The sequence below is a fragment of the Frigoribacterium sp. AC759 genome (assembly GCF_979256015.1).
Genome location: NZ_CEEDMT010000003.1, coordinates 226561 through 268054 on the forward strand (window position 1 = coordinate 226561; position 41494 = coordinate 268054).

General features: G+C 72.1%; 43 protein-coding genes, 1 pseudogene and 1 riboswitch (1 of these 45 cut by a window edge). Of the genes and pseudogenes, 17 read left to right on the top strand and 27 right to left on the bottom strand.

The genetic code is table 11. The features are described 5' to 3' along the window. The 3 genes from ACZ6JE_RS05545 to ACZ6JE_RS05555 all read right to left on the bottom strand — a co-directional run. A protein-coding gene (locus tag ACZ6JE_RS05545) for a PPK2 family polyphosphate kinase (protein WP_464318394.1) crosses the window boundary here: on the bottom strand, positions 1-726 show its 5' portion. 126 nt of this gene lie to the left of the window's left edge; the window shows 726 of its 852 coding nt (coding positions 1-726); it begins with the start codon at positions 724-726; its stop codon lies beyond the left edge, outside the window. A 98-nt stretch (positions 727-824) separates the two neighbouring features. Continuing rightward, entirely contained in the window at positions 825-2693 is a 1869-nt protein-coding gene (gene menD / locus ACZ6JE_RS05550) for a 2-succinyl-5-enolpyruvyl-6-hydroxy-3-cyclohexene-1-carboxylic-acid synthase (RefSeq protein WP_464318395.1), read from the bottom strand. Positions 2694-2700: 7 nt separating this feature from the next. Further along, a complete protein-coding gene (locus ACZ6JE_RS05555) occupies positions 2701-3060 on the bottom strand; it encodes a PLD nuclease N-terminal domain-containing protein (protein WP_192058810.1) in 360 nt (119 codons plus the stop codon). Between the two features lie 109 nt (positions 3061-3169). Between ACZ6JE_RS05555 and ACZ6JE_RS05560 the strand changes: the two genes are divergently transcribed. Then, positions 3170-3436, top strand: a complete 267-nt coding sequence (locus ACZ6JE_RS05560; RefSeq protein WP_192058812.1) for a DUF4229 domain-containing protein — start codon at positions 3170-3172, stop codon at positions 3434-3436. Positions 3437-3488: 52 nt separating this feature from the next. Here the strand turns inward: ACZ6JE_RS05560 and ACZ6JE_RS05565 are convergent, their stop codons facing one another. The 4 genes from ACZ6JE_RS05565 to ACZ6JE_RS05580 all read right to left on the bottom strand — a co-directional run bounded on the left by ACZ6JE_RS05565 (position 3489) and on the right by ACZ6JE_RS05580 (position 7072). Next, entirely contained in the window at positions 3489-4433 is a 945-nt protein-coding gene (locus ACZ6JE_RS05565; protein ID WP_192058814.1) for a 1,4-dihydroxy-2-naphthoate polyprenyltransferase, read from the bottom strand. 9 nt (positions 4434-4442) lie between these two features. Then, positions 4443-5627, bottom strand: coding sequence for an AMP-binding protein (locus ACZ6JE_RS05570; protein WP_464318396.1), 1185 nt, complete (start codon positions 5625-5627; stop codon positions 4443-4445). A 73-nt stretch (positions 5628-5700) separates the two neighbouring features. Then, entirely contained in the window at positions 5701-6609 is a 909-nt protein-coding gene (locus ACZ6JE_RS05575) for a 1,4-dihydroxy-2-naphthoyl-CoA synthase (RefSeq protein WP_464318397.1), read from the bottom strand. Positions 6610-6679: 70 nt separating this feature from the next. Further along, positions 6680-7072, bottom strand: a complete 393-nt coding sequence (locus tag ACZ6JE_RS05580; protein ID WP_464318398.1) for a hypothetical protein — start codon at positions 7070-7072, stop codon at positions 6680-6682. A 75-nt stretch (positions 7073-7147) separates the two neighbouring features. Here ACZ6JE_RS05580 and ACZ6JE_RS05585 point away from each other — a divergent pair, with 75 nt between their 5' ends. After that, complete coding sequence (locus tag ACZ6JE_RS05585) at positions 7148-8164, top strand: o-succinylbenzoate synthase (protein WP_464318399.1); 1017 nt, start codon at positions 7148-7150, stop codon at positions 8162-8164. A 216-nt stretch (positions 8165-8380) separates the two neighbouring features. On the opposite strand, the gene ccsB is transcribed toward ACZ6JE_RS05585, so the two are convergent. From ccsB to ACZ6JE_RS05610, 5 genes are read right to left on the bottom strand one after another with little or no spacing between them, the layout of a single operon-like run. Then, complete coding sequence (gene ccsB, locus ACZ6JE_RS05590; RefSeq protein ID WP_374231442.1) at positions 8381-9391, bottom strand: c-type cytochrome biogenesis protein CcsB; 1011 nt, start codon at positions 9389-9391, stop codon at positions 8381-8383. Beyond that, entirely contained in the window at positions 9388-11178 is a 1791-nt protein-coding gene (resB, locus tag ACZ6JE_RS05595) for a cytochrome c biogenesis protein ResB (protein WP_464318400.1), read from the bottom strand. Before resB ends, ccsB begins: the two co-directional genes overlap by 4 nt. Then, positions 11162-11965: a cytochrome c biogenesis CcdA family protein gene (locus ACZ6JE_RS05600; protein ID WP_464318401.1), complete on the bottom strand. Its 804-nt coding sequence runs from the start codon at positions 11963-11965 to the stop codon at positions 11162-11164. Before ACZ6JE_RS05600 ends, resB begins: the two co-directional genes overlap by 17 nt. Continuing rightward, positions 11966-12598 (bottom strand): TlpA family protein disulfide reductase, encoded by a 633-nt coding sequence (locus tag ACZ6JE_RS05605; RefSeq protein WP_243215822.1) that lies wholly within the window; start codon positions 12596-12598, stop codon positions 11966-11968. After that, positions 12595-13242, bottom strand: a complete 648-nt coding sequence (locus ACZ6JE_RS05610) for a histidine phosphatase family protein (protein ID WP_192058828.1) — start codon at positions 13240-13242, stop codon at positions 12595-12597. The genes ACZ6JE_RS05605 and ACZ6JE_RS05610 overlap by 4 nt, the downstream gene beginning before the upstream one ends. An 83-nt stretch (positions 13243-13325) precedes the next feature. Between ACZ6JE_RS05610 and aspS the strand changes: the two genes are divergently transcribed. After that, positions 13326-14660, top strand: a complete 1335-nt coding sequence (gene aspS, locus ACZ6JE_RS05615; protein WP_192058830.1) for an aspartate--tRNA(Asn) ligase — start codon at positions 13326-13328, stop codon at positions 14658-14660. A 93-nt stretch (positions 14661-14753) separates the two neighbouring features. Here aspS and ACZ6JE_RS05620 read toward each other — a convergent pair whose 3' ends face one another. From ACZ6JE_RS05620 to ACZ6JE_RS05635, 4 genes are all read right to left on the bottom strand, one after another. Beyond that, on the bottom strand, positions 14754-15023 hold the full coding sequence (locus ACZ6JE_RS05620; RefSeq protein ID WP_192058833.1) for a glutaredoxin family protein: 270 nt from the start codon (positions 15021-15023) through the stop codon (positions 14754-14756). Between the two features lie 102 nt (positions 15024-15125). Then, the gene (locus tag ACZ6JE_RS05625) at positions 15126-15224 is read right to left on the bottom strand and encodes a 30S ribosomal protein bS22 (protein WP_003792170.1); all 99 of its coding nucleotides are present in this window, start codon (positions 15222-15224) and stop codon (positions 15126-15128) included. Between the two features lie 106 nt (positions 15225-15330). Then, entirely contained in the window at positions 15331-15525 is a 195-nt protein-coding gene (locus ACZ6JE_RS05630) for a helix-turn-helix domain-containing protein (protein ID WP_192058835.1), read from the bottom strand. A gap of 107 nt (positions 15526-15632) precedes the next feature. Then, positions 15633-16157 carry an ArsR/SmtB family transcription factor gene (locus tag ACZ6JE_RS05635; protein WP_192058837.1) on the bottom strand — a complete coding sequence of 175 codons (525 nt, stop codon included), beginning with the start codon at positions 16155-16157 and terminating at the stop codon, positions 15633-15635. A gap of 72 nt (positions 16158-16229) precedes the next feature. Here ACZ6JE_RS05635 and ACZ6JE_RS05640 point away from each other — a divergent pair, with 72 nt between their 5' ends. Then, positions 16230-17672: a TrkH family potassium uptake protein gene (locus ACZ6JE_RS05640; RefSeq protein ID WP_371740669.1), complete on the top strand. Its 1443-nt coding sequence runs from the start codon at positions 16230-16232 to the stop codon at positions 17670-17672. Continuing rightward, positions 17665-18336, top strand: a complete 672-nt coding sequence (locus ACZ6JE_RS05645) for a potassium channel family protein (protein ID WP_192058839.1) — start codon at positions 17665-17667, stop codon at positions 18334-18336. The genes ACZ6JE_RS05640 and ACZ6JE_RS05645 overlap by 8 nt, the downstream gene beginning before the upstream one ends. A 75-nt stretch (positions 18337-18411) precedes the next feature. On the opposite strand, the gene proC is transcribed toward ACZ6JE_RS05645, so the two are convergent. Next, positions 18412-19263, bottom strand: a complete 852-nt coding sequence (proC, locus tag ACZ6JE_RS05650; protein ID WP_464318402.1) for a pyrroline-5-carboxylate reductase — start codon at positions 19261-19263, stop codon at positions 18412-18414. A gap of 45 nt (positions 19264-19308) precedes the next feature. On the opposite strand from proC, the gene ACZ6JE_RS05655 reads away from it, so the two are divergent. Then, entirely contained in the window at positions 19309-20271 is a 963-nt protein-coding gene (locus ACZ6JE_RS05655; protein ID WP_192058844.1) for a cation diffusion facilitator family transporter, read from the top strand. Between the two features lie 35 nt (positions 20272-20306). On the opposite strand, the gene ACZ6JE_RS05660 is transcribed toward ACZ6JE_RS05655, so the two are convergent. Next, entirely contained in the window at positions 20307-20738 is a 432-nt protein-coding gene (locus ACZ6JE_RS05660) for a nucleoside deaminase (RefSeq protein WP_192059292.1), read from the bottom strand. A gap of 92 nt (positions 20739-20830) precedes the next feature. On the opposite strand from ACZ6JE_RS05660, the gene upp reads away from it, so the two are divergent. The 5 genes from upp to ACZ6JE_RS05685 all read left to right on the top strand — a co-directional run bounded on the left by upp (position 20831) and on the right by ACZ6JE_RS05685 (position 26311). Next, entirely contained in the window at positions 20831-21463 is a 633-nt protein-coding gene (upp, locus tag ACZ6JE_RS05665; protein WP_192058846.1) for a uracil phosphoribosyltransferase, read from the top strand. Between the two features lie 521 nt (positions 21464-21984). Then, positions 21985-22752: a winged helix-turn-helix domain-containing protein gene (locus ACZ6JE_RS05670; RefSeq protein ID WP_464318403.1), complete on the top strand. Its 768-nt coding sequence runs from the start codon at positions 21985-21987 to the stop codon at positions 22750-22752. A gap of 282 nt (positions 22753-23034) precedes the next feature. Then, complete coding sequence (locus ACZ6JE_RS05675) at positions 23035-23505, top strand: MarR family winged helix-turn-helix transcriptional regulator (RefSeq protein WP_192058851.1); 471 nt, start codon at positions 23035-23037, stop codon at positions 23503-23505. Beyond that, entirely contained in the window at positions 23502-24881 is a 1380-nt protein-coding gene (locus ACZ6JE_RS05680; protein WP_464318404.1) for a cryptochrome/photolyase family protein, read from the top strand. Before ACZ6JE_RS05675 ends, ACZ6JE_RS05680 begins: the two co-directional genes overlap by 4 nt. Continuing rightward, entirely contained in the window at positions 24878-26311 is a 1434-nt protein-coding gene (locus ACZ6JE_RS05685; protein ID WP_464318405.1) for a serine hydrolase domain-containing protein, read from the top strand. Before ACZ6JE_RS05680 ends, ACZ6JE_RS05685 begins: the two co-directional genes overlap by 4 nt. An 82-nt stretch (positions 26312-26393) precedes the next feature. On the opposite strand, the gene ACZ6JE_RS05690 is transcribed toward ACZ6JE_RS05685, so the two are convergent. After that, positions 26394-27413, bottom strand: a complete 1020-nt coding sequence (locus ACZ6JE_RS05690) for a carbohydrate kinase family protein (protein WP_464318406.1) — start codon at positions 27411-27413, stop codon at positions 26394-26396. A gap of 335 nt (positions 27414-27748) precedes the next feature. On the opposite strand from ACZ6JE_RS05690, the gene ACZ6JE_RS05695 reads away from it, so the two are divergent. The 3 genes from ACZ6JE_RS05695 to ACZ6JE_RS05705 all read left to right on the top strand — a co-directional run bounded on the left by ACZ6JE_RS05695 (position 27749) and on the right by ACZ6JE_RS05705 (position 29764). Then, positions 27749-28204: a GNAT family N-acetyltransferase gene (locus tag ACZ6JE_RS05695; protein WP_320477812.1), complete on the top strand. Its 456-nt coding sequence runs from the start codon at positions 27749-27751 to the stop codon at positions 28202-28204. 66 nt (positions 28205-28270) lie between these two features. After that, positions 28271-28828 carry a TetR/AcrR family transcriptional regulator gene (locus ACZ6JE_RS05700; RefSeq protein ID WP_192058858.1) on the top strand — a complete coding sequence of 186 codons (558 nt, stop codon included), beginning with the start codon at positions 28271-28273 and terminating at the stop codon, positions 28826-28828. 132 nt (positions 28829-28960) lie between these two features. Continuing rightward, the gene (locus tag ACZ6JE_RS05705) at positions 28961-29764 is read left to right on the top strand and encodes a dienelactone hydrolase family protein (protein ID WP_320479501.1); all 804 of its coding nucleotides are present in this window, start codon (positions 28961-28963) and stop codon (positions 29762-29764) included. 80 nt (positions 29765-29844) lie between these two features. On the opposite strand, the gene ribH is transcribed toward ACZ6JE_RS05705, so the two are convergent. The 6 genes and pseudogenes from ribH to ACZ6JE_RS05735 all read right to left on the bottom strand — a co-directional run bounded on the left by ribH (position 29845) and on the right by ACZ6JE_RS05735 (position 35276). Beyond that, entirely contained in the window at positions 29845-30327 is a 483-nt protein-coding gene (gene ribH, locus ACZ6JE_RS05710) for a 6,7-dimethyl-8-ribityllumazine synthase (protein WP_192058862.1), read from the bottom strand. A 74-nt stretch (positions 30328-30401) separates the two neighbouring features. Beyond that, positions 30402-31061 (bottom strand): annotated as a pseudogene (gene ribB, locus ACZ6JE_RS05715) (3,4-dihydroxy-2-butanone-4-phosphate synthase); the annotation flags it as partial. Continuing rightward, positions 31058-31759, bottom strand: a complete 702-nt coding sequence (locus tag ACZ6JE_RS05720) for a riboflavin synthase (RefSeq protein ID WP_464318407.1) — start codon at positions 31757-31759, stop codon at positions 31058-31060. The pseudogene ribB and the gene ACZ6JE_RS05720, both read right to left, overlap by 4 nt. A gap of 194 nt (positions 31760-31953) precedes the next feature. Further along, positions 31954-32091, bottom strand: a riboswitch (FMN riboswitch). Between the two features lie 85 nt (positions 32092-32176). Next, entirely contained in the window at positions 32177-32932 is a 756-nt protein-coding gene (locus ACZ6JE_RS05725) for a pentapeptide repeat-containing protein (protein ID WP_464318408.1), read from the bottom strand. Between the two features lie 257 nt (positions 32933-33189). Continuing rightward, positions 33190-34614: an L-serine ammonia-lyase gene (locus ACZ6JE_RS05730; RefSeq protein ID WP_192058867.1), complete on the bottom strand. Its 1425-nt coding sequence runs from the start codon at positions 34612-34614 to the stop codon at positions 33190-33192. Between the two features lie 32 nt (positions 34615-34646). Continuing rightward, entirely contained in the window at positions 34647-35276 is a 630-nt protein-coding gene (locus ACZ6JE_RS05735) for a MarR family winged helix-turn-helix transcriptional regulator (RefSeq protein WP_464318409.1), read from the bottom strand. An 89-nt stretch (positions 35277-35365) separates the two neighbouring features. Between ACZ6JE_RS05735 and ACZ6JE_RS05740 the strand changes: the two genes are divergently transcribed. Continuing rightward, positions 35366-37534: an MMPL family transporter gene (locus ACZ6JE_RS05740; RefSeq protein ID WP_464318410.1), complete on the top strand. Its 2169-nt coding sequence runs from the start codon at positions 35366-35368 to the stop codon at positions 37532-37534. A gap of 153 nt (positions 37535-37687) precedes the next feature. On the opposite strand, the gene ACZ6JE_RS05745 is transcribed toward ACZ6JE_RS05740, so the two are convergent. Together ACZ6JE_RS05745 and ACZ6JE_RS05750 are read right to left on the bottom strand one after the other, a co-directional pair. Continuing rightward, on the bottom strand, positions 37688-38329 hold the full coding sequence (locus ACZ6JE_RS05745; protein WP_464318411.1) for a thermonuclease family protein: 642 nt from the start codon (positions 38327-38329) through the stop codon (positions 37688-37690). Further along, positions 38326-39705, bottom strand: a complete 1380-nt coding sequence (locus ACZ6JE_RS05750) for an MFS transporter (RefSeq protein WP_464318412.1) — start codon at positions 39703-39705, stop codon at positions 38326-38328. Before ACZ6JE_RS05750 ends, ACZ6JE_RS05745 begins: the two co-directional genes overlap by 4 nt. 198 nt (positions 39706-39903) lie before the next feature. On the opposite strand from ACZ6JE_RS05750, the gene ACZ6JE_RS05755 reads away from it, so the two are divergent. Then, complete coding sequence (locus tag ACZ6JE_RS05755) at positions 39904-40044, top strand: hypothetical protein (protein WP_192058878.1); 141 nt, start codon at positions 39904-39906, stop codon at positions 40042-40044. Between the two features lie 274 nt (positions 40045-40318). After that, positions 40319-41494 (top strand): carboxypeptidase regulatory-like domain-containing protein (locus ACZ6JE_RS05760; RefSeq protein ID WP_464318413.1); only part of this gene is annotated, 1176 nt, incomplete at its 3' end.

Genomic DNA, 41494 nt, shown 5'->3' on the forward strand with positions numbered 1-41494 from the left:
GTCGGCGGGGACGACGTACCACGGAGCCGAGTCGGTCGACGTCCGCCTGATCGCGGTCTGGTAGGCCTCCTGGTAGTCGTTCCAGAGCAGGCGCTCGTCGAGGTCGCCGGGGTTGTACTTCCAGTTCTTCTCGGGGCGGTCGAGTCGTTCGCGCAGCCTCGACTTCTGCTCGTCGGACGAGATGTGCAGCATCACCTTGACGACGGTCGTGCCGGCCTCGGCCAGCTCGCGCTCGAACTCGACGATGTCGTCGTAACGACCCTCGACCTCCTCCGGCGAGGCGAGGCGGCGCACCTTGCCGATCAGGACGTCCTCGTAGTGCGACCGGTCGAAGACGCCGATCATGCCCGGGCCCGGCAGCTCGCGGCGGACGCGCCACAGGAAGTCGTGCGCGAGCTCCTCCTCCGTCGGGGTCTTGAAGGCGTGGTGCGCGACGCCCTGAGGATCGACGGCTCCGACCACGTGACGGACGATGCCGCCCTTCCCCGCGGTGTCCATGCCCTGCAGCACGAGCAGCACGGAACCCTTGTCGCCGCCATGGCGGCTGGAGGCGAAGAATCTCTCCTGCAGGTCGCCGAGAGTGTCACGACCGGACTCGAGCGACTGCGCGGCGTACTGCTTGTCTCCCGCGAACCCGGGCGTCGACGACGGATCGATCGCCGCCAGGTCGACGGCGTCGTCGGCTCGGAGGGACACGGCGGGCGGGGTCGTCCAGGTCTTGGCCATGGGTCGAGCCTACGACTCGGGCGTGAAGCGGGGACCAAGACCGCGGGAGGCCGTGAGCCGGCCGCCCGGAGGCCGGACGTCGAGCCGCCGTCGGCGGGTCAGCGGACGAGCGGGACCTCGATCAGCACAGGGCCGTCCCAGCGTCGGGCGAGGTCACGGTCGAGCTCGGCCCGGGTGCCCGCGCGTGAGTACTGCCACCCGTAGGCCGCGGCCAGGGCCGACAGCTCGACGCTGTGCGGGGTGAACTGCACACGGGTCATCGCGTCGGCGGGGGCCGTGGCCGCCACCTCGAGCCCGTCGAAGATCGTCCCCCCGCCGTCGTTGCCGACGATCACCTGCAGGCGGGGTCTCACCTCGCCGTCGCCGAAGAGCATCGAGCCGACGTCGTGGAGCAGGGTGAGATCGCCGAGCAGCACCCGCGTGACCCCCGGGCGCGACTCGTCGAGCTGACTCGCGTAGGCGATGCCGGTGGCGGTGGCGATCGTGCCGTCGATGCCCGCGAGACCCCGGTTGGCGTGCACGGGGATGCGCTTGCCGGGCACGACCTCGTCGACCTCCCGGATCAGGCGGGACGCACCGAGCACGAGTCGGTCGTGGGGCCAGGTGACGCGCCACAGGGTCTCGGCCAGGGCGCGACGGGAGACCTCACGACGCAGCAGCGCCACCTCGCCGCGGAGGAACGCGGCCCGCTCGGCGGGTTCGTCGCTCGTGGCCGACTCGAGGTCGGGCGCGGACTCGTCGTCGCCGACCACGAGTCGTCCGGCCTGGACCCAGCGACCGACCCAGGCGCGATGCGGGCGGTCGTCGGGCGACGGGCCGTCGGCGGCGGCACCCGTGGCCGTCACCGTGGCGGTGGCCGTCGCCAGGGCCGTGGCGTCGTCGACTGCCGCCGCATCGGCCTGGTGTCGGCCGTGCCGCCGTGGCTCGACTGCCGCGGCGCCCTCGGGGACATCGACGGCGTCGACCACGCGGGCGTCGCGGCCCGGGTCGTAGGCCTCGGGCGACGAGCCGCGGACGACGATCACCTCGACGTCGGACCGCTGGATCAGTGCCGGGATCTGCCGGGTGAGGGTGGGGTGACCGAAGACGATCACGCGTCGCACCGCGCCGCCGAACGCGTGCTCGCCGAGCAGCGCCCGATAGCCCAGCGCCAGGTTGGGGCCGAAGTGCGCGCCGCTCGAGACCTCGGCCACGAGCGGCGCACCGAGGGCACGGGCGACTCGCTCGGCCTCGTCCGTCGCCGCGTGACCGGCCACGACGATCGTCGCCGGGACCCTGTCGACCTCGAGGGCGAGACGGGACACCGGGGAGGCGCGGGTCACCGCATCGGGGCGGGCGTCGGGGATCCGCACGACGGGCGCCGACAGGGGCTCTCGGAAGGCGATGTTCAGCTGCACCGGCCCGGGGGCGGGCAGATCGCCGTACGGCGAACCCCCGGCCGCCTGCCGGTGGCCGAGGGCGGCGGAGACGGCGTCGTGCGCGAGGGCGCGGACGGCGTCGACGTCGACCGGCCCCTCGACGGGAGCCTCGACGTCGCGGACGAACGCGACCGCGCGACCGAAGAGACCGGGTTGGTGGGTGGTCTGGTTGGCGCCGATGCCCCGCAGCTCGGTCGGTCGGTCGGCGGTCAGCAGCACCAGGGGCACCCCGGAGTGATGGGCCTCGAGGACGGCCGGGTGCAGGTTGGCGACGGCGGTGCCCGAGGTCGTGATCACGACGACGGGTGCGCCGGTCTCGACGGCCAGCCCGAGGGCGAGGAACGCCCCCGACCGCTCGTCGATACGGACCGTGAGGTGGATCCGCCCCGAGCGCTCGAGCTCGGCGGCGGCCAGCGCCAGCGCCTGCGAACGGGAGCCGGGGCTGAGGACGACATCGCGGACGCCGACGTCGACGAGGGCGGACAGCAGCTCGACGGCGTAATCCGTCGCGGGGCTGCCGCTCGACTGATCGTCGCGGTCGCTGGACATGGCCGGCTTACGCCGTGCCCGTCTTGCCGTCTTCGTCGAGCTCGGAGAGCTCCTGCTCGAGGCGACGGATGCGCTCGTCGGTGGTCTCGCGGTCGAGATCGCTGATGTTGGAGGCCGAGCGACCGGAGAACTCGGGGTCGTCGTCGGGAGCGACGAACCGGCGCCGTTCGGGCTGCCGGTTCTTGCGGTTCTTGCCGAGGAGGAACCAGAGGATGGCGCCGATCACGGGCAGGACGACGATGATCAACGCCCAGAGGGGCTTGTTCAGAGCACGGAACCTGGAGGCGTCGGCGAAGAGGCAGTCGACCAGGGCGTAGATGATGAAGGCAGCGGCGATCACGATGCCAACGACGTACAACCTCACCATTCCTCGACTATAGGCGGCGTCCCGGTGCGGATCCTGACCGTGGGCCCTTCCGTGGCCGACCTGTGATCCACCCGGCTGGGGCACGGTCTCGCCGCCGTAGAATCGCCGGGTGAAACCCTGGGTCAAGTACACGTTCATCCGTCTCGGGATCTTCGCAGTGGCGCTGGCCGTCCTGCTCGTGATCCGCATCGACCCCTACATCGCGACGATCGTCGCGGCGATCGTCGGGCTCTGCGTCTCGTACATCTTCTTCGCACCGCTCCGACGTCGTGTCGCCCTCGACCTCGCCGAGCGTCGATCGAAGCCCGAGACGCGTCACGGCGACGACATCGCCGAGGACGAGGAGATCCGCCGCTCCGACCGCGACGACGTCTGAGCGTCGAGCGGGCCGCAACCGGGCCGCAGCCCGGCCGCAGCCGGGCTGGAGCTTAGAAGTACAGGACCGCCGACAGCGCCAACGCCCACAGCAGCGCCGTCAGCGACGACAGCTGCAGGGCGAGGATGAGCTCGCGCGGCGTGCGACCGGTGACGCCGATGATGGCCGCGGGGATGGCCGCGATCAGCGTGAAGTAGACGTACGGCGCATCGAAGTACAGGAACCCGAAGTACGCCAGGATCAAGAACGGCAGCAGCAGGAAGAGCGCGTAGAGCGCCCGCGCGACCGGGTCGCCGACCACGACCGCCAGGGTGCGCTTGCCCGCGGCGGCGTCTTGGGGGATGTCGCGGATGTTGTTGACCATCAGCACCGCGCAGGCGAAGAGCCCCGATGCGACGCCCGCGATCCAGGCGTCGGCCGGGAACCGGTCGAGCTGGACGTACGTCGTGCCGACGGTCGCGACGAGGCCGAAGAACACGAAGACGAAGACCTCGCCGAGGGCGTTGTAGCCGTAGGGGCGCTTGCCGCCGGTGTAGAACCATGCGGCGACGACGGCGGCGGCCCCCACGGCGAGCAGCCACCAGTGACCTGAGAGAATCACGACGGCGACACCGGCCGCGGCGGCGACGGCGAACGAGCCGAGCGCGACCCGGAGGACGCTGCGGGGACGGACGGCCCCCGAGGCCGTGAGCCGCGACGGCCCGACCCGGAAGGCGTCGGTGCCCCGGATGCCGTCGGAGTAGTCGTTGGCGAAGTTGACGCCGATCTGCAGGAGGACGGCGACGACCAGGCACAGCACGGCGAGGAGGAGGTCGCTCGACCCGTTGGCCTCGGCGACGCCGGTGCCGAGCGCGACCGGCGCCACGGCCAGGGGCAGGGTGCGCAGACGAGCGCCGCCGATCCAGTCGCGGGCGGTCACCCGCCGCGCGGGCTGCCGACCGGGTCGCCCGCCGGGTCGTCCGCCGGGTCGTGCCTTCTTGCTCTTCGTCTTCGCCACGGCCCGATTCTAGTTCGGCCGGTCGCCCCCGACCGCGCGCTCGAGGGCGCGACGATCGGGCTTGCCGCTCGAGAGGAGCGGCAGCGCGGCCAGCACGACGACGCGATCGGGCGCGGCCGCCCGCCCTGCACGCTCGACGACCGCCCGCCGCAGCTCGAGCAGATCGGGCGCCGCGCCCGTGGTCACGACGACGGGCACCTCGCCCCACCGGGGGTGCGGGGAGCGCACGACGACGGCGGCGTCGAGTCCGGGTCGTTCGCGCACGACGCGCTCGACCACCCCGAGCGAGACCTTCTCGCCGCCGGAGACGATGACGTCGTCGAGGCGTCCCGTCACGGTCAGCACGCCCTCGTCGGACACCGTGCCGTGGTCGCCCGTGCGGTACCAGCGGAGGCCGTCGCGCGTCGTGAGCGCCGCCTCCGTCCGCTCGGGGTCGGCCAGGTACTCGTCGAACAGCGACGGCCCGCTCAGCTCGATCTGCCCGTCGACGATCTCGACCCGGGTGCGACCGACGGGCACCCCGTCGTAGACGCAGCCCCCCGAGGTCTCGCTCGCCCCGTAGGTGCGGACGATCGGGACGCCGAGGAGGCGCGCTCGGGCGATCAGGGACGCCGGCGTCGCCTGCCCCCCGACCAGGACCGCCGCGAACCCGCGCAGGGCCCCGGTGACACCGGCGTCGTCGGGTGCGGACCCGGCCTCTGCGGCCTCGGACCCCCGCTCCGCTTCGGCGGCGTCGAGCAGGGCCGCGAGCTGGGCGGGCACGAGCGAGACGTAGCGCACCGGGTGGTCGAGTCGCCGGGCCGCCCGGGCGAAGGCGCGCGGATCGAAGCCGCCCGGCCCGAGCAGCACCGGCTCGGTGCCGGCGGTGATCGACCGCACGAGCACGTTCAGACCGGCGATGTAGTGGGCGGGCAGGGCGAGCAGCCACTGACCCGGACCGGACAGCGCCTGGTCGGCGGCGGCAGCCCCGGCCAGGAGGGCGTCGGCGGAGAGGGCGACGCGCTTCGCATGACCGGTCGACCCGCTCGTCTCGACGACGAGCGCGACGGCCACCGGGACGGTCGCGGGGAGGTCGTCGGGCACCCGGTCGTCGGTGCGGGGCGCGACGGCCGGGCCACCTGCCAGGGCGACCCGGAGGGCCTCGAGCACGGCGCCCTGGTCACGGGCGTCGATCGGGCGGAGGGGGCGGGTCATGCGCCGCGCCTCCTCGGCTCGCGGTGCCGGCCTCGCGACGCCCGACTCGCGAGCCCGGCGTCGACGACGGGCATCAGTACTGCCAGGGGAACGGCGACCAGTCGGGCTCGCGCTTCTCGAGGAACGAGTCGCGACCCTCGACGGCCTCGTCGGTGCCGTACGCCAGGCGCGTGGCCTCCCCCGCGAAGACCTGCTGCCCGACGATGCCGTCGTCGGTGGCATTGAACGCGAACTTGAGCATGCGGATCGCCGTCGGCGACTTGGTGAGGATGGTGCGCGCCATCGCGAGGGCCTCGCGCTCGAGGTCGGCGTGCGGGACGACGCGGTTGACCGCGCCCATCTCGTATGCGCGGTCGGCGCTGTACTCCTCGGCCAGGAAGAACACCTCGCGGGCGAACTTCTGACCGATCTGCTTCGCGAAGTAGGCGCTGCCGTAGCCGGCGTCGAACGAGCCGACGTCGGCGTCGGTCTGCTTGAACCTGCCGTGCTCGCGGCTGGCGATCGTCAGATCGCAGACGACGTGCAGCGAGTGGCCGCCGCCGGCCGCCCACCCCGGCACGACGGCGACGACGACCTTCGGCATGAAGCGGATGAGGCGCTGGACCTCGAGGATGTGCAAGCGGCCCGCCGACGCCGGGTCGGCCACGTTCGCCTGATCGCCCTCGGTCTTGTAGCCGTCGCGACCGCGGATGCGCTGATCGCCACCGCTGCAGAACGCCCACCCGCCGTCTTTCGCGCTCGGCCCGTTGCCGGTCAGCAGGACGACGCCGATGCGACTGTTCATCCGAGCGTCATCGAGCGCCCGGTAGAGCTCGTCGACGGTGTGCGGACGGAAGGCGTTGCGCACCTCGGGCCGGTCGAACGCGACCCTCGCCACCCGCCCGTCGACGCTGTGGTGGTACGTGATGTCGGTGAGGCCGTCGAACCCGTCGACCTCTCGCCACTCGGTGGGGTCGAACAGGTCGGAGACGGCGTCGCTCATGCGCCCCAGCCTACGACCGGCCGCCGACGCCCGGGTGCGGGTGATCGGGTGCGGGTGACCGCGGCGCGGGTCAGAAGGCGGGGAGCACCCGGGCGAGCAGGAAGACGAGCACGAACGGGTTCGCCAGCACGCTGAGAAGAACCGCCGCCACGGCGAACCAGCGACCGCGGCGGAGGACGACCGCGACGAGCGCGACGACCCCGACGACGATCGAGGCCAGCATCGTGACGAGCGCGATCGTCGCGGCCGGGGTGACCAGGTCTCCGGCCAGGAGCGCCACCGCGATCCCGTCGAGGGCCAGCAGAGCGAGCGCCAGCACGAACATCACGAGACCGAGACGCCGAGATGCCGCAGGACGATCGCCGACCTCGACGCCCGAGGCGTCGTCGGCCAGGATGTCGAGGCCCTCCGGTGCGGCCGGGCGGGTGGTCGGGTCGTTCGGGTCGTTCTCTGCTGCGGCCATGGCCCACGATGCTACCCAACCCCAGGGTGCGCCAGGGGCCGCCCGGGGTCGAGCCCGCGGTGCGAGACTGGCCCCGTGTCGAACAGCAGCCCCGCCCCGCGCGCCGCGCCGCGCCTCCCCCCGCTCGCCGATCTGCTCGACGACGCGCACGTCGTGCAGCTGCCGCTCCGCACGAGGTTCCGAGGCCTGGACGCCCGCGAGGCCCTCGTCGTCGAGGGCCCCAACGGCTGGACCGAGTTCAGCCCGTTCGTCGAGTACGGCCCCGCCGAGGCGAGCGCCTGGCTGGCGGCGACCATCGACTTCGGGTGGGGCGTCGAGCACACGACCCGCGCCTCCTCGGTGGCCGTCAACGCGACGCTGCCGACCGTCGCTCCCGGCGAGGTGCGGACGGTGCTCGACCGCTACCCCGGCTGCCGCACTGTCAAGGTGAAGGTCGCCGACCCCGGCGAGACGCTGCGCGACGACGTCGCCCGCGTCGCCGCCGCCCGCGAGTACATCGGCGACACCGGTCGCGTGCGCATCGACGCGAACGGAGCATGGACGGTCGCGCAGGCCGAGGAGGCGCTGGTCGCCCTGGCCCCGTACGCCCTGGAGTACGTCGAACAGCCGTGCGCCACGGTGCCCGAGCTCGCGGAGCTGCGGCGTCGCACCGCCGGGCTCGGCGTGCCCGTCGCCGCCGACGAGAGCGTGCGCAAGGCCGCCGACCCGCTCGCCGTCGCCCGGGCCGGGGCCGCCGACCTGCTCGTGATCAAGGCGCAGCCCCTCGGCGGGATCACGGCCGCGCTCGACATCGTCGCCGCCGCCGGGCTGCCGGTCGTCGTGTCGAGCGCCCTGGACACCTCGGTGGGGCTGAGCATGGGCGCCCACCTCGCCGCCGCGATGCCCGAGCTGCGGCATGACTGCGGACTGGGAACGGCCGCGCTGCTGGCGGCCGACGTGACGCGAGCGCCGCTGCTGCCGGTGGACGGAGCGATCGAGGTGCGCCGCGTCGACGTCGACGTCGACCTGCTGCGGCGGCACGCGGCGAGCGACGACCGACGGGAGTTCTGGCTGAAGCGGCTCCGCTCCTCCTACGCCGTGCTCGCCGGCTGAGGGCGGCGGCACGGCGGCGGCGGCGGCGGCAGCGGCAGCAGTGGCAGTGGCAGTGGCAGTGGCAGTGGCAGTGGCAGTGGCAGAAACGTACTGCGGCGGGTTCCCGTCACTTGGGGCGGGTCAGCGCTGACCCGCCAGGGATGACGGGAACCCGCCCGACCCCGATCGACGCACGCAGCGCTGGTCGGCGGCGGCGCGGATCAGACGCGGCGCGGGTCAGAGGCCGGAGTAGGCGTGCAGACCCTTGAAGAAGACGTTGACCACGGAGAAGTTGAACATGACGGCCGCGAAGCCGATGATCGACAGCCACGACGACCGCGAACCGCGCCAGCCGCGCGTCGCCCGCGCATGGATGTAACCGGCGTAGAGCACCCAGATGATGAAGGTCCAGACCTCTTTGGTGTCCCAGCCCCAGTACCGGCCCCACGCGCGCTCGGCCCATACGGCGCCGGCGATGAGGGTGAAGGTCCAGAGGACGAAGCCGACGAGCGCCACGCGGTACGCGAGGTCTTCGAGACGATCGGCGCCGGGCAGCGTCTGCATGAAGCCGAGACCGGCGAGCTTCGCCTGCTCGCGACGCGTCTGGATCAGCTGGGCGATCGACAGGCCGGCCGCGATGGCGAAGAACCCGGTGCCGAGGATCGCGACGAGCACGTGGATGACGAGCCAGGCGGACTGCAGTGCGGGCTGCAGCGGCACGACGGCGACGTAGTAGTTGACCGTGCCGATGGCGAGCAGGATGAGGTTCAGACCCATCACGTACGCGCCGAGGAACGAGATGTCGACGAACTGCTTGACCAGCAGATAGACGCCCACGATGATCGCCGTGCCGGTCAGCGAGAACTCGAACATGTTCGCCCACGGCACCCGCTCGGCGGCGACGCCTCGCATGATCACCGAGGCGACGTGGACGACGAGGCCGAGGACCATCAGCGACGTGGCGACGCGTTCGAAGCGCGACGGGCGGCGACGACCCGACGAGTCGGTCGTGTCACCGCCGACGGTCGTGGCCGGGCGGTCGAGCACCACGGTCGACGAACCGCGTGCGGTCGAGGCCGAGGCCACCGGCGCGCGACCGCCGTCGAGACTCGACGCCTCTTTCGCCGCGAGCTGGGCGTCGCCGGAGCGCTTCGCCAGGTCGAGCGCGTAGGCCACGAACGAGATCGTGTAGATGGCCATCGCCGAGTAGACGGCGACGAGCGAGTAGTAGGCGAGGTCGGCGGTCACGAGGAGATCTTACGTCCGTCGGGTGCGGGCGACGACTCGTCGTCTCTCGACGTCGAAGCGGTTGTCTCGCCCGAGGCCACCGCCTTCGCCGCCTCGGCGGGCACGCCCAGCCCGGTCAGATGCGTTCGGGTGATGTCGCCCACGGCCCTCTCGAGGGTCGGATCCTCGCCGCGGGCGAGACCGGCGTACTCGAGCACGAGACCGGACCCGGTGTCTCGGGCCTTGACCCAGACGCGGCGTCGGGGCACGAACAGCGCCGTGAGCAGACCCGCGAAGCTGAGGCCGGCGAAGAGCAGCACCCACAGCTGCGACGGGTCGTGATGCACGTCGAACGACGCGAAGCGCTTGACGCCGTCGAAGGTCACGGTGCCCAGCCCGTTCGGCAGATCGGCGGTCTCGCCGGGGGTGACGCGGATGGCGCTCGTGTCGGCGTCCGCACCCGCCACCTCGGTCAGCCCCACGGTGTCGAGGGCGTAGACCGATCGCGGCACGCCGTCGTCGAGTCCGAGGTCGCCCGTGTACACGTTGAGGCTGAGCACCGGGTTGAGCGTGTCGGGGTAGTTCGAGGCCAGCATGCCCGACTCGGTGTCGACCGCCGACGGGTAGAAGAAGCCGATCATGCCGAGCTGTTCAGGCGACGAGTCGGGCACCTTGATGACGCCCTGCGACATGAGGTTCGTGTTCTGCGGCAGGAACGGGACGGTGTCTCGGAAGGCGACGTCGCCGTCGCCGTCGCGCACCGTCACGTCGACCGCGTAGCCGTTGCCGAGCAGGTACACGTTCGAGCCGCCGATGGCGAGCGGGCTGTTGACCTTGATCTGACGCTTCTCGTCATCGTCACCGTCTTGCGTGCGGGTCGTGACGTCGGCGGTGTAGTCGAGGGCCTGCCCGAGGGCGTCGCGGTTCTGCTCCTCGTAGTCGGTCGTGAACCGGTCGAGGGTGATGCTGAACGGGTCGAGCTGCGAGTCGTCGAACCACCGACCCGGGTTGAACGAGTCGTACGAACCGAGCACGTTCGTGAAGGTCTGACCCTCGACGACGACGCGCTGACCGGCGTAGCCGAATCCTCCCCCGACGCCGACGGTCAGCAGCACGCCGACCAGCGCCGCGTGGAAGACCAGGTTGCCGGTCTCGCGCAGATAGCCGCGCTCGGCGCTGACCGAGTCGGCGAAGACCTCGGTGCGGTAGCCGGCGCGCTTCAGCTGCGCACGGGCCGCCTCGACGGCGGCGGCGGGGGTGACGGAGGGCCGACCCGCGCCTCCTCCGCTCTGATCGATCGTGACCGTCCGGTAGCCGGCGAGACGCGACAGCCGGGCCGGGGTCTTGGGCGGACGGGCGCGGAGGGCTTCGAAGTGGTGCTTCGTCCGCGGGATGATGCAGCCGATCAGCGAGATGAACAGCAGCAGGTAGACCGCCGAGAACCACGGCGACGAGTAGGTGTCGAAGACGCCGAGCTTGTCGAGGATCGGGAACAGATCGGGGTTGTCGGTGCGGTACTGGACGACCCCGTTCGGGTCGGAGGTGCGCTGGGGCACGAGCGAACCGGGGATCGCGGCGACCGCCAGCAGCATGAGGAGGAACAGCGCCGTCTTCATGCTGGTCAGCTGCCGCCAGAAGAAGCGGAGGTAGCCGATCGGGCCGAGTCGCGGCTGCGTCACCCCGTCGCCGCCCCTGCCCTCGGACGGAGCCCGGACCGAATCGACGTGGTCGCTCGGCCGCAGCGGATCGGCGGAGGCGTCGGTCTCGTCGGCCGGCGTCAGCGGCTCGCGGTCAGACGATCGTGCCATAGCTCGCGATCACCGACCCGAGACGGGACATCAGATCGGACCAGAGGCCCGACACCATGAGCAGGCCGATGACGATCAGGATGGAACCTCCGACGATGTTGACGGCGCGCATGTGCCGCTTGACGAACGAGATCGACCGCGACGCCCAGCCGAAGCCGAGGGCGACGAGCAGGAACGGCACGCCGAGCCCGATGCAGTAGAAGAGGCCGAGCAGCACGGACTGCCCGAGCGACGCGGAGTCGAGCGACATGGCCGTGATGGCGGCCAGGGTCGGACCGATGCAGGGTGTCCAGCCGATGCCGAAGACGATGCCGAGCAGCGGGGCCCCGGCCAGACCCGTGGCGGGCGTGACCGGCAGCTTCAGCGTGCGCTGGAAGAAGCCGAACTGCCCGATGAAGACGAGACCCAGCACGATCACCACCAGGCCCATCAGCCGCACGATGAGGTCGCGCCACTGGATCAGCCAGAAGCCGGCGGCCGCGAACGCGAGGTTGGCCCCGACGAAGACGACCGTGAAGCCGGCGACGAACAGGAGCACCCCGAGCACGACGCGACTGCGATCGCGGCGGGCGGCTGCGGACACGGCGTCGGGCGTCGGCGCCGCGTCGCCACGGGACGCGGGGACCGATCGACCCGTCAGCCCGCCGACGTAGCCGAGGTAGCCCGGCACGAGCGGCAGCACGCACGGCGAGAGGAACGAGATGAGACCGGCCAGGAGGGCGACCGGGAGCGCGACGGCGAGCTGCCCGCTCACCACCGCCTCGAAGAAGGGATTGCCCTGGTACACCTAGGACTGCTCGGCGAGGGTGTCGGACACCAGGGTGTCGAGGATGCTCGGACCGTCGAGACCCCCGAGGATGCGCGCGGCGATCCGGCCCTGCTGGTCGAGGACGATCGTGGTCGGCACGGAGTTGGGTGCGATCGTGCCGGCGAGGGCCAGCTGCACGGCCCCGTCGTTCGTGTCGACGACCGACGGGTAGCCGACGTCGAAGGTGCGGGCGAAGGCCTGCGAGGTCGCCGCCTGGTCTCGGACGTTGACGCCGATGAACTGCACGCCCTGGTCGGCGTAGTCGTCGTTGACCTGCTCGAGGTCGGGGGCCTCGGCGCGGCAGGGCGGGCAGCCCGCGTACCAGAAGTTGAGGACGACGACGTCGCCGTCGTAGTCGGATCGGGACAGCGTCTCGCCCGTGTCGGTCTCGCTGGTGAACTCGACGGGGTCGCCGCGGTCTTCGGGGGCGATCTCGGTCACGGTGCCGCTGCCCGAGATGTAGTTCTCGGTGGTGCCGTCGCCGAAGTCGGCCGCGAGGTCGTCGTTCTGGGAGGTGCAGCCCGTCAGGGCGAGAGCCACGACGGCGGCGCCGGCGAGCACCCGCGAGATCGTGGTCGCCCGACGGGTGGTGGAGGTCTTACGGGTGGTCACACTGCTCCAAGATCGACGGCGGAATCGAGCAAGTCTCGCGCGGGATCCTGATAGCCCACCTCGACGAAGGCGTCGCCGCGACGTTCGAGGGTCGTGACGCTCGACAACGAGCACCGACGGCGCCGGGGGTCGTGGAACAGACGGGCGCCGGTGACGCTGCGGTGCACCATCCAGATCGGCAGCTGGTGGCTGACGAGCACGACGTCGCCGGTGTCGACCGAGGCCCAGGCGTCTTCGACGGCCGCGAGCATGCGCGACGCGATGCTGACGTAGGCCTCGCCCCAGCTCGGCTTCAGCGGGTTGACGATCCACGGCCATTCGGCGGGGACGGCGAGCTGCTTGCGGATCGTGAAGTCGGACCGACGACCCTCGTACTTGTTGGCCGGCTCGACGAGGCGATCGTCGACGGCGACCGTGAGACCGAAGCGCTCGGCCCAGGGCGCGGCCGACTCGCGGGTGCGCTGGAGGGGGCTCGCGGTGACGGCGACGACCGGCGCACCCTGCTGCTGCAGCATGTCGGCCGAGGAGGCGGCCATCCGGTGCCCGAGATCACTGAGGCCGAAGCCGTCGAGACGGCCGTAGAGCACGTGCTCGGGGTTGTGCACCTCACCGTGCCGGACGAGGTGGATGTGCTGGGCGGGCATGCCCTCCAGTCTAGGTCGAGGCCCCGCGCACACCTCCCTCACGGGAACCGCAAAGATCCGACCGCCCTGTAAAGTCGAGCCTCGTGATCGAACGCACCCTCATCAGCGACCTCTCGCCCCTCCCCGACGGCACCGTGACGGTGGCGGGCTGGGTCGATACCGTCCGCGACCAGAAGAAGGTGCAGTTCGTCGTGCTCCGCGACGAGTCGGGCGCCGTCCAGCTGGTCCGCCCGCGCACCGCCGCCGACGTGCTCGCCGCGAACGGCGAGGTCGACGAGATCGCCGACGCCATCTCGGGTCTGGCGCAGGGCAGCTTCGTCACGGTGACGGGTGAGCTCAAGCACGACGAGCGCGTCAAGCTCGGCGGCATCGAGGTCAAGATCGCCACCCTCGTCGTCGACAGCGCCGCCGACCCCGAGACGCCGATCGCCCCCGACAGCGGCATCGACAAGCGCATGGACTGGAGGTTCCTCGACCTCCGCGTCCCCCGCAACGCCCTGATCTTCCGCGTGCAGACGACCTTCGAGCACGCCATGCGCACCTACTGGGTCGAGCGCGGCTACATCGAGATCCACACCCCGAAGATCATGGCCTCGGCGAGCGAGTCGAACGCCGAGCTGTTCAAGGTCGAGTACTTCGAGGGCAGCGCGTTCCTGGCGCAGAGCCCCCAGTTCTTCAAGCAGATGGCGCAGAGCGCCGGCTTCGGCAAGATCTTCGAGATCGCACCCGTCTTCCGTGCCGACCCGTCGTTCACCTCGCGTCACGCGACGGAGTACACGAGCGTCGACGCCGAGATCAGCTACGTCGACAGCCACGAGGACGTCATGACGATGCAGGAGGAGCTGCTCGTCGCCGCCTTCACCGCGGTCGTCGACAAGCACGGCTCCGAGATCAAGGAGCTCTTCGACGTCGACCTGACCGTGCCGACGACGCCGTTCCCGCGGATCCCCCTCGCCGAGGCGAAGCGCATCGTCGCCGACCGCGGCTACGTCGTGCCCCGTGCCGACGCCGACATGGACCCCGAGGGCGAGCGTCAGATCGCCGCCTACGTCAAGGAGACGTTCGACCACGACTTCGTGTTCCTCACGGACTACGACGCGTCGATCCGGCCGTTCTACCACATGCGTCACGACGACGACCCGCAGCTCACGAAGAGCTACGACCTCATCTACAACGGCACCGAGATCACGACCGGCGCCCAGCGCGAGCACCGCGTCGACGTGCTCGAGGCCCAGATCCGCGAGAAGGGCATGAAGCCGGAGGAGCTCGGCGGCTACCTCGACTTCTTCCGCTACGGCGCCCCGTCGCACGGCGGATTCGGCATGGGCCTGGCCCGCGTGCTGATGCTCATGCTGCACCAGCCGAACCTCCGCGAGGTCACCTACCTCTTCCGTGGCCCCAGCCGCCTGACCCCGTAGGCGCGGGCCCCGGGCACGACGCCCGAGAGCATCGAAGGGACGACCCTCCGCCACGTTCGGCGGAGGGTCGTCCTTTCTCGTCGGTGGGCCGACTCAGCCGGCGGTGGACCGGCGCAGGGCCGCGCGGAGTCGCTCGGGCTCGATGCGCCAGATGGTGTGGACCCGCTCGTCGATCAGCACGACGGGAATCTCCTCGGCGTACTCGGCCTCGAGCGCGACGTCGTCGAGGATGCTCTTCTCGTCGTATCCGAGGCCCGCACCGGCGAACTCGGTCTCGGCGAGGACCCCGTCGAGCGCCGTGCGGGCCTCGTCGCAGAGGTGGCAGCCGGGCTTGGTCAGGAGGGTGATGGTCGGTGCGCTCACGTCTGCCACGTTAGCAAGCGGGGAACCCGTCGACGACCCGCCGGCGGGTACGACGATGCCCCCGCCGGCACAGGGCCTGCGGGGGCATCGACGATGTTGCGACTACTTCTTGTTGCGTCGCTGGTGACGAGTCTTGCGAAGCAGCTTGCGGTGCTTCTTCTTCGCCATGCGCTTACGACGCTTCTTGATGACAGAACCCATAGAGACCTCACTGATTTCTGGATTGGACCGACCGGGTCCGAATCAGAACCGCGGAAAAATACCTCGGGGCAGTCTACTAGGGCGACTGCCGAAAGTCGAAGTCGAGTCAGCCGACGTCGGCGATGCCCGTGCGCAGCACGGCCGCCACCGCCGACTCGGGCACACGGAACGAGCGCCCGAACCGGATGGCCGGCAGCTCTCCCGAATGCACCATGCGATAGACGGTCATCCGCGACACGCGCATCATGTCCGCCACTTCGGCGACGGTGAGAAACCTCACGTCCGACAGGCCGTCCGCCATGTCTCCCCCTCGTGTCCGACCCGGACTCCCCGAGTGGGTGCAGGCGCACGCATGTGACTCGTGTGCCTGATGGTCACTCTAGGGGCGCACGTGACCTCATGCAACGCTCAGACGCCGCCGCGACCCAGTCGCTTGCGGACGGGCTCGATCACGCGCTCGTCGAGCGCGCTCGACGCGTCGTGCAGGGCCGAGGAGGCGCGGTGCTGCGCATCGGCGACCGCACGGCCGAGCGAGCTGCCCACGTCGCCCGCGTCGGGGATGCTCTCGGCCGCCCGACGGAACGGAGCCGGCACGCTGGCCCCCGCCCACGCCGCGAACGCCCCGCCCGCGGCCGTGTCGATCTCCACCTCCACGCCGAGGAACGGGATGAGCCAGTCTTCGACGGTCTCGAGCGGTGCGGTGTCGATGCCGTAGAAGCGATGCTGTCCGCCCTCGCGCACATGCACGAGCCCGGCGTCCCGGAGCACCCGCAGATGCTTCGACACGGTCGGCTGGCTGATGCCGAGGCGCGAGACGAGCTCGCCGACCGACACGTCACCGGTGGCCGACTCGCCCGAGACCCGGGCCTCGAGCAGCACGGCCAGCAGGTCTCGGCGGGTCCCGTCGGCGATCACGGCGAAGAGGTCAGGCATGCAGCCACAGTAACGACGACCGGCCCGGAGTACCATGCACGGGTGACGCGCCCCTCCTCCGCCTCCCGGCGCATCCCGCGCACCATCCGGCAGGGACCCCTCCGGGTCGCGTCCCGCGGGCCGGTCCGCCGGATCACCGACTACGTCGACGACATCGGTCGTCACTCCCCCGCGCGCTTCGCGATCATGATCTTCACGGGTCTGATCCTGCTGTTCACGGCGATCTTCTCGCTGCCCGTCGCGGCGGCCGACGGGCGGTCCACGCCCCTCGTCGACTCGCTGTTCACGGCGGTCTCCGTCATCTGCGTGACCGGTCTCGCGACGGTCGACATGGCGACGCACTGGTCGGTCTTCGGCCACGTGGTGATCTTCGTCGGCGTGCAGATCGGCGCCATCGGCGTGCTGACGCTCGCCTCGATCATGGGCCTGGTGGTGTCTCGGAAGCTGGGGCTGCGCGCCCGACTGATGGCCGCCTCCGACAGCAATCCGCTGCGCGTGCACGCCGGCCCGGTGCCCGAGGGGCAGGCCGTGCGCCTCGGCGAGGTCGGCGGGCTGCTCGCCACGGTCGCGCTCAGCTCGGCCGTCATCCAGGCGGTCATCGCGGTGCTGCTGCTGCCGCGTCTCGTGATCGACGGCATCCCGATCGGCGAGGCGGTGCTCGACAGCTTCTACTACTCGGCGATGGCCTTCACGAACACGGGGTTCTCGCCGAACGCCGAGGGGCTCGCGCCGTTCGCCCACGACTACTGGTTCCTGACCCTGATCATGATCGGCGTCTTCCTCGGCAGCATCGGGTTCCCCGTCATCTACGCCCTGGCCCGCAACCCCTGGCACCCCCGCCGCTGGTCGGTGCACGTGAAGCTGACGCTCGTCACCAGCTTCATCCTGCTGTTCGCCGGCGCCCTGCTGTTCATCGTGCTCGAGTTCGACAATCCCGACACGTTCGGCGGCATCGCGGCGTTCCCGACGATCTTCCAGTCGCTCTTCCTGAGTCAGATGACGAGATCGGGCGGCTTCTCGACCATCGACATCTCGGATCTGAACGGCTCGTCGCTGCTGGTGACCGACATGCTGATGTTCATCGGCGGCGGCTCGGCCTCGACGGCCGGCGGCATCAAGGTCACGACCCTCGCCGTGCTCTTCCTGGCGGCGTTCGCCGAGGCGCGGGGCAACCGCTCGATGGAGGCCTTCGGGCGGCGCATCCCGAGCGACGTGCTGCGACTGTCGGTCAGCGTCGTGCTCTGGGGCGCCACGATCGTCGCGGTCGCGAGCATCCTGATCATGCACATCACGAAGGAGCCGCTCGAGCACGTGCTGTTCGAGGTGATCTCCGCCTTCGCGACGTCGGGCCTGTCGACCGGTCTGACCGCCGACCTGCCCGACTCGTGCAAGTACATCCTCGCGGTCACGATGTGGATGGGCCGCGTTGGTACAGTGACACTCTCCGTCGCCCTGGCCGCCAGCCAACGGCGCCAGCTGTTCACCCGACCCGAGGAGCGACCGATCGTTGGTTGACAAGATCAAGCACGACGCCCCCGTCCTCGTCATCGGCCTGGGCCGTTTCGGTGCGGCGACCGCGGGTCAGCTCGAACGCCAGGACCGCGACGTGCTCGCCGTCGACACCAGCGCCGGTCTCGTGCAGAAGTGGGCCGATCGGGTGACGCACGCCGTCCAGGCCGACGCGCGGAGCATCGACGCACTGAAGCAGATCGGCGCCCAGGACTTCAGCATCGCCGTCGTCGCCGTCGGCTCGTCGATCGAGGCGAGCGTGCTCATCACCGCGAACCTCGTCGACCTCAAGGTGCCGCAGATCTGGGCGAAGGCGATCAGCCAGTCGCACGGCAAGATCCTCGCCCGGATCGGCGCCAACCACGTGATCTACCCCGAGCGCGAGGCCGGCGAGCGCGTCGCGCACCTCGTCTCGGGTCGCATGCTCGACTACATCGAGTTCGACGACGCCTTCGCGATCGTCAAGATGTACCCGCCCAAGCCGGTGCGCGGCTCGACCCTCGCGGCCTCGAACATCCGCAAGAAGTACGGCGTCACCATCGTCGGCGTCAAGAGCCCCGGCGGCGCCTTCAGCGAGGCGACCCCCGAGACCGTCATCAGCAACCACGACCTGATCATCGTGTCGGGCGACAGCACCGCCATCGAGAGGTTCGCGGCGCTCGAGGGCTGACCCCGGCAGGGCCCGGATGCCGCGGTCGCTGCGACCTCGCGGAGACCGCAGCCGAGGAGGCGCGGGTCGGCCGGGTCAGCGACCGGCCGCGATCTCGCGGTTGCGTTCGAGCGCCGCCGCCGTCGCCCGGTCGAACAGGTCGGCGAGCCCGCCCGCGTCGAGCACGGCCACGGCCCGCTCGGTCGTGCCGCCCGGGCTGGTCACCCGGCGGCGCAGCTCGGCCGGCGCGTCGGGGGCCGGCCCGACGTCGCTCGCGGCGAGCAGCTCGCTCGCCCCGCGGAACGTGCCCTGGACCATCGTGGCCGCCTGGGCCGGAGTGAAGCCGAGCCCGATCGCCGCCTGCTGGAGCTTCTCGATCAGGAGGAAGACGTAGGCCGGCCCCGACCCGGAGATCGTGCTGAGCGCGTCGATGCGGTCTTCGTCGACCACCACCACCTCGCCCACGACCTCGAAGAGCGTGCGGGCGAGCGCGAGGTCGTCGTCGGTGGACCGCGAACCGGCGCTCAGCCCGGTGACCCCGAGCCCGACGACGGAGGGGGTGTTCGGCATCGAGCGCAGCACCGAGACGGTCGGCGGCAGGGCCGCCTCCATCGTCTCGGTCGTGACGCCGGCCGCCAGGCTGACGACGACCGCCCCGGGGTCGAGCGCCGAACCGATCTCGGACAGGAGGTCGACCACCATGTGCGGCTTGACACCGATGAGCACGAGCTTCGCCCCGACGACCGCCGACGCGTTCGCGCGCGGATCGCTCTCGGTGGCGAGCGAGGTGACGGCGCCGTGCCGCAGCGCGACCGCCTTCGCCTCGGACCGGTTGGTGACCCGGATGCCGCCGTCGACGACGACACCGGGTCGCAGCAGACCGGAGAGGATCGCGCCTCCCATCGAGCCGGCGCCGAGAATCGCTGTGGTGGGGAGCATGGTGACCATCAGGCCATCCTAAGATCGACCCTGGCGACTCGAGGGGATCACGACATGAGCACATCCGGCGGCAACAAGGCGATCATCGCGGCGCTCGGCGCCAACCTGGGCATCGCGGTCACGAAGTTCATCGCCTGGGCCTTCTCGGGCTCGTCGTCGATGCTCGCCGAGGGCGTGCACTCGCTCGCCGACTCGGGCAACCAGGTGCTCCTGCTGCTCGGCGGGCGCAAGGCCAAGAAGGCCGCCGACGCCGAGCACCCCTTCGGCTACGGGCGGGAGCGCTACGTCTACGCCTTCGTCGTCTCCATCATCCTGTTCAGCGTCGGCGGGGTCTTCTCGCTCTACGAGGGCGTGGAGAAGCTGCGCGAACCGCACCCGCTCGAGGTGCCGTGGCTGCCCGTGCTCGTGCTCGCCGTCTCGTTGGCCCTCGAGGGCTTCTCGCTCCGCACCGCCGTGCGCGAGTCGCGCCCGAGCAAGGGCCAGCAGAGCTGGGTGTCGTTCGTCCGCCGCGCGAAGGCGCCCGAGCTGCCCGTCGTGCTGCTCGAGGACGCCGCGGCGCTCCTCGGTCTCTCGTTCGCCATGATCGGCGTCGTGCTCACCTGGATCACCGGCGACGGCGTCTTCGACGCCATCGGCACGCTCGCGATCGGCGTGCTGCTGGTCGCGGTCGCGGTCATCCTCGGCATCGAGACCAAGAGCCTGCTGGTCGGCGAGGGGGCCTCGGCCGACGACGTCGCGAAGATCCGCGCCGCGATCACCGACGGGTCCGACGTCGAGTCGATCATCCACATGAAGACGCTCTACCTCGGCCCCGACGAGCTGCTGGTCGGCGTCAAGGTGTCGATGCCCGGTCGCACCGTGCTCGCCGACGTCTCGAGCGCCATCAACGCCGTCGAGACCCGCATCCGCGCCGCGGTGCCGATCGCCCGGGTGATCTACATCGAGCCCGACGTGTGGGTGCGCCCCGGTCGGGTCGACCCGCCCACCGACGCGATCGTGATCCGCGCGGCCGACTGACACCGCGCCTCCTCGGCTCCCCCGGCGAGACGGACTCAGCGGCGCGCGGCGAAGAAGTCGTCGAGGCGGGCCCGGCACTCGGGTTCGCGCACGCCCGCGACGACCTCCGAGCGGTGCGGCAGCCGACGATCGCGCGCGATGTCGTAGACGCTGCCGGTCGCGCCCGCCTTGTCGTCCCAGGCGCCGAAGACGACGCGCGGCACCCGCGCCGCGAGGATCGCCCCCGCGCACATCGGGCACGGCTCGAGCGTGACCACGAGGGTGACGCCGGTCAGCTGCCAGTCGCCGGTGGCGCGTGCGGCGTCGCGGAGGGCGAGCACCTCGGCGTGGGCCGTCGGGTCCTGGCGCAGTTCGCGCTCGTTGCGACCGGTGCCGATCACGGCCCCCGACGCGTCGACGACGACCGCACCGACGGGCACGTCGTCCGACACGCGGCAGGCGTCGGCCTCGGCGAGCGCCAGGCCCATCCAGACGTCGAACTCGGGGGGATGCGCGATCACGCGGCGGCGACCTCTCGGCGGGCGGGTGCGGGCCGGTCGACTCCGCTACCGTTGAGCCTATGCGAGTGCACGTAGCGGACCATCCCCTGATCACCCACAAGCTGACCGTGCTCCGCGACAAGCGCACGCCGGCACCGACCTTCCGGGCCCTGACCGAAGAGCTCGTCACCCTGCTGGCGTACGAGGCCACGCGCGACGTGCGCACCTCGCCCGTCGACATCGTCACCCCCGTCGGCCCGACGACCGGTCTCGAGATCAGCCAGCCCCGGCCGCTCGTCGTGCCGATCCTCCGCGCCGGTCTCGGCATGCTCGAGGGCATGACCAAGCTGGTGCCGACGGCCGAGGTGGGGTTCCTCGGCATGGTGCGCGACGAGGAGACGCTCGAGCCGACCACGTACGCCGAGCGCCTGCCCGACGACCTCTCGAACCGCCAGTGCTTCGTGCTCGACCCGATGCTCGCCACGGGCGGCTCGCTGATCGCGGCGATCGACTACCTGCTCGACCGCGGCGCCGTCGACGTCACGGCCGTCTGCATCCTCGCCGCACCCGAGGGCCTCGCCGCCGTCGAGAAGGCCATGGCCGGCCGCGACGTGCACGTCGTGCTCGGCGCCGTCGACGAGCGGCTGAACGAGCAGGGCTACATCGTGCCCGGGCTGGGCGACGCGGGCGACCGCCTCTACGGCCTGGCCTGAACCGACCTCCCGACCCGCGCCTCCTGCGGGCTTCCGAACCGCGTCTCCGACCTCCGGAGGCGCGGTTCGTCGTCGTCGCGCCGGCTGCGGCCCCCGGGCCCGCCAGGCCGCCCGCCGCATGGTGCTTGACAGCGCGACGCACGCTGTAACACAATCAACCCATGACTGACAGCGTGTTCATCCCGACCTCCGTTGAGGCCCCCGGGAGCACCGGCATGATGATGCCGATGCACGCCGTCCTGTGTCGAATGTGTGCCTGATCCGGCCACACCTCGCCGAGTCGCCGTCGCTGCCTCCGCAGCACGCTGAGCTCGCAGCCCCACCCCGCTGCTGAGCCGTCGACTCCCGGATGCATCCGCGTCACCACTCCGACGCGCATCCCCCCGATGTCACGACATCGACCGTCCGCCGACCGCCTGACCGGCAGCGGACACCGACACGAACCGAGCGCTACCCGCGACGAACGATGGCGTCACCGTCGCCGAGGTACCGCTCACCCGCACGCAAGGATCCGCGTACCCATGTCCCTCACCCTCGACCGTCCCGTCGCCGCCCCCGCCGCCCGCACCATCGCCCCCGCCCGGCACCTGAACGCCGTCCCGCCGGTGGACGACTCCGTCGAGGCGACCGCCCCGGCGGCCGTCGCACCTCCCGCTGCGCGTCGAGCACGGGCACTGCCCGAGGGTCAGGAGGCACGCGGCTTCGTGCTCTACGTCGGCATCGACGAGCTGAAGGCCGCCGCGGACGGCACCGACCTCGGCGACATCGTCTCGCAGCTGAAGGCGCTCGTGGCCTCGATCGCCCCCTCGGCCGAGACCCACGCCGCGGTCGCCCTCGCACCGACCGGATCGGGCGGACGCGACGTCGACATCGTGCGCCTGGCGCTGCACGACCCGTCGGCGCTCGCCGCACGTCGTCAGGAGGTCGAGGAGGACGACGAGCCCGGTGCCCGCGGCGGCGTGGTCGTCGACATCTCGCGCAAGCGCCTGCTGCTCGACGGCGACGTCGCACCGCTGACCTACAAGGAGTTCGAGCTGCTGCAGTACCTCGTGCTGCGCGAGGGCCGCACCATCGAGCGTGCCGAGCTGATCTCGAGCCTGTGGGCCGACGGCGACGACGAGGAGGTGCCGAACGAGCGCACCATCGACGTGCACGTCCGGCGCCTCCGCTCGAAGCTCGGCGCCTTCGAGGACATCGTCCGCACCGTGCGCGGGGCCGGCTACCGCTTCGACCGCCACGCCGACGTGTCGATCCGCCACGCCTCGACGCCGTCGCCCGACGTCTTCTGAGTCGACCCGGCGGCGCCTCGTGCCCGGTCGACCGGCGATGGGTCGTGTTCCCAGCTGATCCTTGGCTTCAGGGCTAGACCGCCGTTACCGATTCGTTATAGGTTGATCGAACCGAGGCCGTTTGCTGTGGCGGCCGAGGTGGAATGAGATCGCAGGACACTCTCGGTGCAAGGGATGAGGGCCGGTCGCCACTGGGCGACCGGCCCTCTGTCGTGCACCGTCGGTGGCGGACGGACACCCCCGCGCTTTCGTAGACTCGACGGAAACGAACGCGAGGTAGAGATGAGCGAGACATCCGTGGCCGTCGGCGCCTGGGAGGCGCTCTTCCGGGCGCAGGTGAGCGTGATGCGCGAACTCACCGACTGCTTCCCGACGCAGGAGATCTCGTTCAACGAGTACGACGTGCTGTTCAACCTGTCGAGTCAGCCCGAGCGGCGCGCCCGCATCCGCGATCTGACCCGGCACCTCCTGCTCACCCAGCCGAGCATCAGTCGACTGGTCGACCGGCTCACCGCCCGGGGCATCGTCGAGAAGCTCAGCGACCCGGGCGACGCTCGCGGCATCATCGTCGCCCTCACCGACTCCGGCTACGAGCTCTACCGGCGCACGGCGATCAGCCACGCCGCGACCATCCGTCGCCGCGTCGGCGGCAGCCTCGACCACGACGAGCTCGTCACCCTCACCGACCTGTGCACGAGGCTCCGACTCGGCGACGGCTCGGCCACCCGCGCCGATCAGGAGCACCCCGCATGAGCACCCCTTCGATCGTCTGGCTGCGCGACGACCTCCGCCTCGCCGACAACCCGGCGCTGAACGCCGCCGTCGACCGGGGCGAGCCCGTGGTGGTGCTCTACCTGCTCGACGACGACACCGAGGGCATCCGACCCCTCGGCGGCGCCTCACGATGGTGGCTGCACCACAGCCTCACCGCCCTCGACGCGGATCTGCGGGCCAAGGGCTCGAGTCTGACCCTCCGTCGGGGCGCCGCGGCGGTCGAGATCCCGCGCCTGGTGGACGACGTGTCGGCCGGGGCCGTCTACTGGAACCGCCGCTACGGCAAGGCTGCGCGCGACGCCGACGCCGGGCTGAAGACCTCGCTGCGCGACCGCGGTCTCGTCGTCGACAGCTTCCAGGCCAACCTCCTCTTCGAGCCCTGGACGATCCAGACCGGGCAGGGGCAGCCCTTCAAGGTCTTCACGCCGTTCTACCGCGCCTGCCTCGACCGACCCGAGCCGCGTCACCCCCTCGACGAGCCCGACGCCCTGACCTCGCCCGCCGACGTCGCGAGCGATCGGCTCGACGACTGGGGCCTCCTCCCGACCCGACCCGACTGGGCCGCGGGTCTCCGAGACACCTGGACCCCTGGCGAGGCCGCAGCCCACGACACGCTCGAGGCGTTCGCGACCGGCGCGCTGGCCGACTACGGGGACCGCGACTTCCCGGCGCAGGAGGCGACGAGTCGACTGTCGCCGCGCCTCCGGTTCGGCGAGATCAGCCCGTTCCAGATCTGGCACCGGATGCGCGGGGCGCTGCCCGACGCATCGCGCGAGCGCGCCCAGTCGTTCCTCCGCGAGGTCGTCTGGCGCGAGTTCAACCACACGATCCTGTTCACCTCGCCCGATCTGGCGACGGTCAGCTACCGACCCGAGTTCGACCGCTTCCCGTGGGCCGACGTGCCCGAGAGCGAGATCGACTCCTGGCGTCAGGGCCGCACGGGCATCCCCCTGGTCGACGCCGGCATGCGCCAGCTCTGGACGACCGGCTGGATGCACAACCGGGTGCGCATGGTCACCGCGAGCTTCCTGATCAAGAACATGCTCGTCGACTGGCGCGTCGGCGAGGCCTGGTTCTGGGACACCCTCGTCGACGCGGACGAGGCCAACAACCCCGCCAACTGGCAGTGGACCGCCGGTTCGGGCGCGGATGCGGCACCGTACTTCCGGGTGTTCAACCCCGAGCTGCAGGCGACGAAGTTCGACAAGCACCGCGACTACATCCGGCAGTGGGTGCCCGAGAGCGACGACGAGGACTACCCCGAGCCGCTCGTCGATCTCAAGGCCTCGCGACGTGCCGCTCTGGACGCGTACGAGACGATGCGTCGCACGTCGTCCGAGGGTGAGCAGTCGTGACCGAGCCGACCCGCGCCTCCGGGATCGATGCGGTGTTCGCAGCCCGGCGGGCGGAGCGGAAGGCGCCGAGCGCGGTCTGGGCGACCTTCGACCGGCACGGGGTGACCCACCGGGGCGCCTCCGGGACGCTCGGCGGTGACGGCGCGGACGGTGCCGCGCCCGGGCCGGACACCGCGTACCGCATCGCCTCGTGCACGAAGAGCTTCACGGCGACGGTGCTGCTGGCGCTCCGCGACACCGGGGCCCTCGACCTCGATGCACCCGTGACCGACTGGGTGCCCGCCTTCGCCGACGTCGCCCTGCCGACCGCCGACTCGCCCGTGCCCACGCTGAGGATGCTCGCGACGATGTCGGCCGGGTTCCCGACCGACGACCCGTGGGGCGACCGACAGGAGTCGCTGACCGACGAGGGCCTCGACGCGCTGCTGCGTCGCGGGCTGAGCTTCGACAGCGTCCCCGGCACCGCGTTCGCCTACTCGAACCTCGGATACGCCCTGCTGGGCCGTGTCGTCGCCGAGGCCTCGGGTCGCCCGTACCGCGAGGTCGTCGAGCAGGACGTCCTGGCGCCGCTCGGTCTCGACTCCACCGGCTTCACGACCGACGTGCCCGCCGCCGGCGGTCTGGCGATCGGACACCGACGCGTCGGCGACGGCTGGGAGCCCCTGCCGTTCTCGGGCCCCGGCGCCTTCTCGCCGATCGGCGGTCTGTTCAGCACCACCGACGATCTCGCTCGTTGGGCCCGCTGGCTCGGCTCGGCGTTCCACCCCGACGGCGAGGGCGACCTCGACGGCATCCTGTCGCGCGCCTCCCGACGCGAGATGCAGCAGCTGCAGCGCTTCGTCCCGGGGCTGGGCGCGCACCCGGGCGGCTACGGCCTCGGCCTCTTCGTCGAGCAGCACCCCGACCACGGCACGATCGTCTCGCACTCCGGCGGCTACCCCGGATTCTCTGCGCACATGCGCTGGCACCCCGCCACCGGCGTCGGCGCCGTCGGATTCGAGAACGCGACCTACGCCCAGGTGTCGGTGCCGATCACGCTCGCGCTCGACGGCCTGCTCGCCGAGACGGCCGCGCAGGGCACCGGGGTCGGCAGCCGCGTGCGGCCGTGGCCCGAGACCCTCGCCGCCCGCGACGCGGTCGAGGAGCTGGTGCTCGGCGGCGGCGAACCGGGCGACTGGCTCGCCGAGAACATCGAGCTCGACATCCCCCTCGAGCGACGCCGACGCACCTGGGGCGAGGCCGTCGAGTCGGTCGGCGGCCTCGCGCCGACCTCGGCGGAGCCCCTTCCCGACGACGAGTCGAAGGCGCCCTCGCACCTGATCTGGCGACGGGCCGGAGCACGGGGTCTGCTGCGCTTCGAGATCCGTCTCACACCCGAGGCCCCGCCCCGGGTGCAGACCCTCACCGTCCGGGCCGAGACGGCGCACTGAGGCCGGGCGGAGCCGCGCACCGAGGCCGGGGCCGAGCCGCGCACCGACGCCCGGGCGGGGCCGCGCTCCGACGCCGTCGGCGTCAGGCGGGCGGGCGGCCTCCGGCGACGGCGAAGGCCCGGGCCGCGGCGCGGGCGCCCCGACGGGCTGCGACGCCCGGCTTGCGAGTCGTCCGCCACGAGTCGATGAACCCGGCGGCGAACGCGTCGCCCACACCCACGGGGTCGACCACGCGGGTCGTCACCGAGGGCACGTCGACGACCGAGCGTCCGTGTCGGGCCAGCACCGCGCCTCCGTCGTCCTGCACGAGGCAGACCACGCCGAAGCGCTCGGCGAGGGCCGTGGCGATCCCGTGCTCGTCGTCGAGACCGGTCAGCAGGCGACCCTCGGCCGGGCTCGCGAAGAACAGGTCGGCTCCGTCGATCGCGTCGAGGAACGCCGCGACGCCGAATCGGCCGATGAAGCCGCTGCTGCCCGGGTCGACGGAGACCGCCGCGCCGGCCTCGCGCGCTCTGGTCATGAGGCGGCGGAGCGGTACTGGAGTGCGCGAGTGGACCACCGAGTAGCCGGTGACGTGCAGCACGGCCGCGGACTCGAGCAGTTCGTCGGGGACGTCGTCGGGATCGAGTGCGGCGCTCGCCCCCCGGTCGGTGAACATCGACGACACCTCGCCCTCGACGGTGATGACGACCGTGCCGGTCGGGTCGTGGGCGTCGTAGCTCAGCCGGGGCAGCACGCCGGCGTCCGCCAGCAGCTGCGCGTGCCGGTGCCGGTCGGAGACCCCGACCCTCCCGACGAAGTCGACCTCGCCGCCGAGCGAACCGAGCCACGCCGCCGTGTTCGCCGCGGCGCCACCCGCCCGGTGCCGGATCAGCGCCTCCGTGTCCGTGCCCGTCGCCGCCGGCGTCGCGGCGGTGACGATGACGTCGTCGAGCACGTCGCCGAAGACCACCACCCTCGTGCGTGGCTCACCAGCGGATCTCGCCAGATCGCCCGCGTCGAGGACATCGATCGGATCGGTCGGGTCGACGGCGGGGGCGGCCGGGTCGGACGGCGCCGCCGGGTCGGACGGGGTGAGGGGGTCGGAGTGGTCGGGGGACATGCGTCTTCCACGGGGCGCGATCGCGTTCGCGCGGGGGTCGGTCGGTCGGAGTCGGATGGGTCGGGTCGGGTCGGGTCGGGTCGGGTCTGATCGGTCGGGCCGGGTGGGTCGGTCCGGACGACGTACAACACCATCACGCCACGGGCCGGGACGTGAGGCCCAGGGGGGAGAATCACCCGTCTACCCCCGTCAGCTTCACCCGCTGGCACCATCCGCCGCCGGAACGACACACGCGCCCAGGGGATCGGGGTACGAGGCGGGGGTACAAGAGGCGCGTCACCGGGAGAAGAGGACGTCGCGCTCGCGGTGTCGGGGGCCGCCGATACCCTGATCCCGTGAACGTCACCCTCCACACCGCGCCCCTCGCCGACATGCCGCCCGTCACCCTCTACGAGCTGCTGAAGCTGCGCGTCGACGTCTTCGTCGTCGAACAGCGGTGCGCCTACCCCGAGCTCGACGGGCGCGACCTCGAGCCCGACGCCACGATGCTCTGGGCCGAGGTCGACGGCCGGGTGGCGGCCACCCTCCGCCTGCTGCACGACGGCGACGACCGTCGCATCGGGCGGGTCGCCACCGCTGCGACGGCGCGAGGTCGCGGGCTGGCCGCCCAGCTGATGGGCCTGGCGCTCGACCGGTGCGCGGGGCGACTCGTGCGGCTCGACGCCCAGGCGCACCTCGCCGACTGGTACGCGCGGTTCGGGTTCGTGCTCGACGGCGCCGAGTTCATCGAAGACGAGATCCCGCACGTGCCGATGGCACGCTCGGCCGACGCGACCGGCGGCGGCCGCTGACACCGCGCCTCCTCGGCCGCTCCGGGTCGTGCACGGGGCACCGCACGACGGCCATATGATCTGGGGATGCCCCGTCGCCCCACACCTCCGCGAGAGCGCCTGCTCGAGGCCGCGCGGTCGGAGTTCGCCGCCCGAGGTCTCGCCGGGGCCCGCATCGACACCATCGCCCGCGAGGCCGAGGCCAGCAAAGAACGGCTCTACGCGCACTTCGCCACCAAGCGCGAGCTGTTCGACGCGACACTCGGCGAGAGCATCGATCGCTGGCTCGCCGCCATCCCCTTCGACGCCCACGATCTGCCCCGCTGGGCCTCCCGCCTCTACGACCACCTCGCCACCCACCCCGACGACGCCCGCCTGCTGCTCTGGGGGCAGATCGAGGGGGTGTCGCTGCCCAGCCCCGGCGTCGTCGACCACGATCAGCTCGAAGACCGTCGACGGGCGGTCCGTGAGGCTCAGCAGGCCGGCGCGATCCCCTCCGAGTGGGATGCCGACGAGCTGCTGACGATGGTCTTCGGCCTCGTGCTCGCCTGGTTCGTCACCCCCGACGCGTCGAATCTGCACACCGGGCCGCACGAACGCCGCTGCGAGGTCGTGCGGCAGGCGGTCACCCGGCTCGTCGGCTGACGCGACGCGCGGCCCCTGCGAGCCGCTGCCGCTGCCGTGCCGAGGAGGAACCGGGCGGGCGCGTCGGGGTTCAGCCGGCTGTGTGCCGAGGAGGCGCGGCGACGGTCGAGCGGGCCGGAGTACCGTGACGGCGTGACCGACAGCGAAGCACCCCTGACCCCCCTCTCCCCTGATCTCGAACGACTGCTTGCGACGGTGCCCGACCCGGGAGGCGTCGAATCGGGCGACGTCGTGTACCGGGACGGAGCGACCGATCTCGAAGGGTTCCTCGCGACGCCGCCCCGCGCCTCCTCGGAGTCGGAGCTGCGCCCCGCAGTGCTCGTGCTGCACGACTGGTTCGGTGTCGTCGACCACGTCAAGGTGCGCGCGCAGATGCTCGCCCGACTCGGCTACGTCGCCCTCGCCGGAGACGTCTACGGCCAGGGCGTCCGCCCCGGCCCCGACGGCGCCGCCGCCGAGGCGGGCCGCTGGTACGGCGACGTGCCGGCCCTCCGCGCACGCCTCCTCGCCAGCCTCGAACGACTGCGCGCAGAACCCGGCGTGGACCCCGAGCGCATCGCCGTGATGGGCTACTGCTTCGGCGGATCGGCCGCGCTCGAACTCGCCCGGGCCGGGGCGCCCGTGGCCGGGGTCGCGGCGTTCCACGGCGGCCTGTCGACCGGTGCACCCGCGCTGCCCGGTGCGGTCAACGCGCCGATCCTCGTGATGACGGGCTCGGCCGACCCGGTCGTCCCCGACGAGGCCGTCGTCGCGTTCGAGGACGAGCTGCGGAACGCGGGCGCACCCGACTGGCAGATCGTGACCTACAGCGGCGCCATGCACGCGTTCGCCGTGCCCGAGGTCGACTCGCCCGAGCACGGGGCGCAGTACCAGGCCGTGGCCGATCGACGCTCGTGGGCGCAGATGCGCGCCTTCTTCGACGAGGTGCTCGCCTAGTCCACGAGGGCGTGGCCCTCGGGGCCTGACCCTCGGGGCCTGACCCTCGGGGGTCAGGGCCCGGGCCCAGCCCTCGGCCGTCAGGGCCGGGGCGCGGCCAGGGCTCGCAGCTGCACGGCGGTGGCGATGGCGGCGTGGGCGGCCTCGGCGCCCTTGTCCTCCTTCGAGCCGGGCAGACCGGCGCGATCGAGCCCCTGCTGCTCGTCGTCGAGGGTGAGCACCCCGAAGCCGACGGGCTTGCCCGTGTCGAGGCTGACCCGCAGGAGCCCGGAGGTCGCGGCGTCCGACACGTACTCGAAGTGCGGCGTGCCCCCGCGGATGATGACGCCGAGCGCCACGACCGCGTCGGCCCCGGACTCGAGGGCCGCCTTCGCGACGACCGGCAGCTCGAAGCTGCCCGGCACGCGCAGCACGGTGGCTGTGGCGCCCAGTCGCTCGGCCGCGGCGAGCGCCCCGGCCAGCAGGCCGTCGCTGATCGTCTGGTGCCAGGTGCCGGCGACGATCGTGACGCGCACGCCCGTCCCGTCGACCTCGAGTTCGGTGGGTGAGCCTTCGCCGCTCATGCGCGGTCTCCTTCGGTGAGAGTGTCGGTGGTGCCGGTGATGTCGGTGGTGTCGGTCGAGTCGGGAGCCGGGAGGTCGCGGTCGCCGAGCCACAGGATCAGCTCGGCGATGGTGATGACGGGGACGCCCTCGCGGCTTCCGAGCTCGAGCAGGCCGGGGAGGCGCATCATCTCGCCGTCGTCGGCCACGATCTCGCTGATGGCGGCCACCGGGCGCAGCCCCGCCGCCTTCATCAGATCGACCGACGCCTCGGTGTGGCCGTCGCGCTCGCGGACTCCCCCGTCGCGTGCCCGCAGCGGGATGACGTGACCGGGGCGGTGCAGGTCGTCGCGCACGCTCGACGCCGACGCGAGGACGCGCAGGGTCGTGGCCCGGTCGGAGGCGCTGATCCCGGTGGTCACGCCGGTCGCCGCGTCGACGCTGACCGTGTAGGCCGTGCCGCGGTCGTCCTCGTTGCGGGCGACCATCGGGGGCAGGTCGAGCCGGTCGGCCTCGGCGTTCGTCATCGGGGCGCAGACGAAGCCCGACGAGACGCGCACCGTCCAGGCCAGCCACTCCTGCGAGGCGAGCTCGGCCGAGAGGACGACGTCGCCCTCGTTCTCACGCGACTCGTCGTCGACCACGATGACGGGTCGGCCGCGCCGCAGGTGCTCGAGCGCGGTCTCGATCGACGCGAGGGGCGTGGTCGGGCCGACCCGCGCCTCCTCGGTCGTCGCGGTCGGCAGCCCGGTCACGGTCGGGCCTCGCCGGCGGTCGGGTCGGTAGCGGTGAGGTGGCCGGGCGCGGCGGATGCGGCGGGCGCGGCAGGCGTGACCGGCGCTGCGAGCGCGTCGAGTCGGAGCATGCGGCGGACGTGCCGGGCCAGCACGTCGGTCTCGACGTTGACGGCGTCGCCGACGGTCTTGGCGCCGAGCGTCGTCACGGCGAGCGTCTCGGGGATGAGGCTTACCTCGAACCACCCGCTCGGGGCCCCCGGCTCGCTGATGGCGCTGACCGTGAGGCTGACCCCGTCGAGCGTGACGGACCCCTTGTCGACCAGGAGCGGTGCGAGATCGTCGGCGAGGTCGAAGCGCACGCGACGCCAGGCCTCGCCGTCTTCGATCTCGACGACCCGCGCGGTGCCGTCGATGTGGCCCTGCACGATGTGCCCGCCGAGGCGGTCGCCGACCCGTGCCGCCCGCTCGAGGTTGACCGCGTCGCCGGGGCCGAACGACCCGATGGTGCTCATGACGAGGGTCTGCCGCATGACGTCGGCGGTGAACGTCTCGTCGTCGTGCTCGACGACGGTGAGGCACACCCCGCTGACCGAGATGCTGTCGCCGTGATCGGCGTCGGCGACCGCGAGAGGGCCGCGCACCGTCAACCTCACGCTGTCGCCCTGATCGTCGATGCGGACGACGCTGCCGAGCTCTTCGACCAGACCGGTGAACACGTCAGCGCACCGCCCCGCGCACGATCGCGGCGGACCCGGTGAGGGGCTGAGCCCCCACGGGGCCGTCGAGCGCCGTCGCGGCGCATCGCGCGGTGGTTGCGGTGGTGCGTGTCATGTCGTCCTCCGGTCGTGGTGAACTCCGGGGACGCGACGCAGGGTCGCAACGGCCCACCGCTCGCTGACGAGTGGTCGGGCCCGCGCTGCCTCTCATCCGGACTATGACCGTCGGTACCGGGATTCCACCGGTTCAACCTCGGCGCCTCGGTGACGAGGTGCCTCGGGTCGCGGACTGTGACCGCCGGTTCAGATTTGCACTGACCCCGGAGCGCGTTGCTCTGATTGCACGATAGCACCGGGGGCCCCGGCGATCCCGGCTGTTCGACGTGGGCGTAGCACCGGGCGACGGGCCGCCCTCGGTCAGTCGACGACGAGCCCCAGATGCGCGGCGAGGACGGGGGCGAGCATCGACAGCTGCTCGTCGTCGATCGTGGCGCCGCTGAGACCGGCGAGACCGTCGATACGCGAGAACGACGTCGTGCGCAGGTCGGTATGAGCCAAGGAGGCGCGGGTGACGTCGAGCGTGCCGACCCGGCAGTCGACGAACGCGACCCGCAGCGCCGTGACCCCGCCGAGGTCGAGTTCGCCGATGCTGCACCCCTCGATGACGACGTCGGTCAGGCGCGCGCCGCGCAGATTGAGGAAGTCGATCTTGCCGCCGACGATGCGGACCGACCGCAGGTCGGCGTCGAACAGCTCGGCCGACCCCCACCGCGGTCGCTCGACCCGCACGTCGTGCCAGGTGCTGCGCGACGCCGCGAGCTCGGGGGCGAAGGAGTCGCTGAGCACCGACTCGACGAAGCGCGCCCCGCGCAGCCGGGCGGCGCCGAGGCGGGGCGACTCGAAGACGCACTCGCTGAACGACGTGCCCTCGAGGTCTCGGTCGGTCAGGTCGGCGCCGACGTAGCGCTCGAGCTCGCGCGAGTCGTGCGGCCCGGGCAGATCGGTGCTGGGGTGGTCGGTGCCAGTGCCGGTGCCGGTGCCGGTGCCGGTGTCAGTGCCGTCCGAGCCGACGTCGACGAGGCCGCGCGGGTCGACCGGGTCGAGGCGCGGGGCGTCGGTGCCGTGCTCGACCGACGCGACGGAACGGGCGGCGGAGCGGCGAGGCGGTGTCATGCGACGAGGCTAGCGGCGGCCGCCGACATCACCCGCGCCTCCTCGGCTGGACGGCCCGGCGTCGGTCGGCTCGGCGTGAGACGGCTCGGCATGGGTCGTCTCAGCTCGGCGACTGGCGACGAAGAACCGCGTTCGCGACGATGAACCGGGATATATCGCGGTTCATCTTCGCGAACGCGGTTCATGGGCGTGCGGGACGCGACTCAGCACTAACTCAGCACTCGATGACGGCGTGCGGGACGCGACTCAGCACGAACTCAGCACTCGATGACGTTGACCGCGAGACCCGCCCGGCTCGTCTCCTTGTAGCTGTCTTTCATGTCGCGACCGGTCTGGCGCATCGTCTCGATCACGGTGTCGAGGCTGACGACGTGACTGCCGTCGCCGAGCAGCGCCATGCGGGTCGCCGCCACGGCCGTGCCGGCGGCGATCGCGTTGCGCTCGATGCACGGCACCTGCACGAACCCGCCGACGGGGTCGCAGGTGAGGCCGAGGTGATGCTCCATCGCGATCTCGGCGGCGTTCTCGATCTGGCGCGGGGTGCCGCCGAGCAGCGCCGTCAACGCACCGGCAGCCATCGACGACGCCGACCCGACCTCGCCCTGGCAGCCGGCCTCGGCGCCCGAGATCGAGGCGTTGCGCTTGTAGAGCGACCCGATCGCGGCCGCGGTCAGCAGGTAGGTGCGCGCCAGCTCGTGGTCGGTCGCCCCGTGGAACCGCATCGCGTAGTACGCCACCGCCGGGATGATGCCGGCCGCCCCGTTGGTCGGCGCCGTGACGACGCGCCCGCCGCCGGCGTTCTCTTCGTTCACGGCCATCGCGTAGGCCTGCAGCCATTGAGCGGGCAGATCGGAGGCCAGCAGCGAGGAGGCGCGGCCCTGGTCGATCGCGGAGCCGCCGAGGGCGTAGCTCGTCGCCCGCTCTTCGTGCTGACGGAGCATCGACGCGAACTGCCGGGCACGCCGCGGCACCTTCATCCAGCCCGGGAGCACCCCCGTCGCCTCGAGACCGGCGTCGACGCAGGCCCGCATCGCGGCCCACCGCGCGTCGAGACCGGCCGAGGCCGCCTCGGCACCGTGCAGCGCGACCTCGTTGCGCCAGGCCAGCTCGGCGATCGACGCCCCCTCGGCGTCGCAGAGCCGGAGGAGGTCGTCGGCGTCGACGAAGGCGAAGGGCGCCTCGGCCGTCGGCACCGCGTGCTCGTCGTCGCCGTCGCGGACGACGAAGCCGCCGCCGACCGAGAAGTAGACCTCGCGGGCGATGCTCGAGCCCTCGACGTCGAAGGCCTCGACGCTCAGGGCGTTGGGGTGACGGGGCATGCGCGTGAGCGGCGCCATGCGGAGGTCGTTGGGGGCGAACGCGATCTGGTGACGACCCAGCAGCCGCAGACCGCCGCCGTGCTCGACCGAGGCCTGCATGCCGGTGACCACGTCGGGGTCGCACGACTCGGGGTCCATGCCCGCGAGACCGGCCAGCACCGCCGACGGGGTGCCGTGCCCGAGACCGGTCGCGGCGAGCGAGCCGTAGAGCACGGCCTCGACCCGTGCGACGTCGGTCAGACGCCCGTCGGCCTCGACGGCCAGCAGGAACTGCCGGGCGGCCCGCATCGGCCCCACGGTGTGCGAGCTCGACGGGCCGATGCCGATCGAGAAGAGATCGAGCGCCGAGACGTGGTCGGTCACGTGCCACCTGCCTTCCGAATTCCCGGACGACGTTACCCGCTGCCGGCGACACCAGCCGAGGAGGCGCGGGTCGGCTGCGCCCCGCCGCCCACCTCGCGCGCACGCTCGGCCATCGCCCCCGACATCCCGTCGAGGAACCGGCGGACCGTCTCGAGCTCCCCCTCGTCGAACTCGGACATGACGCGGTCGCTCATGACGCCGAGCGGCCCGAAGAAGGCGCCCGCCACGGCACGCGCGCGGTCGGAGTAGCGGACGAGCACGCGGCGACGATCGGCGTCGTCGCGGCTGCGCTGCACATGACCGACGCGTTCGAGGCGGTCGATGACCCCGGTGGCGGCACCCGACGTGACTCCGAGCAGCTCGCCGAGCCGCCCCGCCGTGACGGGGTCGCCGCCGCGCTCGGCCTGCATGACGTGCAGCAGCGCCTCGAGGTCGATGTGCCCGAGACCGTGCTGGGTCGCGAAGGCCTGCGCCACCTTCTGCGACTCGGTCGTGAGGCGCTGCATGTGGGTGACGATGTCGTCGGCCAGCGGCGAGCGGTCGGGCCGCCCCTGCCGGTCGGCCGGGCGGGGCCCGTCGGGCGGCACGGGCTGCGCGGCGTCGTCGCGCGCTGCCCGCCCGGCGGGCACGGGGGACGTCGTGGGGTGGGTCGGGTCGGGCATCGGACCTCCTGCGTCTCGATTGTGGCGCACGCCCCTGTGATCTGCAATAGTCTTAGCCGCTAAGACATTCAGTGACCGAAGGATTCTCCGTGCGCACACTCGCCCGATTCGTCAGCGGCCGTCGGACCGCCTGGGCCGTCCTGGTCGCCACCGCGGTGGCCGTGGCCCTCCTCTTCGCCTTCCTGCCGTCGAGCGAGGGCGACGCCGCGCCTCCTTCGGGCGTGCCCGCCTCCAGCCAGTCCGCCGAGGTGACCGCCCTGCTCGACCGGTTCCCGAGCTCGGACACGACCGTCGGCATCCTCGTCTTCAGCGACGGGGGCGACACCCTCGACGACCGGGCGCTCGCCGCGATCTCGGCCCGCGCCTCCGCCCTCGCCGAGCTGTCGACCGCCCCGCAGGCCGTCCGGCCCCAGATCAGCGACGACGGGACGGCCGCGCTGATCGCCGTGCCGCTCGACGCCGACGAAGCCGACGTCGACGTCGCGGGCACGGCGACGGCGCTCCGCGACGCGGCCGGCGCCGAACTCCCCGCCGGCCTCGAGGCGTCGCTGACCGGTCCGATCGGGTTCCAGGACGACATCGCGAACGCGTTCGCCGGCGCCGACTTCCGGCTGCTGCTCGTCACCGTGATCGTGGTCGCCCTGCTGCTGATCGTCACCTACCGCAGCCCCGTGCTCTGGATCGTCCCCCTCGCCGTCGTCGGCGCCGCCGACGCGCTCGCCGGTCGTGTCGCCGCCGCCCTGGCCGAGCCCCTGGGCATCACCATCGACGCGTCGATCTCGGGGATCCTCTCGGTGCTCGTCTTCGGCGCCGGCACGAACTACGCCCTGCTGCTCGTCGCCCGCTACCGCGAGGAGCTGCTGCGCGAACCCGACCGGCACCGCGCCATGCGCACCGCCGTCACGAGCGCCGGGCCCGCGATCGCCGCGAGCGGCGGCACGGTCGCCCTGAGCCTGCTGACCCTTCTGCTCGCGTCGCTGTCGGGCAACCGCGCCCTCGGCTTCGCCTGCGCGGTCGGCGTCGTCATCGCCATCGTCTTCGCCCTCGTGGCGCTGCCGGCGGCACTGGTGGTCTGCGGTCGCGGGCTCTTCTGGCCCTTCGTGCCCCGCGCCTCCTCGGAGGCCGTCGACCACCCGCAGACGACTGCAGGAGGCGCGACCCACCACGCGGCCCCGCGCCGCGGCTTCTGGGATCGACTCGGTCGCGGCGTCTCACGTCGTCCGGCCGTCGTGGCCGTGTCGGCCGTGGCGGGCATCGGCGTGCTCTGCCTCGGGCTCGGCGGCTACGCCGTCGGACTGTCGCAGACCGACCAGCTGCTCGGCGACCCCGAGTCCGTGTCGGCGCAGGTGATCGTCGACGAATCGTTCTCGGCCGGGCTGACCAGCCAGACGGTCGTGCTCGTGCCGACGGACTCGGCCGACGCCGCCACGGCGCTGGCCGCCGACACCGCGGGCGTCGAGTCCGCGACCACCGGAGAATCGTCGGACGGGCTGACCCGCATCGATCTGCAGCTGACGGCCGAGCCCGAGAGCGACGAGGCCTTCGCGACGATCGACCGGCTGCGGACGGCGTACGCCGACGCCGCGGGCGCGGGCGACGGTGCTGGCGCGGGCGACGGGGCCGTGTCAGAAGCACTGGTCGGCGGCAGCGACGCGACCGCCTTCGACACGAAGGTCGCCGCGCAGGCCGACATCGACCTGATCGCGCCGATCATCCTCGCGATCGTGTTCGTCATCCTCGCGCTGCTGCTGCGCTCGCTCGTCGCGCCCGTGCTGCTGATCGCGTCGGTGCTGGCGACGTTCTTCGCGAGCCTCGGGGCGTCGACGTGGCTGTTCCAGAACGTGCTGGGGTTCCCGGCGCTCGACACCGCCGTGACGTTGTACGCATTCCTGTTCCTGGTGGCGCTCGGGGTCGACTACAACATCTTCCTGACGACCCGGGCCCGCGAGGAGGCGCTGGTGCACGGCACCCGCGAGGGCATGGTGCGCGCCCTCGCCTCGACGGGGGCCGTGATCACCAGCGCGGGCATCCTGCTCGCGGCCGTATTCGCCGTGCTCGGGGTGCTGCCCGTGGTGGCGCTGACGCAGGTGGGCGTGATCGTCTGCATCGGCGTGCTGCTCGACACGCTCGTGGTGCGGACCGTGCTCGTGCCGGCCCTGGTCTTCCTGCTGGGCGATCGGTTCTGGTGGCCCGGACTGCGCCGGGTCGGCGACCCGGGTATCGGCGGGTCGGTGTCATCGGGGGCGGGTCAGCGCTGAGCCGCCGCGGATGACGGGAACCCGCCGAACCCGGGGGGCCGCACGCACGCGCGAGCACCGGCACGCACGCGAGCGGGCACGCACACGCTCACGCACACGCTCACGCACGTGCACGCACGCACGCACACACGCAAGTGCGCGCACGCACGCACGTCAGCGGCAGGCGCCCCAGAGCCCGGTGCGGTCGCGTTCGGCACGGGCCTCGGCCGCCACGAACCGGTCTCGGTAGCGGTACGGATCGTCGTAGGTGTCTTCGCGTCCGAAGCCGTCGGCGATGAGGTGCTCGTTGAGCATCGTGCCGTCGGGCGACCAGACGTAGCGCAGCAGCCGGTCGTACCGGTCGGCGTCGCCCTGCGAGGCGTCCGACTCGAGCCAGACCGTGGCCCCCTCGGGCAGCCGCTCGGTCGTCTCGGCGCTCGCCTCGGGCCCGAAGCAGTCGACGGGCGCGTCGGGCTTGACGGTCTCCGGGGTGTCGACGCCGATCAGCCGGATCCGCTCACGCTCGCCCCGCACCCGGACGACCACGGTGTCGCCGTCGACCACGCGCTCGACGACGGCCTCGGCCGCACCGGACGGGACGCTGGTCGGGACGGCCTCTCGACCCGCGCCTCCTGGACCATCGGCGGATCCACCCGCCGGATCGACGCCCGCCCCGTCGCCGAGGAGGCGCGGGAACGCCACGAGGACGACCCCGGCCAGCAGCACCACGAGGAGTCCGAGAGCCCTCCGACGCGTCAGCGGGCGGCGACGCCCGAGCGGCCGCCGCGACCGGGCGGGCCGCCGTCGGGCGCTCATTCGGCCAACCGGGTTCCGCGCAGCTCGGGCAGCTGCGTCGCGGCCAGTGCGCCGACCACGAACACCGCACCGAACAGCACGAAGAGCGTGGGCGGACCCCCGAGGGCGAGCACGGGCGGCACCGAGAGCGGCGCGACGATCGACGCGATGCGCCCCACCCCAGCGGCCCACCCGGCGCCCGTGCCGCGCAGGGCCGTCGGGTAGAGCTCGGGGGTCACGGCGTAGAGCGCTCCCCACGCGCCGAGGTTGAAGAACGACAGGAGCATGCCCGAGATCAGGATCTGCGCGACGCTGCCGCTGACCGCTCCGAAGCCGAAGAACCCGGCGGCCACCGCAGACCCCAGGAGGAACGACGCGAGGGTGCCTCGACGCCCCCACCTCTCGATCAGCCAGGCCGAGACCGCGTAGCCCGGCAGCTGCGCGAGCGTGATGATCAGCACGTACTCGAACGACCGCACGAGCGGGAACCCGGCGGCGACGAGCAGGGTCGGCAGCCAGACGAAGGCACCGTAGTACGAGAAGTTCGTCATGAACCAGACGACCCAGATCGCGACCGTGCGACGCGCCATGCCCGCCCCGAAGAGCTGTGCCAAGGAGGCGCGGGTCGGCCTGCTGACGGCCGCGGGCGCCTCGGTGGCCGGCTGAGCGGGTGCCGGCACCCCCGCGGCCTCCTCGAAGCCGCGGACGGTGCGCTCGGCCTCGTCGTGCCGGCCCCTTGACTCGAGGAAACGCACCGATTCGGGCATGCGGAGCCGCACGAAGACCGCGTAGAGGGCGGGCGCGGCCCCGATCAGCAGCGCCCAGCGCCAGCCGTCGTCGCTGGTCGGGATGACCAGGTACCCCACGAGGGCGGCGCCGATCGAGCCGACCGCCCAGAACGCCTCGAGCAGCACGACGACCCTGCCGCGGATGCGTCGCGGCGAGAACTCGCTGACGAGCGTCGAGGCGACGGGCAGCTCGGAGCCCAGACCGAGCCCGACGACGAAGCGCAGCACGAGCAGCACGCCGACCGACCACGACAGCGCCGACAGGCCGGTGGCCAGCCCGTAGAGCAGCAGGGTCAGGGCGAAGACCGTCTTGCGGCCGAGGCGGTCGGCGAGGGAGCCGCCGACGGCCGCCCCGATCGCCATGCCGGCGAACCCGGCCGAGGCGACCCAGGCGAGCTGCCCGGCCTGGTCGCTCCACACCACGGCCAGCTGCGCGATGACGAACGAGAGCAGCCCGACGTCGAGCGCGTCGAGGGCCCAGCCGATGCCGGAGCCCGCCAGCAGGCGTCGGTGCTTCGAGGTGAAGGGGAGGTCGTCGAGACGCTCGCTGCGGGTGAGGGCCGCACCGGGCGGACGCGCGGTCGCGGGGGCGGTGAGGTCGTCGCTCATGTCGGTCTCTCGGGGATCGGGCGGGGTGCTCGAGCGGGGTGCTCGGGCGGGGTGGTCGGGCGGGGACCACGGTAGCGGCAGCCGCCGACACGGCGAGGTCACGAAGCTGCCAACCCGCCTGCCGGTGCGACCCGCGGCCGCCCGCACGCCTAGGCTCCAGCGACCGGGCCATCGAGGTCCAGGTACGGAGGCGACACCATGGCAGAGAAATCAGCGAAGAAGGACAGCGCGAAGACGGCGGTCCGCTCCCTCAAGGAGAAGCGCGCCGACAAGAAGGGCAAGCGCGACGTCGCCAGCCACGCGGAGGACGCGGTCTCGAAGGTGAAGAAGCGCTCGTAGCACCCCAGGACGACGCCTGACGACGAGCGGCACCGTGCGCCTCACCCTCGTGGGTGCGGTCGACGGTGCCGCGTCGTCGTCCATCGGCCGGGGGGCGCGCGCTCCGGCAGGAATTGAACTAACGTCGGTTTCGCGGCGCGTGTCAGGACGCGTCGCAGACTGGGGCGGCCGGGGGTCGCTCCCGACGGGAGCAGCCTTGAGCCGCGAGAAGTCCGCACCAGCCGAACCGCGCCTCCTCGGCTCGGGATCACCCCTCCGCGGCACGGGACGCCGCATGGCCGCCGCAGGCGTCGCCGTCCTCGTCGCGGTCGCGACGGCGCTCGGCGGGGTGACCACCGCCTCCGCGGCGCACGGTGGCGACTGGGGGGACTTCACGGTCGAGCGCCTGGCGTCCGGCACCGGCTCGGTCGGCACCATGACACTCGACGGCGGGTTCCCCGCGACGTCGTTCACCACGAACGCCTCGTCCGCGACCGTCCCGAGCGGTGCGAGCGGCTGGCAGGGTCCGAACACCCCGCCCGGCCTCGAGTACGGCACCAGTCGCGGCACCACGTACCTGAACCTCCGACCCATGCGCGACTCCCCCACCCCGCAGGCCGCCTCGGTCACCACGTACACCTTCGCCTCGGCCACCCCCACGGCCGGCTGGTCGTTCGTGCTGGGCGACGTCGACGCCGACCAGGCGACGATCACCGCGCTGGACGCCGAGGGAGCGCCCGTCGGTTCCGACGCCCTGGGGTTCCAGGGCGTCTACAACTCGTGCGGACTCGCCGGCAGCCCCTCGTGCGCCGGCGGCGGCACCGGCGACGTGCCGAGCTGGGATCCGGCCACCGCGACCCTGACCGGCAACGCCGCAGCCGCGGACACCGAGGGCGCCACCGGCTGGTTCAGCCCGACCGTCGCGCTGTCGAGTCTGACCATCACGTACCAGCAGCGCTCGGGGCGACCGATCTACCAGACCTGGTTCGCGACGAAGACGTTCGCCGCATCCGGTGTCGCGCAGAGCACGGTCGACGGCACGACGACGCCGTACGAAGGAGGCGCGGTGACGGTCGCCGACGCCACCGGACGCGTCGTCGCGACGACGACGACCGACGCCGACGGGCGCTACGCCTTCCCCGCCCTGACCGCGGCACCCGGCTACACCGTCACGATCACCCCGCCCGACGGATCGACGGGTGCGACGACGCAGGACTTCTCGCTGGTCGCGGGCGACCGTGCCGACCTCGACTTCGCCTTCTCGGCCACGACCGCACCCGTCGACCCGGAACCGGACACGGTCGACATCGTCGGCACCATCACCGACGACACCGGCGACCCCGTCACCGACACCCCGATCACCATCATCGACACCGACACCCAGGACGTCGCGATCGAGACCACCACCGACGACACCGGCGCCTTCGAAGCACCCGACCTCACCCCCGAGACCGACTACACGATCATCGTC

Coding starts and splice junctions, on each gene's coding strand:
- menD (WP_464318395.1), bottom strand. CDS start 2,693: ATGTCCAGCGACCGCGACGATCAGTCGAGCGGCAGCCCCGCGACGGAT.
- ACZ6JE_RS05555 (WP_192058810.1), bottom strand. CDS start 3,060: ATGGTGAGGTTGTACGTCGTTGGCATCGTGATCGCCGCTGCCTTCATC.
- ACZ6JE_RS05570 (WP_464318396.1), bottom strand. CDS start 5,627: ATGACCCGCCCCCTCCGCCCGATCGACGCCCGTGACCAGGGCGCCGTG.
- ACZ6JE_RS05575 (WP_464318397.1), bottom strand. CDS start 6,609: ATGAGCGACGCCGTCTCCGACCTGTTCGACCCCACCGAGTGGCGAGAG.
- ACZ6JE_RS05580 (WP_464318398.1), bottom strand. CDS start 7,072: ATGGCCGCAGCAGAGAACGACCCGAACGACCCGACCACCCGCCCGGCC.
- resB (WP_464318400.1), bottom strand. CDS start 11,178: ATGGCACGATCGTCTGACCGCGAGCCGCTGACGCCGGCCGACGAGACC.
- ACZ6JE_RS05610 (WP_192058828.1), bottom strand. CDS start 13,242: ATGCCCGCCCAGCACATCCACCTCGTCCGGCACGGTGAGGTGCACAAC.
- ACZ6JE_RS05625 (WP_003792170.1), bottom strand. CDS start 15,224: ATGGGTTCTGTCATCAAGAAGCGTCGTAAGCGCATGGCGAAGAAGAAG.
- ACZ6JE_RS05630 (WP_192058835.1), bottom strand. CDS start 15,525: ATGGCGGACGGCCTGTCGGACGTGAGGTTTCTCACCGTCGCCGAAGTG.
- ACZ6JE_RS05635 (WP_192058837.1), bottom strand. CDS start 16,157: ATGCCTGACCTCTTCGCCGTGATCGCCGACGGGACCCGCCGAGACCTG.
- proC (WP_464318402.1), bottom strand. CDS start 19,263: ATGGTCACCATGCTCCCCACCACAGCGATTCTCGGCGCCGGCTCGATG.
- ACZ6JE_RS05655 (WP_192058844.1), top strand. CDS start 19,309: ATGAGCACATCCGGCGGCAACAAGGCGATCATCGCGGCGCTCGGCGCC.
- ACZ6JE_RS05660 (WP_192059292.1), bottom strand. CDS start 20,738: ATGGGCCTGGCGCTCGCCGAGGCCGACGCCTGCCGCGTGTCGGACGAC.
- upp (WP_192058846.1), top strand. CDS start 20,831: ATGCGAGTGCACGTAGCGGACCATCCCCTGATCACCCACAAGCTGACC.
- ACZ6JE_RS05670 (WP_464318403.1), top strand. CDS start 21,985: ATGTCCCTCACCCTCGACCGTCCCGTCGCCGCCCCCGCCGCCCGCACC.
- ACZ6JE_RS05675 (WP_192058851.1), top strand. CDS start 23,035: ATGAGCGAGACATCCGTGGCCGTCGGCGCCTGGGAGGCGCTCTTCCGG.
- ACZ6JE_RS05680 (WP_464318404.1), top strand. CDS start 23,502: ATGAGCACCCCTTCGATCGTCTGGCTGCGCGACGACCTCCGCCTCGCC.
- ACZ6JE_RS05690 (WP_464318406.1), bottom strand. CDS start 27,413: ATGTCCCCCGACCACTCCGACCCCCTCACCCCGTCCGACCCGGCGGCG.
- ACZ6JE_RS05700 (WP_192058858.1), top strand. CDS start 28,271: ATGCCCCGTCGCCCCACACCTCCGCGAGAGCGCCTGCTCGAGGCCGCG.
- ribH (WP_192058862.1), bottom strand. CDS start 30,327: ATGAGCGGCGAAGGCTCACCCACCGAACTCGAGGTCGACGGGACGGGC.
- ACZ6JE_RS05725 (WP_464318408.1), bottom strand. CDS start 32,932: ATGACACCGCCTCGCCGCTCCGCCGCCCGTTCCGTCGCGTCGGTCGAG.
- ACZ6JE_RS05735 (WP_464318409.1), bottom strand. CDS start 35,276: ATGCCCGACCCGACCCACCCCACGACGTCCCCCGTGCCCGCCGGGCGG.
- ACZ6JE_RS05745 (WP_464318411.1), bottom strand. CDS start 38,329: ATGAGCGCCCGACGGCGGCCCGCCCGGTCGCGGCGGCCGCTCGGGCGT.
- ACZ6JE_RS05750 (WP_464318412.1), bottom strand. CDS start 39,705: ATGAGCGACGACCTCACCGCCCCCGCGACCGCGCGTCCGCCCGGTGCG.
- ACZ6JE_RS05755 (WP_192058878.1), top strand. CDS start 39,904: ATGGCAGAGAAATCAGCGAAGAAGGACAGCGCGAAGACGGCGGTCCGC.